This is a genomic window from Streptomyces bugieae (assembly GCF_036352915.1).
GTDB lineage: Bacteria > Actinomycetota > Actinomycetes > Streptomycetales > Streptomycetaceae > Streptomyces > Streptomyces endophytica.
Genome location: NZ_JAZBJP010000024.1, coordinates 55,144 through 112,814, shown reverse-complemented (window position 1 = coordinate 112,814; position 57,671 = coordinate 55,144). Strand labels below are relative to the sequence as shown.

Annotated in this window: 42 protein-coding genes, 1 tRNA gene and 1 other RNA gene (1 of these 44 running past the window's edge); 31 read left to right on the top strand and 13 right to left on the bottom strand. The window is 73.3% G+C overall.

Translation table 11 applies throughout. From position 1 onward, the window contains the following. Positions 1-493 precede the first annotated feature (493 nt). Positions 494-4,435, bottom strand: coding sequence for an FHA domain-containing protein (locus V2J85_RS28725; RefSeq protein ID WP_330823151.1), 3,942 nt, complete (start codon positions 4,433-4,435; stop codon positions 494-496). Positions 4,436-4,955: 520 nt separating this feature from the next. Here V2J85_RS28725 and V2J85_RS28720 point away from each other — a divergent pair. The 4 genes from V2J85_RS28720 (at position 4,956) to V2J85_RS28705 (ending at position 10,491) form a co-directional block, all read left to right on the top strand. After that, positions 4,956-6,593: a serine/threonine-protein kinase gene (locus V2J85_RS28720; protein WP_261951163.1), complete on the top strand. Its 1,638-nt coding sequence runs from the start codon at positions 4,956-4,958 to the stop codon at positions 6,591-6,593. 187 nt (positions 6,594-6,780) lie between these two features. After that, positions 6,781-8,082 (top strand): serine/threonine-protein kinase, encoded by a 1,302-nt coding sequence (locus V2J85_RS28715; RefSeq protein ID WP_261951164.1) that lies wholly within the window; start codon positions 6,781-6,783, stop codon positions 8,080-8,082. Between the two features lie 93 nt (positions 8,083-8,175). Beyond that, positions 8,176-9,282 (top strand): peptide chain release factor 2, encoded by a 1,107-nt coding sequence (prfB, locus tag V2J85_RS28710; RefSeq protein ID WP_261951165.1) that lies wholly within the window; start codon positions 8,176-8,178, stop codon positions 9,280-9,282. Positions 9,283-9,612: 330 nt separating this feature from the next. After that, positions 9,613-10,491, top strand: a complete 879-nt coding sequence (locus tag V2J85_RS28705) for a hypothetical protein (RefSeq protein ID WP_330823146.1) — start codon at positions 9,613-9,615, stop codon at positions 10,489-10,491. Between the two features lie 197 nt (positions 10,492-10,688). Here V2J85_RS28705 and V2J85_RS28700 read toward each other — a convergent pair whose 3' ends face one another. After that, entirely contained in the window at positions 10,689-10,883 is a 195-nt protein-coding gene (locus V2J85_RS28700; RefSeq protein WP_261951167.1) for a hypothetical protein, read from the bottom strand. Positions 10,884-11,135: 252 nt separating this feature from the next. On the opposite strand from V2J85_RS28700, the gene ftsE reads away from it, so the two are divergent. The 5 genes from ftsE to ssrA all read left to right on the top strand — a co-directional run bounded on the left by ftsE (position 11,136) and on the right by ssrA (position 15,188). After that, positions 11,136-11,825, top strand: a complete 690-nt coding sequence (gene ftsE / locus V2J85_RS28695) for a cell division ATP-binding protein FtsE (RefSeq protein WP_261951168.1) — start codon at positions 11,136-11,138, stop codon at positions 11,823-11,825. 32 nt (positions 11,826-11,857) lie between these two features. Beyond that, entirely contained in the window at positions 11,858-12,769 is a 912-nt protein-coding gene (ftsX, locus tag V2J85_RS28690) for a permease-like cell division protein FtsX (RefSeq protein ID WP_330823145.1), read from the top strand. 68 nt (positions 12,770-12,837) lie between these two features. Continuing rightward, on the top strand, positions 12,838-14,058 hold the full coding sequence (locus V2J85_RS28685; RefSeq protein WP_330823144.1) for a S41 family peptidase: 1,221 nt from the start codon (positions 12,838-12,840) through the stop codon (positions 14,056-14,058). A gap of 18 nt (positions 14,059-14,076) precedes the next feature. After that, positions 14,077-14,574, top strand: coding sequence for an SsrA-binding protein SmpB (gene smpB / locus V2J85_RS28680; RefSeq protein ID WP_261951171.1), 498 nt, complete (start codon positions 14,077-14,079; stop codon positions 14,572-14,574). A gap of 244 nt (positions 14,575-14,818) precedes the next feature. Then, positions 14,819-15,188: a transfer-messenger RNA gene (gene ssrA, locus V2J85_RS28675) on the top strand. A gap of 262 nt (positions 15,189-15,450) precedes the next feature. Here the strand turns inward: ssrA and V2J85_RS28670 are convergent. After that, the gene (locus V2J85_RS28670) at positions 15,451-16,770 is read right to left on the bottom strand and encodes an MFS transporter (protein WP_330823143.1); all 1,320 of its coding nucleotides are present in this window, start codon (positions 16,768-16,770) and stop codon (positions 15,451-15,453) included. A 314-nt stretch (positions 16,771-17,084) separates the two neighbouring features. Between V2J85_RS28670 and V2J85_RS28665 the strand changes: the two genes are divergently transcribed. Further along, a complete protein-coding gene (locus tag V2J85_RS28665; RefSeq protein WP_330823142.1) occupies positions 17,085-18,101 on the top strand; it encodes a LysR family transcriptional regulator in 1,017 nt (338 codons plus the stop codon). A gap of 155 nt (positions 18,102-18,256) precedes the next feature. Here the strand turns inward: V2J85_RS28665 and V2J85_RS28660 are convergent, their stop codons facing one another. Next, positions 18,257-20,683 (bottom strand): asparagine synthase-related protein, encoded by a 2,427-nt coding sequence (locus tag V2J85_RS28660; protein ID WP_330823141.1) that lies wholly within the window; start codon positions 20,681-20,683, stop codon positions 18,257-18,259. An 81-nt stretch (positions 20,684-20,764) separates the two neighbouring features. Continuing rightward, complete coding sequence (locus V2J85_RS28655) at positions 20,765-20,914, bottom strand: lasso RiPP family leader peptide-containing protein (RefSeq protein WP_261951175.1); 150 nt, start codon at positions 20,912-20,914, stop codon at positions 20,765-20,767. A gap of 322 nt (positions 20,915-21,236) precedes the next feature. On the opposite strand from V2J85_RS28655, the gene V2J85_RS28650 reads away from it, so the two are divergent. From V2J85_RS28650 to V2J85_RS28620, 7 genes are all read left to right on the top strand, one after another. Beyond that, positions 21,237-22,796, top strand: coding sequence for a nitrate/nitrite transporter (locus V2J85_RS28650; RefSeq protein WP_330823140.1), 1,560 nt, complete (start codon positions 21,237-21,239; stop codon positions 22,794-22,796). 524 nt (positions 22,797-23,320) lie between these two features. Further along, the gene (locus V2J85_RS28645) at positions 23,321-24,448 is read left to right on the top strand and encodes a uroporphyrinogen-III synthase (RefSeq protein ID WP_261951177.1); all 1,128 of its coding nucleotides are present in this window, start codon (positions 23,321-23,323) and stop codon (positions 24,446-24,448) included. 451 nt (positions 24,449-24,899) lie between these two features. Then, positions 24,900-25,439, top strand: a complete 540-nt coding sequence (locus V2J85_RS28640; RefSeq protein ID WP_261951178.1) for a sigma-70 family RNA polymerase sigma factor — start codon at positions 24,900-24,902, stop codon at positions 25,437-25,439. Next, on the top strand, positions 25,436-26,185 hold the full coding sequence (locus V2J85_RS28635) for an anti-sigma factor family protein (protein WP_330823139.1): 750 nt from the start codon (positions 25,436-25,438) through the stop codon (positions 26,183-26,185). The genes V2J85_RS28640 and V2J85_RS28635 overlap by 4 nt, the downstream gene beginning before the upstream one ends. A gap of 197 nt (positions 26,186-26,382) precedes the next feature. Further along, the gene (locus V2J85_RS28630; protein ID WP_261951180.1) at positions 26,383-28,797 is read left to right on the top strand and encodes a HelD family protein; all 2,415 of its coding nucleotides are present in this window, start codon (positions 26,383-26,385) and stop codon (positions 28,795-28,797) included. A gap of 485 nt (positions 28,798-29,282) precedes the next feature. Then, on the top strand, positions 29,283-30,716 hold the full coding sequence (locus tag V2J85_RS28625; protein ID WP_261951181.1) for an NAD-dependent malic enzyme: 1,434 nt from the start codon (positions 29,283-29,285) through the stop codon (positions 30,714-30,716). Between the two features lie 329 nt (positions 30,717-31,045). Continuing rightward, positions 31,046-31,327 (top strand): HU family DNA-binding protein, encoded by a 282-nt coding sequence (locus V2J85_RS28620; protein ID WP_006605312.1) that lies wholly within the window; start codon positions 31,046-31,048, stop codon positions 31,325-31,327. A 275-nt stretch (positions 31,328-31,602) separates the two neighbouring features. On the opposite strand, the gene murA is transcribed toward V2J85_RS28620, so the two are convergent. Continuing rightward, positions 31,603-32,949 carry a UDP-N-acetylglucosamine 1-carboxyvinyltransferase gene (gene murA / locus V2J85_RS28615; protein ID WP_030414541.1) on the bottom strand — a complete coding sequence of 449 codons (1,347 nt, stop codon included), beginning with the start codon at positions 32,947-32,949 and terminating at the stop codon, positions 31,603-31,605. Between the two features lie 324 nt (positions 32,950-33,273). Here murA and V2J85_RS28610 point away from each other — a divergent pair, with 324 nt between their 5' ends. The 7 genes from V2J85_RS28610 (at position 33,274) to V2J85_RS28580 (ending at position 42,892) form a co-directional block, all read left to right on the top strand. Continuing rightward, positions 33,274-33,945, top strand: a complete 672-nt coding sequence (locus V2J85_RS28610; protein WP_261951182.1) for a YqgE/AlgH family protein — start codon at positions 33,274-33,276, stop codon at positions 33,943-33,945. 184 nt (positions 33,946-34,129) lie between these two features. Beyond that, on the top strand, positions 34,130-34,810 hold the full coding sequence (locus V2J85_RS28605; RefSeq protein WP_261951183.1) for a hypothetical protein: 681 nt from the start codon (positions 34,130-34,132) through the stop codon (positions 34,808-34,810). 174 nt (positions 34,811-34,984) lie between these two features. Beyond that, positions 34,985-35,278, top strand: coding sequence for a DUF3039 domain-containing protein (locus V2J85_RS28600; RefSeq protein ID WP_037809130.1), 294 nt, complete (start codon positions 34,985-34,987; stop codon positions 35,276-35,278). Positions 35,279-35,605: 327 nt separating this feature from the next. Further along, the gene (locus tag V2J85_RS28595; RefSeq protein ID WP_330823138.1) at positions 35,606-37,330 is read left to right on the top strand and encodes a beta-N-acetylhexosaminidase; all 1,725 of its coding nucleotides are present in this window, start codon (positions 35,606-35,608) and stop codon (positions 37,328-37,330) included. Positions 37,331-37,674: 344 nt separating this feature from the next. Continuing rightward, positions 37,675-38,571 carry an FAD binding domain-containing protein gene (locus V2J85_RS28590; protein ID WP_030414536.1) on the top strand — a complete coding sequence of 299 codons (897 nt, stop codon included), beginning with the start codon at positions 37,675-37,677 and terminating at the stop codon, positions 38,569-38,571. Next, a complete protein-coding gene (locus V2J85_RS28585; protein ID WP_261951185.1) occupies positions 38,568-40,565 on the top strand; it encodes a 2Fe-2S iron-sulfur cluster-binding protein in 1,998 nt (665 codons plus the stop codon). Before V2J85_RS28590 ends, V2J85_RS28585 begins: the two co-directional genes overlap by 4 nt. Beyond that, on the top strand, positions 40,562-42,892 hold the full coding sequence (locus tag V2J85_RS28580) for a xanthine dehydrogenase family protein molybdopterin-binding subunit (protein ID WP_261951186.1): 2,331 nt from the start codon (positions 40,562-40,564) through the stop codon (positions 42,890-42,892). Before V2J85_RS28585 ends, V2J85_RS28580 begins: the two co-directional genes overlap by 4 nt. 57 nt (positions 42,893-42,949) lie before the next feature. Here V2J85_RS28580 and V2J85_RS28575 read toward each other — a convergent pair. Together V2J85_RS28575 and V2J85_RS28570 are read right to left on the bottom strand one after the other, a co-directional pair. Continuing rightward, positions 42,950-43,021: transfer RNA gene (locus tag V2J85_RS28575), tRNA-Cys, on the bottom strand. 137 nt (positions 43,022-43,158) lie between these two features. Beyond that, positions 43,159-44,757, bottom strand: coding sequence for a hypothetical protein (locus tag V2J85_RS28570; protein ID WP_330823137.1), 1,599 nt, complete (start codon positions 44,755-44,757; stop codon positions 43,159-43,161). A gap of 454 nt (positions 44,758-45,211) precedes the next feature. Here V2J85_RS28570 and V2J85_RS28565 point away from each other — a divergent pair, with 454 nt between their 5' ends. From V2J85_RS28565 to V2J85_RS28555, 3 genes are all read left to right on the top strand, one after another. Beyond that, entirely contained in the window at positions 45,212-47,008 is a 1,797-nt protein-coding gene (locus tag V2J85_RS28565; RefSeq protein WP_330823136.1) for a DEAD/DEAH box helicase, read from the top strand. A 394-nt stretch (positions 47,009-47,402) separates the two neighbouring features. Further along, on the top strand, positions 47,403-48,044 hold the full coding sequence (locus V2J85_RS28560) for an IclR family transcriptional regulator (RefSeq protein ID WP_261951189.1): 642 nt from the start codon (positions 47,403-47,405) through the stop codon (positions 48,042-48,044). Positions 48,045-48,171: 127 nt separating this feature from the next. Then, positions 48,172-48,951 (top strand): S16 family serine protease, encoded by a 780-nt coding sequence (locus V2J85_RS28555; RefSeq protein ID WP_261951190.1) that lies wholly within the window; start codon positions 48,172-48,174, stop codon positions 48,949-48,951. 256 nt (positions 48,952-49,207) lie between these two features. On the opposite strand, the gene V2J85_RS28550 is transcribed toward V2J85_RS28555, so the two are convergent. The 5 genes from V2J85_RS28550 to V2J85_RS28530 all read right to left on the bottom strand — a co-directional run bounded on the left by V2J85_RS28550 (position 49,208) and on the right by V2J85_RS28530 (position 53,518). Beyond that, positions 49,208-50,209 carry a glycine betaine ABC transporter substrate-binding protein gene (locus V2J85_RS28550; protein ID WP_261951191.1) on the bottom strand — a complete coding sequence of 334 codons (1,002 nt, stop codon included), beginning with the start codon at positions 50,207-50,209 and terminating at the stop codon, positions 49,208-49,210. After that, positions 50,206-51,003: an ABC transporter permease gene (locus V2J85_RS28545; RefSeq protein WP_261957108.1), complete on the bottom strand. Its 798-nt coding sequence runs from the start codon at positions 51,001-51,003 to the stop codon at positions 50,206-50,208. The genes V2J85_RS28550 and V2J85_RS28545 overlap by 4 nt, the downstream gene beginning before the upstream one ends. A 125-nt stretch (positions 51,004-51,128) precedes the next feature. Next, complete coding sequence (locus V2J85_RS28540; RefSeq protein ID WP_261951192.1) at positions 51,129-52,391, bottom strand: betaine/proline/choline family ABC transporter ATP-binding protein; 1,263 nt, start codon at positions 52,389-52,391, stop codon at positions 51,129-51,131. Continuing rightward, the gene (locus V2J85_RS28535) at positions 52,384-53,031 is read right to left on the bottom strand and encodes an ABC transporter permease (protein ID WP_261951193.1); all 648 of its coding nucleotides are present in this window, start codon (positions 53,029-53,031) and stop codon (positions 52,384-52,386) included. Before V2J85_RS28535 ends, V2J85_RS28540 begins: the two co-directional genes overlap by 8 nt. 19 nt (positions 53,032-53,050) lie before the next feature. Then, on the bottom strand, positions 53,051-53,518 hold the full coding sequence (locus tag V2J85_RS28530) for an Lrp/AsnC family transcriptional regulator (protein ID WP_030414526.1): 468 nt from the start codon (positions 53,516-53,518) through the stop codon (positions 53,051-53,053). Between the two features lie 129 nt (positions 53,519-53,647). On the opposite strand from V2J85_RS28530, the gene hppD reads away from it, so the two are divergent. The 4 genes from hppD to V2J85_RS28510 all read left to right on the top strand — a co-directional run. Continuing rightward, on the top strand, positions 53,648-54,805 hold the full coding sequence (hppD, locus tag V2J85_RS28525) for a 4-hydroxyphenylpyruvate dioxygenase (protein WP_261951194.1): 1,158 nt from the start codon (positions 53,648-53,650) through the stop codon (positions 54,803-54,805). Between the two features lie 81 nt (positions 54,806-54,886). Further along, the gene (locus V2J85_RS28520; protein WP_330823135.1) at positions 54,887-56,251 is read left to right on the top strand and encodes an FAD-binding oxidoreductase; all 1,365 of its coding nucleotides are present in this window, start codon (positions 54,887-54,889) and stop codon (positions 56,249-56,251) included. A gap of 64 nt (positions 56,252-56,315) precedes the next feature. Beyond that, positions 56,316-56,606 carry a ribosomal protein L7/L12 gene (locus V2J85_RS28515; protein ID WP_261951196.1) on the top strand — a complete coding sequence of 97 codons (291 nt, stop codon included), beginning with the start codon at positions 56,316-56,318 and terminating at the stop codon, positions 56,604-56,606. A 258-nt stretch (positions 56,607-56,864) separates the two neighbouring features. Continuing rightward, positions 56,865-57,671, top strand: partial view of a dihydrolipoyl dehydrogenase family protein gene (locus tag V2J85_RS28510; protein ID WP_261951197.1) — the 5' portion only. It continues 675 nt past the right edge of the window; the window shows 807 of its 1,482 coding nt (coding positions 1-807); its start codon is at positions 56,865-56,867; its stop codon lies beyond the right edge, outside the window.

Sequence of the window (57,671 nt, the reverse complement as noted above, 5' to 3'; positions counted from 1 at the left end):
CCGTGGCGGTGCAAGTGCGGTGGTACGTAACGCGGTGGTACGTAACGCGGTGGTACGTAACGCCTTGGTATGTAACTGCGTTCCTGCTTTCCTGCGATCTGCCGCGCCCGTGCCCTCTGTCCCTCTGCCCGTGCTCTGTGACCTGCCGATGCTGCCGATGCCGTGCTGGCGCGGCGCGGTTCGGGGTGACCCTGACGCCACGGTGCGCCGCTGTGCGCCGCCGTCGCGCGGCTACCGGCCGCCCCGCACCGCCTCGGCCGGCGTCCAGCCCGGCACGCCGCACCGCCTCAGCCGGCGCCGAGCCCGACACGGCGTGCGACAGGTCTACGCCCCACCCCCGGCCTCCGCAATACCGCGTCCAGCGCCAACTCACCTTTCGTAATGGTGCTGTTACGGCCACTCCAAACCCCGATGCGACGCGGAGGGTGCGCTTGCACCAGCGTTGCGATGCGGAGGATGCGCTTACACCAGCGGTGCGACGCGGAGGGTGCGCTTACACCAGCGGTGCCGCGGGCGGTGCCCCCGAGGACTGGGCGGCTCGCTGGAGCGCGCTGGCGAGCAGGGCGAGGTCCGTCGGGCCGTTGCCGAGTTCGCGCAGCGGGCGGCGGGCCGGCGGATCGCCCATCCGCTGCCACTCCAGCGGGACGACCGTCGGCCGGAGCGTGGACGTACGGGGTATCCGGCCGGTCACCCGGCCGGCCTGGAACGGCGTGGCGGAGCCGTCCGCCGCGCGGAGGAGCCGTCCGCGGCCGACCGGGGCGGGCTCGGACGCGCCGTCGGGTGTGCCCAACTCGACGCGGAGTGCGGCGAGTTCGCTGGTCGCGGTGTCGGCCGTGCGGTCCGGGTGGCCGGTCGCGGCTATGAGGTGGACGCCGAGCGCCGCCCCGTCCCGGGCCACCGCCTCCAGTGCGCGCACCACGGAGCCGGCGGCCGGGCGGCCGGGGCTGCCGAGCGCCGGGGCGACCAGAGCGTCGAAGTCGTCGACCAGGATGAAGAGGCGCGGCATCGGGGCCGTGGGGTCGGGCGGGGTGGGCAGGGCGGCGGGGGTGGCGTCGGGGTCGGGCTCGGGGGTGGCTGGGGTGGCGTCGGGGTCGGGCTCGGGGGTGGCTGGGGTGGGTGTCGGGGCTCCGGGGCGGGAGCGGAGGCGGAGGGTGCCCGTGCTCGCCAGGGTGCCGGTGTCGGAGGGGTCCGCCGCCGCTGTGCCGCCTCCTTCGTTACGGCAACGATTACGGAGCGTGATTAGTTCCTGCTCTCCGTGATGATTTCCGTACGGTGTGTAGTCGGCGGTCCCGGAGGGCCGGGAGGGGTTGGGGGCAGCGTTGGGGGAGGTGTTGTCACGCTGGGCGCCGGGCTCGGGGGTGCGGCTCGTCGGCGGGGCGTCGTACCTCTCGGCGTTCGTCTCACCGTAGGTACGGCCTTGCGGCGCGGTGGCCGCGGAACCTTGCGCACCGCCCCCTTGTGCACCGCTGCTTGGCGCGCCGGCACCTTGTGCACCCTGCGCAGCCCGGGCCTCGCCCGTACGGCCTTCTCCCGTACGGCCTTCGATGGTGCGGCCTTCTCCCGTACGGCCTTCAGTGGTGCGGCGGGGGGCGATGACGCGGGGGGCCGGGAGGTGTGTGGTGCGCCATTCGGTGAAGGGGGTGCCGGACAGTATTTCGGTGCGGCGTTTGAGTTCGGAGGAGAGGGCCTGGGCGAACTCGCGCATGCGGACCGGGTCGGAAGCGGCGAGGTACGTCGTGACGTGCGGCAGGTCCGTACATACCCGCAGGCCCTCGCCGCGGTCGGTGCCGCCGCCGTCCACCAGCACCAGGGACAGCAGGTCGGGGCGGTCGGCGGCGGCGAGGGAGGCCGCCAGGGACCGGAGGAGTTCGGTTTTGCCGCCGGCGGCGGGGCCCTGGACGAGGAGGGGGGCGCCCTCGGCGGCCAGGTCGGCGCACACCGGTCCGTGCGGCCCGGCGCCCAGTACGGCGGTGGCGCCCGGCCGGTCGGTGTCCAGGGCGGCGGCCCAGCGGGCCATCAGGGAGGCGGGGGTGGCGCGGGCCAGCCCGAGTTCGTCCAGGAGCCGGGCCGTCGCGGGCAGCGGGACGGCCGCGCGGGGCGTCGCGCGGCCGCCGCCGGCCGTGGTCTCGGCCTCGCGCAGCGGCGCCAGGGCCCGGGCGAACCGCTCGGCCCAGGCGGCGGAGACCGCGTCGACCGTGGCGATCGTGCCGTTCGGCCCGGAACCGGGCTGGACGACGCGCACCGCGGTGGCCACGTCGCCGCTGAGGACGGCCACCGCGCCGCACTCCCCGAAGGCCGGCGACGCGGCCCGGGCCGCCTCGTACGTGGCGGCGAGGGGGAAGGCGGGGGAGGCGGCCGGGGTCTCGGCCAGGCAGAGGAGATGGACGCCGGCGGCCGCGCCGGCCGTGGCCAGCCGCGCGGTGGTCTCGCGCAGTGCGGACGAGCCGGGGTCGCCGTCGACGATCAGGAGGGTGAACGGTCCCTGGTGGCGGGCGGCGGCCAGGGCGATCTCGGCGCGTTCGGCGCTGGCCCAGCCGGGGCCCAGCGGGCAGTCGTCGAGCCGTCGTACGAGTTCGGCGGTGCGGGCGGTGGCCTGTTCCTTGTCGTAGGCGAGCAGTAGCCGGCAGTCCTGGCCGTGGGCCGGGCGGAGGTGCGGCAGCCAGCCGAGCCAGGACCAGTCCGCGACCCGTTCCTCGGTGGTGCGGGCCCGGTCGGTGCTGATCAGCACGATGTCCAGGGTGGCGGGGGAGTGCAGGGCGGCGAGCTGGGCGATGGCGGAACGGGCGAGTCCGGCGAGGCGGGCGCGCGGCCCGGCCAGGCCGAGGGAACCGGCCCGGCGCAGCCCGATGGTGACGGGCAGGGCGGTGCGGCCGCCGTCGCGGCCGGCCGTGCCGAGCCGGACGGTGAGGGTGTCGGGGTGGTCCGGGCCGCGCTCCCAGAGCCGGGGGCCCGGGCCCAGCGCGGTGAGCAGGACGGCGGCGGCGTCCGGCCACCGTTCGTCCGGGGCGGTCCCGGAGGCGGCCGGGGACGTCGCTCCGTCACCGGGCGGCGCCACGGGGGCGGCCTGGGGTGCGCCGGACGCCGGGAGGCCCGATGCCGGGAGGTCGTCGTAGGGCCCTTCCGTGGTGGGCCGGCCGCCGGTCAGCCGGCGTGCCCAGGCGCCGATCCCGCCGCGGCGGCCGCTTCTGCGGGGCGCGATGCCGTAACGTGCCGCGGCCTCCGCGGCGGCGTCCTCGGCGGGTGCCAGGCTCTGCTGTCCGCCGTGGGTGCGGTCCTCGCTGCGGATGCCGTGGGTTCGGTCCGGGGCGCCGGCGGTCGAGGCGCCGTCCGGGTGCCCGGGGGCCGGATGCTCGCCGTACGGATACTCGTGGCCCTGTGGGGCGAGGTGCGCGCGGTCCGGATGCGCGCGGCCGGGGTGTTCGCCGTGCGGGTGCCCGTGGATGCCGGGTCCGGCTCCCAGGCCCGGGCCGTGGCCCAGTCCATGAGCGGTGGCGGCGTCCGGGTGCGACGGCCCGGCCGGGGTGCCGCGCAGCGGGGTGTCGCGCCGGCCGGCCGGGTCCGGTGACCAGTCCGTACCGGGAGCGGGTACGGGGGCGGCCGGTCCCGGGGCCATCGCCGGGGGGTATCCGGAAGCCGGTGCCGGTGCCGGTGCACCGAGCGCCCCGGCCACCTCGGCCCCACCAGCCCCACCAGCTCCGCCAGTCCCACCAACTCGGCCGGCCCCGCCGCCTTCACGACCTTCCGCGACCCTCGCGTACCCGCCCCCCGCCCCCGTGGAGATGCGCAGCCGGCCCTCGCCGTCGGGGGTGGCCTCCAGGGCGGGGTCCGGGGTGGTGGGGGCGGACTGCAGGCGGAGGGTGGATTCGCCGATGCGCAGCAGGGCGCCGGCTGGGAGCGGGGCGGGCAGGTCGCCGAGGCCGGTGCCGTCGACGGCGGTGCCGTTCGTGGAGCGCAGGTCGGCGACGTGGACCGAGCCGTCCGGTTCGACGGTCACGGCGCAGTGCAGCCGGGAGACGTCCGGGTCGTCGAGGGGGACGTCGGCGTCGGCGGAGCGGCCGATGCGGATCTGGCCGCCGTGCAGCAGGTGGACGCCGCCGGCGTCGGGTCCGGAGATGACGCGCAGCCGGGCGGTGCCGTGCGGCAGGCCGTGTGCCGGGGCGGGGCCGGGGCCCTGGAGGGAGAGCACCGCGCCGTCGATCAGGGGCGGTTCGCCGAGCGCGGCGCGCTGCGGGTCGAGGCGTTCGGTGCCGGCGTAGAGCACGACCGGGCCGCTGCCGCCGCCCGCGCCGGTGTCCGCGCCCGGGCCCGCGACGGATGCCGCGAGGGAGCCGGCCACCGCCGCCAGCGCGGTCCCGGCGGGGGCCGTCACGAGCACGTCGCAGGCCCGTGTGGTGGGGCCGCTGCGCGGCCCGAGGACGGTCAGCCGGATCTGCATCGCCGTCAACGGTCCCTTCTGCCGGGGGCCGGCAGGGGCCGTTCGCTCCCCCGCCCGCCCGGGCACGTCGGCACGGACAAGTCCCAGGTGCACGTCGCGACAAAGGCCGCGCGCCCCCACCGCATCGTGCTGGGTGCATCCTCGCACCTGCGACTGACAACACGCCCGCCGGCCGCCACTCCGTGATCTTGTTTTGTCGTGTCCGGACGAAAAAATGCCTGGTTGCGGGCCGTGGTCGGGCAGATTCGGAACGTCGTGATCAGCTCCGAATCGTCCCCGTCCGGGAGGTGCGCCGGTCCGCGCGCGGCGGCGGGCGGCGCGCAACCATCCGCCCGGAACGTGCGTCTTCCCACGAGCCCGGACCGCCGGACCGAAAAGCTTGTGCGACGGCGTGGCGGGCCGCAGGCCCTACAGTGGATCGGACGGACCGCGCGACGGTGACCATGACCGGACGGCGCGGAGCCGAACGGCCGGTCCGGTGGGCCGGCAGGAGATCCACCACGACCAGGGAGCGCATGACGTGCGGCCGGTAGGCAGCAAGTACCTGCTTGAGGAGCCGCTGGGACGCGGCGCCACGGGCACCGTCTGGCGTGCCCGCCAGCGGGAGACGGCGGGCGCCGAGGCCGCCGTGGCGGGAGAGCCCGGTGAGACGGTCGCGATCAAGGTCCTCAAGGAGGAGCTCGCGCACGACGCCGACGTGGTGATGCGCTTCCTGCGCGAGCGCTCCGTCCTGCTGCGGCTCACCCACCCGAACATCGTCCGCACCCGCGACCTCGTCGTGGAGGGCGACCTGCTCGCGCTGGTCATGGACCTGGTCGACGGGCCGGACCTGCACCGCTATCTGCGCGACAACGGCCCCTTCAGCCCGGTGGCGGCCGCCCTGCTCACCGCCCAGATCGCCGACGCGCTGGCCGCCAGCCACGCGGACGGCGTGGTCCACCGCGACCTGAAGCCGGCGAACGTCCTGCTCGCCGGGTCCGACGGCAGCGGCGAGATGCACCCGATGCTGACCGACTTCGGCATCGCCCGGCTCGCCGACTCCCCGGGCCTGACCCGCACCCACGAATTCGTCGGGACCCCCGCCTATGTGGCGCCGGAGTCCGCCGAGGGCCGCCCGCAGACCTCCGCGGTGGACATCTACGGCGCCGGCATCCTCCTGTACGAGCTGGTGACCGGCCGCCCGCCGTTCGCCGGATCGACGGCCCTGGAGGTGCTGCACCGGCACCTGAGCGAGGAGCCGCGCCGCCCCTCCACGCTCCCCGAGCCGCTGTGGACCGTCATAGAGCGCTGTCTGCGCAAGCGCCCCGAGGAGCGGCCCAGCGCCGAGAACCTCGCCCGTGCGCTGCGTACCGTCGCCACCGGCATCGGCGTGCACGCCACCCCGGCCGCGGCCGAGGCCGCGCTGGGCGTCGCCGCGCTGCTCGCCCCGGACCCGGCGCCCGCGACCGTCCCCGGCACCGACGGCGGCCAGGGGGGCGGCGACGCCGACCCCACCCAGGTCCTCCCGTCCGGCGCGGGGTCGTACGACCCGGCCGCGGCGACCAGCGTGCTGCCCTCGACGGGCGCCCCGGGAGTCCCGGGCGGCCAGGGCGCCGATCCGACCCGTGCGATGCCGCCGGTGCCGCCCATGCCGACCGGCGCGCCGGCCGCGGGTGCGCAAGCGCCCGACGGGCCCCATCCGTGGGAGTCCCAGATGCGCGCCGCCCGGGACCGCAACGAGCAGACGCAGGTCCAGTACCTGGACCCGAACGAGGACCCGCTGCGCCGCCGTCCGCAGCGCCGCCCGGCCGCACCCCAGCAGCAGCCGCAGCAGCCCCCGTACCGCCAGCCGGCCCCCGCGCCGTACGCGCAGGCGCCGCAGGCCCCGCAGCGCCGCCAGGAGCCGCCGCCGCAGCGGTACGAGCCGCAGCGGCCGCCCGCCCCGGAGCCCCGGCCGCGGCGCGAGCCCCGTCAGCGCAGCGCCAACCCGATGCGGATCCCCGGCCTGGGCTGCCTCAAGGGCTGCCTGGTCACGCTGATACTGCTGTTCGTGGCCGCGTGGCTGATCTGGGAGCTCACCCCGCTCCAGGAGTGGATCGGCACGACCCGCGGCTTCTTCGCGCAGATCGGGCACGTGTACAACCAGGTCGAGCGCTTCGTGAACAAGCTCAGCGGCTGATGCCGGCCGCCCCGGACCGCCGGTCCCGGGGCGGCTCAGTGGATTTGTCGACTTCCGGCGGGCAATTTCGCTCTCAGAAGTGAAGGTTGCCGCCTTCCGGGGCACGGAACCCGGTGGCATCCGCGTAGCTTTGACGCCAACCTCAGCCCCCGCAGGACGCTCGGGGGCCCGACACGTCGGAGCAGTTTTGGCACGGAAGATCGGCAGCCGGTACACCGCCCACCAGATCCTGGGGCGCGGCAGTGCCGGCACGGTATGGCTGGGCGAGGGGCCCGAAGGGGCCGTGGCCATCAAGCTGTTGCGTGAGGACCTCGCTTCCGACCAGGAGCTCGTCGGCCGCTTCGTGCAGGAGCGGGCGGCGCTGCTGGGCCTTGCGGACCCGCATGTCGTCGGCGTCCGCGACCTGGTCGTCGACGGCAACGACCTGGCGCTGGTGATGGACCTGGTGCGCGGCACCGACCTGCGCACCCGTCTGGAGCGCGAGCGCCGGCTGGCCCCGGAGGCCGCCGTCGCGATCGTCGCGGACGTCGCCGACGGGCTCGCCGCCGCGCACGCCGCACGGATCGTGCACCGCGACGTCAAGCCCGAGAACGTCCTGCTGGACATGCAGGGGCCGCTCGGCCCCGGTGGCGCGCACCCCGCGCTGCTCACCGACTTCGGCATCGCCCGGCTCGTCGACTCGCCGCGCCGGACCCTCTCCCAAGGCCCCGCGGCCCAGGGGAGGAGCCACGCCACCAGGGTCATCGGCACCCCCGACTACCTCGCCCCGGAGATCATCGAGGGCCTGCCGCCGCGCGCCTCGGTGGACATCTACGCCCTGGCGACCGTCCTGTACGAGCTGCTCGCCGGGTTCACGCCCTTCGGGGGCGGCCACCCCGGGGCCGTACTGCGCCGGCACGTCACCGAGAGCGTGGCGCCGCTGCCCGGCATTCCCGACGAGCTGTGGCAGCTGCTGCTGCAGTGCCTGGCCAAGGCCCCGGCGTCCCGGCTGCGCGCCGCGGAGCTGGCCGCCCGGCTGCGGGAGCTGCTGCCGGGGCTGGCCGGGATGCCGCCGCTGGACATCGACGAGCCGGAGAGCGACGGCCCGGACGACGAGCCGGACGGCGCGTCCCCGGGGACCCGTGAGGAACCGTTCTACCCGTCGGCGGGCGAGACCGTCCCGCAGCGCGGCGCGGTCCCCCTGGTGCCGGGCTCCGCGCCGGACTCCAACCGGGAGACGCACACCAGCATGCGGGTGCCCGGCCCCGACGAGCTGGCCGGCGGCGCCCACGGCACCGCCCGGGCCCCGCGGGCGGCCGGGGAGCGCCGGGCCGGCTCGGCGCGGCACCGGGGCTCCGCGGAGGCGGTGCGCCGCCGCCGGATCAAGCTGGGTGCGGCCGCCGCCGTGGTGGTCGTGGCGGCCGGTCTGGGCGGCTGGCTGGCCTCCGGGGACGACGACGGCGGCGAGGCCCCGCCGGGCGTGCACCAGTCGGAGCAGGAGACCCCCTGACGCGGGCCCCAAGGCGGCTTTCGGCCCGGCCCCGGCAGGCCCGTCCTGCCGGGGCCGGGTCAGGTTCGCCGTGGTAGCCGTTAGGCTGGGTGCGTGGCAGTCGTCGATGTATCCGAAGAGCTGAAGTCCCTCTCCTCGACCATGGGGTCGATCGAGGCCGTCCTGGACCTCGACAAGATGAGGGCCGACATCGCCGTGCTTGAGGAACAAGCGGCGGCGCCGTCCCTGTGGGACGACCCCGAGAGCGCCCAGAAGGTCACCAGCCAGCTGTCCTACCTCCAGGGCCAGCTGCGCCGCGCCGAGGAGCTGCGGGGCCGGGTCGACGACCTCGAGGTGCTCTTCGAGCTGGCCGAGGCCGAGGGCGACGAGGACGCCCGCGCCGAGGCCGAGGGCGAGCTGGCCGACGTCCGCAAGGCCGTGGAGGAGCTGGAGGTCCGCACCCTCCTCTCCGGCGAGTACGACTCCCGTGAGGCAGTCGTCAACATCCGCGCCGAGGCCGGTGGCGTGGACGCCGCCGACTTCGCCGAGAAGCTCCAGCGGATGTACCTGCGCTGGGCCGAGCGGCACGGCTACAAGACCGAGCTCTACGAGACCTCGTACGCGGAAGAGGCCGGCATCAAGTCGACCACCTTCGCGGTCAACGTCCCGTACGCCTACGGCACGCTCTCCGTCGAGCAGGGCACGCACCGCCTGGTGCGCATCTCGCCGTTCGACAACCAGGGCCGCCGCCAGACGTCGTTCGCCGGCGTCGAGGTGCTGCCCGTCGTCGAGCAGACCGACCACATCGAGATCGACGAGTCCGACCTGCGGGTGGACGTGTACCGCTCCTCGGGCCCCGGCGGCCAGGGCGTGAACACCACCGACTCCGCGGTCCGGCTGACGCACCTCCCGACCGGCATCGTCGTCTCCTGCCAGAACGAGCGCTCGCAGATCCAGAACAAGGCGACCGCGATGAACGTCCTCCAGGCCAAGCTCCTCGAGCGCCGCCGCCAGGAGGAGCAGGCCAAGATGGACGCGCTCAAGGGCGACGGCGGCAACTCCTGGGGCAACCAGATGCGTTCGTACGTCCTGCACCCCTACCAGATGGTCAAGGACCTGCGGACCGAGTTCGAGGTCGGCAACCCGCAGGCCGTGCTGGACGGCGACATCGACGGCTTCCTGGAGGCCGGAATCCGCTGGCGCAAGCAGCAGGAGAAGTAGCCCGACGGCCCCGCGCACGGGCCTTCTGACACCGGAACAACTGCCTCCGTCACGGAGGCAGTTGTTTTTGCTGTGGCGGTTTGGTCACAGTCGTATGTCCATGTACCGCCCAACTCTCAGCAATTCGGGCAACGGGCCTTTATTCGACCTTGACGATACCGGCCGTACTGGGAAGGCTGAGCGCGGCATGCGTATGTTCCGGGGCGCGTGCAGTAACGGGGAGATGAGTGGCCAGTCGGCATCCGTGGCCGGAACTCGCCTACCCCCAGCGCTGGTCGCCCCGTGCAGCGGTGCACCCATGACGAGTTCAGCTACTGGGGGTAGCAGTACATGACGAAGAAGACGCGGCTGCGCGTGGCGCGCATTGCAGCTGGTGCGGTGATCGCGGCCGGTGCGTCGCTCACCGCCGCCGGCGCCGCTTCCGCCGCCAGCCCGGGTGAGACCGGCGGCTCCGACGGCGGGATCATCGGCGGCATCATCGGCGGGATCATCGGTGGCGGCGACTCCGGTGGCGACACCGGCGGCGACTCCGGTGGCGACAACGGTGGTCAGGTCGGCGGCTCGGACGACGGCGGCCAGATCGGCGGCGAGATCGGCGGCTCGGACGACGGCGGTCAGGCCGGCGGCGAGATCGGCGGCTCGGACGACGGCGGCACCGACGACGGTGGTCAGGCCGGCGGCCAGGACGGTGGCCAGAACGGCGGCCAGGACGGTGGCCAGAACGGCGGCCAGGACGGTGGCCAGAACGGCGGCCAGGCGGGCGGTCAGAACGGCGGTCAGAACGGCGGCCAGGCCGGCGGTCAGAACGGCGGCCAGGACGGTGGCCAGAACGGCGGCCAGAACGGCGGCAACAACGGCGGCCAGGACGGCGGCAACAACGGTGGCGGCCACAGCGGCGGCCAGAACGGTGGCGGCAACAACGGCGGTGGGAACAACGGCGGTGGCAACACCGGCGGCGACTCCACCGGCACCGGCACCGACAACGAGGGCTCCAAGCCGGTCGAGCAGCCCGGCAAGGGCAAGGAGCAGATCGCTGACACGCCCGGCCAGGCCAAGCAGCAGGCGAAGGGCGGGGAGCTGGCCGAGACCGGTTCCTCCGGCACCACCTTCCTGCTGATCGGCGCGGCCACGATGATCGCGGGCGGTGTCGGCTTCCGTATGCTGCCCCGTCTGATCAACAAGAACGGCGGCGGCGCGGCAGCGGCCTGACGCTGACGCGGCACCACAAGGGTCCGGGACGCACACGCGTCCCGGGCCCTCGGCGTATTTCCGGCCGCCGCATCTCCCCGGCCACTGCATTCCATCTGCCGCCCGTCACCGGGCGAATGCTGTCGTAAGCACTACGTAACGGAAGGTGGCCCGCTCAAGCCGTCACCCGGCCACCGGGCCGGCTTCGGCGAGCGCCGTCAGACGGTCTGGTGCAGCAGCAGGCCCACCGCGAGCAGCAGGACCATCAAAGCCACCAGCATCGCCGGGCTGAGCTGGGCGAACACGCCGCCTGCCTGCTGCTGGAGCCGTTCCCTGCTGGCCCGGCACACGGGGCAGCGGCCCTCACTGACAGGGGCCGCGCAGTTGGCGCACACCAGTCGGTCGTACGTCATGCGACCTCCTTCTCCACTGCACCAACGCCCCGGAGGGTGCATTGGTTCCCTCTTCCACTGTGCCAGCTCCTCGGCGGAACGGCGCGCGCCCCGGGATTGTGCGCCCTTTTGTCCCTGTAGGTGCCGTGAAGAACCGCACCAACCCCCCACGCCGACTGCACCGCCGCGCGAGGTTCGCGTATGGTCACGCACACCGACGGGAGCCGCAACTCGGCAGCCCGTGCCCCTATCCAGGTCGACCGTGGTGCATCAGTGATCCGATTCGACAACGTCTCCAAGACCTACCCGAAGCAGAACCGTCCTGCACTCAGGGACGTCTCGCTCGAGATCGAGCGCGGCGAGTTCGTCTTCCTGGTGGGCTCCTCGGGCTCCGGCAAGTCCACCTTCCTGCGGCTGCTGCTGCGCGAGGAGCGGGCCAGTCATGGCCATGTGCACGTGCTCGGCAAGGACCTCGCCAAGCTCTCCAACTGGAAGGTCCCGCAGATGCGGCGCCAGGTGGGCACGGTCTTCCAGGACTTCCGGCTGCTCCCCAACAAGACCGTCGGGGAGAACGTCGCCTTCGCCCTGGAGGTCATCGGCAAACCGCGCGGCCAGATCCGCAAGACGGTCCCCGAGGTCCTCGAACTCGTCGGCCTCGGCGGCAAAGAGGACCGCATGCCGGGCGAGCTCTCCGGTGGTGAGCAGCAGCGCGTCGCCATCGCGCGGGCCTTCGTCAACCGTCCGCTGCTGCTCATCGCGGACGAGCCCACCGGCAACCTCGACCCGCAGACCTCGGTCGGCATCATGAAGCTGCTGGACCGGATCAACCGGACCGGAACCACGGTGGTCATGGCCACCCACGACCAGCAGATCGTCGACCAGATGCGCAAGCGGGTCATGGAACTCGAAAAGGGCCGTCTCGTACGCGACCAGTCGCGCGGCGTGTACGGCTACCAGCACTAAGCGTGTACGGCCCCCAGTACTGAAAGGACGCCATGCGCGCCCAGTTCGTCCTGTCGGAGATCGGCGTCGGTCTCCGCCGAAACCTCACGATGACCTTCGCCGTCATCGTCTCCGTAGCCCTCTCGCTCGGCCTGTTCGGCGCCTCGCTGCTGATGCGCGACCAGGTCAGCACCATGAAGGGCTACTGGTACGACAAGGTCAACGTCTCCATCTTCTTCTGCAACAAGAACGACGCCGAGACCGGCGCCAACTGCGCCAAGGGCGCGGCCACCCAACAGCAGAAGGACGACATCAAGGCCGAGCTGAACCGGCTGCCGATCGTGCAGAGCGTGCAGTACGAGTCCAGCGACCAGGCCTACAAGCACTACAAGGAGCAGTTCGGCGACACCCCCGTCGCCGGCCTGGTGACGCCCGACCAGCTTCCCGAGTCGTTCCGCGTCAAGCTGAAGGACCCCACGAAGTTCAAGGTCATCAAGTCGGCGTTCTCCGAGCGGCCCGGTGTCCAGGAGGTGCAGGACCAACGCGACACCGTCGAGCCGCTGTTCAACCTCCTCAACGGCATGAACATCGCCGCGCTGTGCGTGATGGGACTGATGCTCGTCGTTGCGCTGATGCTGATCGTCAACACCGTGCGGGTGTCGGCGTTCAGCCGCCGGCGGGAGACCGGCATCATGCGGCTCGTGGGGGCGTCCAGCTTCTACATCCAGATGCCGTTCATCCTGGAGGCCGCCATCGCGGGCCTGCTGGGCGCCGCGTTCGCCTGTGTGCTGATCGTCGGCGGCAAGTACCTCCTCGTCAACAACTGGCTGGCGAAGAAGATCCAGGTGATCAACTTCATCGGCTGGGACTCGGTGGCGGCGGTGCTCCCGCTGGTCCTCCTGATCGGGCTGCTGATGCCCGCGCTCGCCGCGTTCTTCGCGCTGCGCAAGTACCTCAAGGTGTGAGCTTTGCCAAGGGGCGCCGTACGGTCAACTCGCCGTACGGCGCCCTTTCGTCCCCTAGACTCACCGGCATGTCGGGCCCGTGTTCGTACGACCGGCCCCGCCGCTACCGCCGCGGGGCGGCCCTGACGTTGTTCCTCGCCGGGGTGCTCGCCACCGGCGCGGTGACCGGCACCTGGAGCGACGAGGCCGAAGGCGCGGTGGGCCACGGCATCCCGAAGCGCGCGGCGTCCGGCGCGCGCCCCCCGGAGGCCGCCACCGCCGACCGCGCGGCCGTCGAGCGGGCCGCCACCGAAGCCATCGAGGACGGCAAGTCCGGTTCGCAGGCAGCCGCCGAGGTCGTCAGCCGTAGTGGCGACCGCTGGTCGACGATCTACACCGAGGGCGAGTTCGAGGACTTCCAGCAGCAGTTGGACGGCGCCTACGTCGGCGTCGGCCTGTGGGTACGGCAGCTCGCCGGCGGCCGCACCGAGGTCTCCCGGGTGCAGCCCGGCGGCCCCGCCGCCCGCGCCGGCATCGCCGTCCACGACCGGCTGCGCGCCATCGACGGCCGGACCACCCAGGGACAGCCGGTCACCGAGACCGTCGCCCGGCTCCGCGGCAACGCCCCGAACGGCTCCCGTACGCCCGCCGCCGGCGCCGGTACTCCGGTACGCCTCGACCTCCAGCGCGGCACCCGGCGGTGGAGCCTCACCCTGCACCGCATCCGGCTGCGCACCCGCAACGTCACCGTCGACCGGCCGGCAGGGCCGCACGGCCCCACCCGCGTCAAGATCACCTCGTTCGCCAGGGGCACCGGCGCCGCGGTCCGCCGCGCCGTCCGGGGCGCCTCCCCGCACGGCGGCGTGCTGCTCGACCTGCGCGGCAATACGGGCGGCCTGGTCACCGAGTCCGTCGCCACCGCCTCCGCCTTCCTCGACGGCGGCCTGGTCGCCACCTACGACGTACAGGGCAGCCAGCGCGCCCTGTACGCCCGGCGCGGCGGGAACACCCGCCTGCCGCTCGTCGTCCTCGTCGACGGCGGCACGATGAGCGCCGCCGAACTGCTGGCCGGCGCCCTCCAGGACCGCGGCCGGGCCATCGTGGTGGGCTCCCCGACCTTCGGCAAGGGCTCGGTGCAGATGCCCAGCCGGCTGCCCGACGGCTCGGTGGCCGAGCTCACCGTCGGCCACTACCGCACGCCCTCCGGCCGGACCGTCGACGACGCCGGGCTCACCCCCGACCTGGTCGTCGAGGACCATGCCGAGCGCCGGGCCCGCACGGTATTGAGTGGCCTCGGGACCGGCACGTAGTGCGAAAATGGCCGCACTATGGCTAAGCAAAAGGGCAAGGACAAGGATCCCGGGCGCAAGCTCGTGGCGCAGCACAAGAAGGCGCGGCACGACTACCACATTCTGGACACCTATGAGTGCGGGTTGGTATTGACCGGCACCGAGGTGAAGTCGCTGCGTCAGGGCCGGGCGTCGCTGGTCGACGGATTCGTCCAGATCGACGGCAACGAGGCCTGGCTGCACAACGTACACATCCCGGAATACGCCCAGGGAACCTGGACGAATCACTCCGCCCGGCGCAAGCGGAAGCTGCTGATGCACCGCTTCGAGATCGACAAGCTGGAGTCCAAGAGCCAGGAGACCGGCCACACGATCGTGCCGCTGGCCCTGTATTTCAAGGACGGCCGGGCCAAGGTCGAGATCGCGCTGGCTAAGGGCAAGAAGGAGTACGACAAGCGGCAGACCCTCCGCGAGCAGCAGGACCGCCGCGAGGCCGACCGCGCGATGTCGGCGGCCCGCCGCCGTCAGCGCGCCTGACCATGGCCGGCCGACGGGCGGGCACGCCGCGAGCGGCCCGGGCCTGCGGGCGGGAGCGAGCCCGGCATCCGGCCGGTGGGCCCGTGCGGGCGGGGCGTGGACGGTTCCGGCCGGGCGGCGGCCCGCGGAATACGCTGGCAACCTCAGGCGTTGTTCACGTACGATGGCTCCGCATCCCACGGAGGGTGCGGGAACCGCAGGCGTCATGGTGTAGGCGCCGGGGTCCGTCTTGATAAATCAACATGGGGATGATCGGTTTCGACAGCGGATGTCGAAGCAGGGGAAGCGAGTCGAGGAAGCGGCCATGATCTCGTAAACCACAGGCCGAAACCAATAATCGCCAACACCAAGCGCGATTCCTTCGCCCTCGCTGCCTAAGTAGCGACTTGCGAAGTGTCAGCCCGGGGCTGTTCCCGACCCGGATCCTGGCATCAGCTAGGGGACTAAACTTCTGAACCCGGTCACGGGGTGCAGAAGGAAATCAAACAGTGACTGAGCCCGTCGGAGACTTGTTCGCGTGATCTCCGGGGCTGAGAAAATCGCAGCGAACTGCACTCGGAGAAGCCCTGTTTCCGCACCGTTGGACGCGGGTTCGATTCCCGCCATCTCCACTCATCCCATGTGAAGCAGCTGCCCCGGCGAGTTCCCGCCGGGGCAGCTGCTTTTTGTTTCCTCTCCACCCTCGCCTCTTCTCCTTCCCTTCTCTCCACTCTTCTCTCCTCTTCTCTCCTCTGTGCTCCGCGCTCGCTTCCGTCGCTTTCCCGCCCTTCGGGTTTCCCTCGCGCACTCAACCCTCGGTATGACAACCCCTGGGTTGATGTGCATCCACCCCGACTCCGTCACGCTGAGTGCATGAAGACGTCACAGTATGCAACCTCAGCCCAGCTCCCGGTCTCCGATGGCGGAAGAAGCGACGGACGACGGGGTGGCGACGGCGGTCGGCAGGGCAAGGATCACGGCCAGCCCGGCGGCCACCGCCGGAACCCCGTACGCGACCCCCGCCCCCGCCACGTGGTCCACGACCCAGCCCCCCGCCGCCGAGCCGGCCGCGATACCACCCAGCAGAGCCGTCACGGCGAGCGTCATCCCCTCATTCAACTGAGCCGCCGGAGTGCGGGATTGGATCAGTCCCATCCCGGTGACCATGGTCGGCGCGGTGGCCATCCCGGCGGCCAGCAGTGCGGCGGCCAGCGCCCCCGGGCGCCCGGTCGACGCCGCGAGGAGGGGCAGCAGCATCAGCACGGCCATCGTGCCCACGCACACCAGGAACCGCCGCCCGCTCCGGCCCGCCGGACGCAGCACGCCGTAGAGCAGCCCCGCCGCGCACGACCCGGCTGCTTGGAGGGCCAGCAGCCCGCCCGCGGCGGACCGCATCCCGAGGCCGTCGGCGTAGGCCAAGGTCACGACCTCCATCGATCCGAAGATCGCGCCGGTGCACAGGAACGTGCCGAGCAGAGGGGGAATGCCCCGCCGCCGCAGCGGAGAGCGGACCCCGCCGGCACGGGCGGCCGCCCGCCCGGCCGCCGGTGGCTCCGTGCGGCGCTGGGCCGCGAAGAGCAGCACCCCGCTCAGCAGCAGGGTCGCGCCCACCGCCGTGCCCGCCTCGGGTGCGACCGCCGTGCAGAGCAGCGTCGCGAGCACCGGCCCGAGCATGAAACACAGCTCGTCCGCGGCCTGTTCGAAGGAGTTGGCGGTGTGCCGGGCAGCCGGGTCGTCGCGGAAGAGGTGTGCCCAGCGGGCACGGGACATCCCTCCGGTGTTGGGGGTGGTGGCGGTCGCGGCGTACGAGACGAACAACGCCCAGTCGGGCGCACCGAAGCGGACGCACAGCAGCAGCGACAGCGACCCGAGCACCGCGAGCGCGGTGGCGGGCACGGCGACCCGGGCCTGGCCGTGGCGGTCGACCATCCGGGCGGTCCATGGCCCGACCAGCGCGGTCGCCGCCAGTCCGGTTGCGGTGACGGCCCCGGCCAGCGCATAGGAGCCACGCGAGCCGCTGATCATCAGGACGGCGCTGACGCTGAGCATGCCCATGGGCAGACGAGCCAGCAGATTGGCGGCGGTGAACGCCCGGGCGCCGGGGACGGCAAAGATCCGCCGGTAAGGAGCGAAGAGCCGAAAGCGCCGGGGACGCCGACGCGGAACCGGCCGTACGGGCGGAGCGGTCACCGGACGAGCAGCAAGGAAAAGGATCACGCTCTTACGATCCCGGCCCCTTCCCTCGCCCGTCCAACACCTGATCAGAGCCCATTCACGCACTCACGATGTAGATCGGGAGCCGGGAGCCGGGAGCCGGGAGTCGGAGGAGGGGGACGGGAGTCGGGGGAGGGGGACGGGAGTCGGGAGTTGGGAGGAGGTGGATGGGTTGGCAGGAGGAGGTGGATGGGGTCGACAGGAGGAGGAAAAGGCAAGGCCGCACCGGCTGACGAGTCCCATGAGTCGGCGGGGGGACGCCGAGGCTCCGGGAATACGGTGGCCGAGGGCAGGGGGAGCGCTGCAAGGATGACCCGATGCCGTTCGATATCGATCCGCGACTGCTCCGGGCGTTCACCGCTGTAGCCGAGGAACTGCACTTCACCCGCGCCGCGGCCCGGCTCTACGTGGCCCAGCAGGCCCTGAGCCGTGACATCCGGCGACTGGAGCGGGAGGTGGGCACGGCACTCTTCGTACGGACGACCCGCCAGGTCGCCCTCACGGCCGACGGCGAGCGGCTACTGCCGTACGCCCGCCGGGTGTTGAGCGCCCACGAGGACCTGGCGGCGGCCTTCCGGCCGGTTCCCGAGCGGCCGCTGCTGGTCGATGTCGGGGTGCCGATCGGTACCGCGCACCGGGTGCTGGAGGACGCCAGGGAGCGTGTGCCGGACAGCTGTGAGCTGGTGGCCCGCTTCCACAGCGGGCTGACGGGGGCGGCGGCCGAGCTGGCGGCCGGGCGGCTCGATGTCTCCTTCGGGCGCTACGCGGGCCTGCCACCCGCCGTCCGGTCCGGTCTGGCACACCAGCCGGTCCGTCTGGAGCCGATGGCTGTGCTGCTGCGGGAGGACCATCCCCTGGCGGCGCGGCCCGAGGTTCCGCTCGCGGAGCTGGTCGGCGAGACGCTCTATGCGGCGGCCGGGAATCCGCAGACCGAGGAGTGGACGGAGCTGGCGGCCCGGCTGTTCGCGGGGCGGGGTATCGCGATGGCCGAGCCGTTCCCGGAGATCGAGGGCTCGCGGGAGTTCGTACGCGTGGTGCGGAAACGGGGGTGGTCGGTACTGGCGAGCGTGGAGTTCATCGACGTACCGGGGATGGTGCTGCGCCCGGTCGTGGACCCCGTACCCCTGTCACCCCTCTCAATGGTGTGGCGCCGCGACCTGCACCACCCCGGCCTGACCGCCCTGCGCGCTGCGGTACACGAACTGGCAAGGAAAAACGAATGGTTGACGGTACCGGAGGACGCCTGGCTCCCTCGGGAGGATGCCGCCGCGATGGGTGTGAGTGTGGGTGAGGGAGAGGGGGAGGGGGAGGGGGAGGGCGTGCGGGGGCGGTAGGGGGAGACGTGTCGCGTCCCCGCGTACACGTCGCGCCCGCGCACACGTCGCGCTCGCGGTCGCGTTCATCTGCCAGTAGCGGCCGGTGCGGGTGGCGAGCAGGACCGTGCCGTCGGCCGTGCGGGTGCTGGTGACGTGCGGGGCGAGGGCGAGGGTCATGGGGTGCCTTGGGCCGGTGCGGGCAGGGGCGGTGCGGGGAACGGCGAGGAGGGGAGCGCCGGTGTGGGGCGGGACGGCGCGGGGATGTGCGTCGGGGTGAGCGCGCGGAGCCAGTACTCGGCGGCGAGAGTGGGGTCCAGTGCGCGCAGGGCGTCGGGGTGCGGCTGGAGCGACGTCAGGTGGTGCCGGAGGACGGCGGGGCGGATCAGACCGCGTTCGGCGAGGAGGGAGTCGTCGCAGAGCGCGGACAGGGCGCCGCGGTGGGCGCGCAGACCGGCGTGGACCTCGGCGCTGTGCTCGTTCTTCGTGCCGCGGCCGAGCACCGCCTCGGGCACGATGCCGCGCAGCGCACGGGTCAGCAGTGGCTTGTAGACGCCGGCCCGGGCGCGGTCGGCGAGTCGGAGGGTGAGCGCCGCGTCGATGACGGCGTTGTCGAGGAACGGCGCCTCGTAGGCGACGCCGTGCGGGGCGGTGAGGGCGAGGGCGCCGCGGACGATCTCCCCGGAGCGGAGGGCGGCGCGCACGATGTCGTGCTGGCAGCGCAGCGGCGCGAACGGTTCGGGTGCCTCGGCGGCGGCCTCGCGCAGCAGCCGGCGGACGGTGGCGACGGCGTCCGGATGCGCCCACGGCGGCAGGCTGGACAGGACCTCCCAGTCGGCGCCGCAGGTCCGGGGATCGCCGCCGGCGGTCACCCGGGAGGCGCTGCCGGCCAGCCAGCGCGGATACGGGCGGCCGCCCAGCAGCGTGCGCAGGGTCTCGGAGGTCTTCCAGCGGCAGAGGTGGTGTGCCGTCCAGGCGCGCTGGGCGGCGGTGCGCAGGTCGCTGCGGACAAGGGAGTTGAGGGCGGCGGGGCGGTGGGAGAAGAGTTCGTCGCCGCCGACGCCGACGAGGTGCAGCCGGGAGCCGCGGGCGGCGACGAGACGGGCCTGGTGGGCGATCCGGGCGGCTTCCCGGAAGAGGGCGAGCGGGGCGGCCGGGTCGGTGGCGGTGGGGTGCAGGGGGTGGTGGGGCGGGGTGTACCAGGTGGGGGCGTCGGCGTAGGGGAGGGAGAGGTGCTCGCCGGCCTGGGGCCGTGACCGCGACGCCGGGCCGTTGCCCGCACCCGCGCCCCTGGCCCTGCCACTGCCACTGCCCCTGCCCCTGCCCCCGCCCCTGTTCCCGCTCCCGCCCCCGCTACCGCCCCTGCCCCTGCCCCCGCTTCCGCCGCTGTGCCTGCTTCCGCCCCCGTTCCCGCCCGTACCCGCTCCGTTGGTCCTGTGCGCGACCGCCCCGCTGCGCTCGCCCTCGTTCTTGCCCTGGACCTGGCCCTGGCCCTGACCCTTGCCCTTCTCCTTGCCCTTGCCGTGGGCCGTGTCCCCCACTGAGCGTGGGTCCCCGCCGGGTCCGGGGCCCGGGCCGGCCGCCTGTTCGCGTTGGCGTTCGGCGGCGCTCAGGTGGGCTGCGCTGCGGGCGCTCCACATGGTGTCGTCGTTGCCGGGGTCGCGGGACACCCAGGACGTGGTGATCAGCCGGACGTCCTCCTGGGCGGCGAGGAAGCACAGGCCGGTGGAGTCGGTGCCGCCGGAGAGGTCGGCGCTGAGGGTGGGACGGCCCAGGGCCCCGTGCGCGCTTCCATTCGTGGTCTCGCCCGTATCGGTCTGCTCGATCCGTTCGTTCTGCCCGTTCTGTTCGTTGATCCTCTCCTGTTCGTTCTGCCGTCGGGCGCGGTGTGTACGGGCCGCCACGGCGTCGCTGAGGGCCTGGCGTACGGTCTCGGCGGCGCGCTCCAGGGGGACGTCCGGTTCCGGTGGCTGCCACCAACGGTCCACGGAGGGCTGCCCGTTGGCGTCCACGGTGAGGTGGTGGCCCGGCGGGACGGCCGGTACCGCGCGCCACAGCGGGCGCAGGGTGAGCGGGAGCGGGGCGAACGGGAACAGCAGGCGCAGCGCGAGGGATTCCTCGTCGAGCAGGCCGGTGTCGGGGGCGCCGGGCGGCAGTCCGCCGGTGGCCGCGCTGCGGGCGAGCGCCGCCAGGTCCTGGGGCCGGTTGCCGGCGACGGTGATGCCGCCGATCCGGGCGTGATGGAGCTGGTGGACCGTCGCGAGGTCGCCCTGGCAGCGCAGGTCCGGGCCGATGGCGGCCAGGAGTGCGTAGCTGCCGGGGAGTTGGCGGGTGCGCCGGGCGATGCCGTCCAGGCCGTCGGGGCCGTGCAGCAGCCGGGCCAGGGTGTCCGGGTGGGCGGAGGTGGTGCCGAGCAGGACGGCGCGGCGCGGGCCCGCCTCCGCCGTGAGGATCTGGTCGGCCGGCCACCGGCCCACGATCCAGGGGCGGCCCGAGGGGTGGCGGAGGATCTGGACGGGCGGTCCGGCGGGCAGCTGCCGGCGGAGGGCGTCGGTTGCGGGGTGGTCGGGGAAGACGAGGAAGTCCACGGGATACCTGTCCATAGGGGGAAGGGCGTTGCCGCCGGACCGTCGGCCACAGCGCTGCCGGGCCCGGGGGGCCGGGTCCGGCAGCGCTGCCGTTCGTCACCACCCGAAGAAGCCGGCCCAGCCGTCCCAGTGGTAGCCCGTGAACCCGAGCGTCAGCTCGGTGAAGTCGCCCACCTCGACGAGCTGCGGCGCCTCGTAGTCGGTGGCGGTGTCGGCAGCGGCCGGCACCTCCTGCGTGTCCTGCATCGTTCACTCCCTTCGCTCTTCTCCGGGCGCACCACCCGCACCGCTACCGACACGGAGTGTGCTCACGTGATTACTCATTGCGTTCGACGAAAATGCTGACAGTGCCCAGGTCGCCTGCCATTACCTCGAACGAGTGGTGTCAGGGGGCGTGCGAGGCACTTCGGTGTGACTCCGCCCGGCGTGTACGCCCCGGCGTCCGCGGTCGCTCACGCACGGGCCCGGTGGCGCGTGAGCGCAAGGTTTCGCCGCGGTCACCTGCTGCCACGGTGCGGAAACCCGCCGTCCCTAGCTTCGGGGGAGGACCCGACCCCTGGGAGGCGCGATGACGGCCGAGGCCGCGGCAGGCACCCGTAGCGACAGCAGCAGTGAAATCAGCGGCGACAGCCCTGACGAAAACCGAACGGACCGCACGACCTCCGCCCCGACGTCCACCCCGACGTCCGCCCCGACGTCCGCCCCGACGCCCGGTGGCTCCACGCCCGCCGGCTCCACGCCCGGCGGCCGTAAGCGGCGGGGCGGGCGGTGGATCGAGCGGTGGGAGCCCGAGGACGAGACGTTCTGGGCGGAGACCGGGGCGCGGGTCGCCCGGCGGAACCTGGCCTTCTCCGTACTGTCCGAGCACATCGGCTTCTCCATCTGGAGCCTGTGGTCGGTGATGGTGCTGTTCATGGGGCCGGAGTACGGATTCGATCCGGCCGGCAAGTTCTTCCTGGTGGCGATGCCGACCCTGGTGGGCGGGGTGCTGCGGGTGCCGTACACCTTCGCGGTGGCGCGGTTCGGCGGGCGCAACTGGACGGTGATCAGCGCGCTGATGCTGCTGGTGCCGGCGACGGCGGCCGCGGTGGTGATGAAGCCGGGTACCTCCTACACCACGTTCCTGGTGATCGCGGCGCTCGCGGGCGTCGGCGGCGGCAACTTCGCCTCCTCGATGACGAACATCAACTCCTTCTACCCCCTGCGGAAGAAGGGCTGGGCGCTGGGGCTGAACGCCGGCGGCGGCAACATCGGCGTCCCCGTGATCCAGCTGCTGGGGCTGCTGGTGATCGGTACGGCCGGGGCCGCGCAGCCGCGGCTGGTGCTCGCCGTCTACCTGCCGCTGATCGTGGTCGCGGCGGTGCTCGCGGCGCTGTTCATGGACAACCTGGCGCCGGTGCGGAACGACACCGGAGCGGCCCTGGACGCCGCCCGGGAGCCGCACACCTGGGTGATGTCGGTGCTGTACATCGGCACGTTCGGGTCGTTCATCGGCTACAGCTTCGCCTTCGGGCTGGTGCTGCAGAACCAGTTCGCGCGCACGCCCCTCCAGGCGGCGTCGCTGACGTTCATCGGGCCGCTGCTGGGGTCGCTGGTGCGGCCGGTCGGCGGCCGGCTGGCGGACCGGTTCGGCGGCGCCCGGATCACCCTGGGCAATTTCCTGGCGATGGCCCTGGCCACCGGGGTGGTCATCTACGCGTCGGCGGTGCGGTCGCTGCCGGTGTTCCTCGTCGGCTTCATCGCGCTGTTCGTGCTGACCGGGCTCGGCAACGGCTCCACGTACAAGATGATCCCGGGGATCTTCCAGGCGCAGGCGGTCCGGCGCGGGCTGACCGGGGAGGCGGCCGAGGCCAGCGGGCGGCGGCTGTCGGGGGCGGCGATGGGGCTGATCGGCGCGGTCGGCGCGCTCGGCGGGCTGGCCATCAACCTCGCCTTCCGGCAGTCGTTCCTGGCCACCGGGTCGGGTACGCCGGCGTTCGTGTCGTTCCTGGTCTGCTACGCGGTGTGCACCGTGGTGACCTGGGCCGTATACCTGCGGCCGGCGGCGCGCGCACGGCGTACGGAGCGGGCGGGCGCGGGTGCCACGGCCGGGGAGGCGGAGCGGCGGCCGGTCCACGCCGAAGTGTGAGGCGGCGTGGGGCTGGTGTGCGGCCGGTTGCCCGTGGTGGCCGCGCAGCGGCGTAACCCGGGGGAAATACTGGAGGACCGGGCCTGTCATGTGGTGTCGGCAGGCTGGACACCAGTGGCTTCCGGACCTCGACACCCCGGGACTTGGCTCCTCGGACCCGGGGAGCCGGAGATCCGGGGAGGTCGGGATCTCGGTATCCCGGGGTCCCGGGATACCGGAGCTCACCCGTCGCCCGGGCCGCGGCGGCGGGGAGCGCCATGCAGCACAACCACTCTGGGCGGAGCGGGACGACCATGCACGATCAGCAGCAGCAACAGGAGCACGGCGAGCGGGAGACGCGGACGGCACCCGCCACCGGGCCGGCAGCGGGACCCCAGGAACCCCAGGAACCCCAGGGAACCCACGGAGCCCCGGGGACCCGGGAAGCCGCGCCGGAACCCGGGCCGGGAACCGGACGGGTGACCGCGCCGGGAACCGGGCCGGAAGCCGGGCCCGGGGACGGTTCCGGGCCCGGTGCTGCCCCCGTGCGGCCGCTGGACGGCTTCACCGTCGGCGTGACCGCGGCCCGGCGGGCCGAGGAGCTCGGTGCCCTGCTGGAGCGGCGCGGCGCGCAGGTGATGCACGCGCCCGCGCTGCGCATCGTGCCGCTGCCGGACGACACCGAACTGCTCGCGGTGACCCGGGCGCTGATCGGTCATGCGCCGGACGTCGTCGTGGCCACCACGGCCATCGGGTTCCGCGGCTGGATCGAGGCCGCGGAGGGCTGGGGGCTGGGCGAGGCGCTGCTGGACCGGCTGACCGGCGTCGAACTGCTCGCGCGCGGCCCGAAGGTACGGGGCGCGATCCGGGCCGCCGGGCTCACCGAGAAGTGGTCCCCGGCCTCGGAGTCGATGGCCGAGGTACTGGACCGGCTGCTGGCGGAGGGGGTGTCCGGGCGGCGGGTGGCCGTACAGCTGCACGGCGAGCCGCTGCCCGGGTTCGTGGAGGCGCTGCGGGCCGGCGGCGCGGAGGTGATCGGCGTCCCGGTGTACCGCTGGATGCCGCCGGAGGACCTCGGTCCCGTCGACCGGTTGTTGGACGCGGTGGTCGGCGGCGGCCTGGACGCGGTGACGTTCACCAGCGCACCCGCCGCCGCGTCGCTGCTGCGCCGGGCCGAGGAGCGCGGCATCCGGGAGGAGGTGCTGGCGGCGCTGCGGCAGGGCGTGCTGCCCGTGTGTGTGGGGCCGGTGACCGCGCTGCCCCTGGAGGCCGAGGACGTGCCCACGCTCCAGCCGGAGCGCTTCCGGCTGGGGCCGCTGGTGCAGCTGCTGTGCCGCGAACTGCCCGGGCGGGCGCGGCCGTTGCCGGTGGCCGGGCGGCGGCTGGAGATCCGCGGGCACGCGGTCGTGGTGGACGGCGCGCTGCGGCCGGTGCCGCCGGCCGGCATGGCGTTGCTGCGGGCGCTGGCCCGCCGCCCCGGCTGGGTCGTCTCCCGCGCCGAGCTGCTGCGGGTGCTGCCGGGGTCGGGGCGGGACGAGCACGCCGTGGAGACCGCGATGGCCCGGCTGCGGGTGGCCCTGGGCGCGCCGAAGCTGATCCAGACCGTGGTCAAGCGGGGGTACCGGCTGTCGTTGGACCCGCACGCGGACACGGACAAGTACGGCGCGGCGTAACCGGTTTCACGGCGGCGCGTGACCGGTTCCACGGCGGGGACTGTCGGTCCGTTCCACGGCGGGGACTGTCGGTCCGTTCCACGGCGGGGATTGCCGGTCCGTTCCACGACGGGGATTGCCGGTCCGTTCCACGACGGGGATTGTCGGTCCGTTCCACGACGGGGATTGTCGGTCCGTTCCACGACGGGGATTGCCGGTCCCTTCCATGGCGGGGGCGGCGGCCGTTCCAGGGCGGGGCGCCCGGCCCGTTCCCCGCCGGGGCGGCCGGGTGCACGGCCGCGGGAGCGGGGTGCGCGGCCGGGGGAGTCGGGATCGCGGGGGCGGCCGCAAAAAATTCTCGCCATCCTTTGAGCACCCCGCCCGTCCCGTCCGTACTCCTCACCGCAAGTCCGATTCATGGCCAGGTCCCCGGCGATCTTGGGTGATCCGGGCTCTCGACCCGGGAGTTGGAGTGCGTAAGGATGCCGTCGTGGCAGACAGGACGACACCTGAAGAGGAGCTCATGCGAGCCCTCTATGACGAGCACGCGGGCCCGCTCCTCGCCTTCGTCCTGCGGCTGGTGGCGGGCGACCGGCACCGCGCGGAGGACGTGGTCCAGGAGACGCTGGTGCGTGCCTGGCGCAACGCCGATCAACTACAGCGCGCCACGGGCTCGATCCGGCCCTGGCTGGTGACCGTAGCCCGGCGGATAGTGATCGACGGGTACCGCAGCCGGAAGGCCAGACCCCAAGAGGTCGACGCGACACCCCTGGAGACGATGCCGGCCGCCGACGTGATCGACCGGGCGCTGCGCACGATGACGATCTCCGAGGCGCTGAGCGATCTGAGCCAGGCCCACCGAGAGGCCCTCGTGGAGACGTACTTCAAGGAGCGTACGGTCAACGAGGCAGCGGAGGTGCTGCGCGTACCCGCAGGGACCGTGCGGTCCCGGGTCTTCTACGCGCTGCGCTCCCTGAAGCTCTCGCTCGAGGAACGAGGAGTGACGGAGTGATCCCGCCCACGCAGCCGGACCGGCACAGCGACGTCGGCGCCTATGCGCTGGGCGTTCTGGACGCCGCCGACGCCGAACGGTTCGAGATGCATCTCGTCGGCTGTGACCGGTGCGCGGCCGAACTCGAGGAACTCATGGGCCTGACTCCGGTGCTGGCCGAGTTCAAGGAGTCCGCCTCCACCCCGGACACGCTCACCGCCGTCCCCGGCCCCCGGCTCCTCGGCGGACTGCTCGACGAGGTCGCCGTCACCCGCCGCGGCCGGGCCCGCCGCCGGCTGTTCCTGGTCGCCGCGGCCGTCGTGCTGATCGTCGGCGGGCCGCTGGCCGCCGTCTCCGTCGTCAAGGGCGGTACGGAGCAGACGCCGACGGCGGCGCCCCCGCTGGCGAACGCGGTCCGCGCCCAGTACGCCGAGGGCGAGCAGGTCCACTCCGTCGACCCGGACACCAAGGTCTCCGCGGGCGTGTCCATGGCGGCCCGCCCCTGGGGCACCCAGGTCGTCCTCCAACTCGCCCACGTCAAGGGCCCGCTCAGCTGCTCCCTGGTCGCGGTCGGCAAGGACGGCCGCCGGCAGACCGTCACCACCTGGGCGGTCCCCGAGGGCGGCTACGGCATCCCCGGGAGCGCCGCCAAGTGGAACCGCGAGCCCCTGTACGCGGCGGGCGGTGCCGCACTCGACCGGAACGAGATCGACCACTTCGAGATCAGCACCCTGGAGGGCAGGAAGCTGGCCACGGTCAAGGCGTGAGCCGCCCGGAGCGGGCGGCCAGGGGCGGCGGAGTCGGCCCCGCCACCCCCTCCGGTGACCGCCCAAGACGCCCGAAGTAACGGTCTGCATCAACATCCGACCGAATCCGCCCGGATTTGTCCTTCTCACCAGGTGCGCACGGTGCCCGGTTCGCGTACGGTTGACGGCTGCCCTACGCACAGCAGAAGGGGGCCTGGGTGGCCGCGCACAACGCCACGCACGCACCGGACCACGCCTCGGAATCGGTTCGCGCCCGCGAGATCGAGGCCGAGCAGACGCACCTGGACCGCGTCTACCGGCGCCTCGAGGAGAAGATCCACGAGGCGGAGTTCCTCATGGACGACGCCGCCAAGCGCGGCCAGGTCGGCACGCCCGGCGCGCTCGCCGAGCGTGACGCCCAGGTCTTCCAGGCCGGTGTCCATCTCCACCGGCTGAACTCCGAGTACGAGGACTTCCTCTTCGGGCGGATCGACCTGCTCCTCGGCAAGGACGGCAAGAAGGGCCCGGACGGCGCGTACACCTCCGTCGAGCCCGCCGAGGGCGCGATCGTGGACAACCGCGCCCGGATCGCCGAGACGCTGCACATCGGCCGGCTCGGCGTCCTGGACGCGGACTACTCCCCGCTGGTCATCGACTGGCGGGCGCCGGCCGCCGCGCCCTTCTACCGCGCCACCCCGGTGGCGCCCGGCCGGGTCGTCCGCCGCCGGGTGATCCGTTCCAAGGGCCGCAAGGTGCTCGGCGTCGAGGACGATCTGATGCGCCCGGAGATCACCGCCACGCTGGACGGCGAGGAGCTCCCGGCGATCGGCGACGGTGCGCTGATGGCCGCGCTCGGCCGGGCCCGCAGCCACACCATGCGGGACATCGTCGCGTCCATCCAGGCCGAGCAGGACATGGTGATCCGGGCGCCCGCCGCCTCCGTCACCGAGGTCGAGGGCGGGCCGGGCACCGGCAAGACCGCGGTCGCCCTGCACCGCGCCGCCTACCTCCTCTACCAGGACCGCCGCCGTTACGCCGGCGGCATCCTGATCGTCTCCCCGACGCCGCTGCTGGTCGCCTACACCGAGGGCGTGCTGCCGTCGCTCGGCGAGGAGGGCCAGGTCGCCATCCGGGCGCTCGGCTCGCTCGTCGACGGCGCCGAGGCGACCGCCTACGACCCGCCGGCGGTGGCCCGGATCAAGGGCTCGTCGCGGATGCAGAAGCTGCTGCGCAAGGCCGCGAGGGCCGCCCTGGACCTGCCCCCGGGCGGCACCGCGCCCACCCAGGGGCCGGCCGGCCAGCTCGCGTTCGGCGACGACGAGGAGACCGCGCCGGCGGTACGGACCGACCGGCTCCGGGTCGTCGCCTTCGGCTCCCGGATCGAGCTGGCCGCCGACGAGCTGCGCGCCATCCGGCAGTCCGCGCTCGGCGGCACCGCGCCGGTCAACCTGCTGCGCCCCCGGGCCCGCCGGCTGATCCTGGACGCGCTGTGGGCCCGGTCGGGCGCCGGCCGCCGCTACACCGACCCCGAGCTCGCCGCCGAGGCCCGTGAGGGCTTCGACGAGGACCTCACCACCGAGACCTCGTTCCAGGAGTTCCTGGACGCCTGGTGGCCCGAGCTGACCCCGCGCGGCGTGCTCGCCGCGATGGCCGACGAGAAGCTGCTGGGCCGCTGGGCGCGCCGCGTCCTCAACCCGCGCGAGGTGCGCCAACTGGCCCGTTCCCTGGGCCGGTTGGACGCCTCGGGGCACGGCCCGCTGTCGGTGCACGACGTCGCCCTGCTGGACGAGCTGCAGCAGATCCTCGGCGCCCCGATGCGCCCGGCCCGGCCGCGCGAGGCCGACCCTCTGGAGCACCTGACCGGCCTGGAGGAGCTGACGACGTACGCGGACCGCAACGGCGGCGGCCGCGGCCGGCGCGAACGCCTGGAGGAGGAGCGCACCGACTACGCCCATGTGATCGTCGACGAGGCGCAGGACCTGACGCCCATGCAGTGGCGGATGGTCGGCCGTCGCGGCCGGCACGCTACCTGGACCGTGGTCGGCGACCCGGCGCAGTCCTCGTGGTCCGACCCGGACGAGGCGGCCGCCGCCCGTGACGAGGCGCTCGGCACCCGCCCGCGCCGCCGCTTCACCCTCACCGTCAACTACCGCAACCCGGCGGAGATCGCCGAGCTGGCCGGGAAGGTGCTGGCGCTGGCGATGCCCGGCATGCAGTCCCCGAAGGCGGTCCGTTCGACGGGCCTTCGGCCGCGGTTCGCGCTCGTCGGGGACGGCGCCGGGTCGGCCGGCGAGTCCGCGCTGGCCGCCGCGACGGCGGCGGAGGCCGAGCGGCTGCTGGGCGAGGTGGACGGCACGGTCGGCGTCGTGGTGGCGATGCACCGCCGCGAGCAGGCCCGCCGCTGGCTGGCCCCGCTCGGTGACCGGGTGGTGGCGCTGGGCTCCCTGGAGGCGAAGGGGCTGGAGTACGACGCCACGCTGGTGGTGTCGCCGGCCGAGATCGCCGACGAGTCCCCGGCCGGGCTGCGGGTGCTGTACGTGGCGCTGACCCGGGCCACCCAGCAGCTGACCGTGCTGTCCGCCGGGCGCGACGAGCCGGACGCGGCCGGGGTGCCCGACCTGCTGCGGGACTGAGCCCGGCGGAGGCCGTCCGGGGGGACCCGAAATCCGTACCCCGCGACGGGATTCGCTTCCGGAGATGGTTTGTTAGCCTGGGTGACGGCACCGGCTCGATCCAAGCCCCCGGGCCCAACCATCGTCGCTACGAGCGACCACTTGCCGCGAGGCGAGCATGGCGGGTCGGTGTCTTAAGTGTGTGCTGCGGGCGCCCTTCCTCCGGGAGGGCGCCCGCGGTCGTTGTCGGCCCGCAGCCGTGGTCCACCCGCCGTCGGCTGCCGGAGTGTGGCGGTCCGCACGCTCCGCCCGGAAGGCTTCTTCCGCGAAGGGCTTCCACTCGCCCGATCATCTCTCGTATGGTGGAAGTGTCTTTCCGAAATTTGTAGCTGGTTACCGTGTACCGGCTGGTAGGTGGGACGATCGGACGACGCGCTCCCGGCCCGGGCACCCCTGGGCCGCGGAGCCGCTGAGAGAGAAACCAGGGAAAGCAGAGGAAGTCGGCCATGGCAACGGCGCCTAGCGTCTCGTATTCGATGACGGTGCGACTGGAAGTACCCGCGAGCGGCACCGCCGTCAGCCAGCTCACCACGGCCGTGGAGTCCTCCGGCGGGTCGGTCACCGGCCTCGACGTCACCGCGTCGGGCCACGAGAAGCTCCGGATCGACGTCACCATCGCCGCGACCTCCACCGCGCACGCGAACGAGATCGTCGAGAAGCTGCGCGGCATCGAGGGCGTCTCGCTCGGCAAGGTGTCCGACCGTACGTTCCTGATGCACCTCGGCGGCAAGATCGAGATGTCGTCGAAGCACCCGATCCGCAACCGCGACGACCTCTCCATGGTCTACACCCCCGGCGTCGCCCGGGTCTGCCAGGCCATCGCCGACAACCCCGAGGACGCCCGCCGGCTGACGATCAAGCGCAACAGCGTCGCGGTCGTCACGGACGGCTCCGCGGTCCTGGGCCTGGGCAACATCGGCCCCAAGGCCGCCCTGCCCGTCATGGAGGGCAAGGCGGCCCTCTTCAAGCGCTTCGCCGGCATCGACGCCTGGCCGCTGTGCCTGGACACCCAGGACACCGACGCCATCGTGGAGATCGTCAAGGCCATCGCCCCCGGCTTCGCCGGCATCAACCTGGAGGACATCTCCGCGCCCCGCTGCTTCGAGATCGAGGCGCGGCTGCGCGAGGCGCTGGACATCCCGGTCTTCCACGACGACCAGCACGGCACCGCCATCGTGGTGCTCGCCGCGCTCACCAACGCGCTGCGCGTCGTCGGCAAGAAGATCGAGGACGTCCGGGTCGTGATGTCCGGCGCCGGCGCGGCCGGCACCGCCATCCTCAAGCTGCTGCTGGCCGCCGGCGTCCGGCACGCCGTCGTCGCCGACATCCACGGCGTGGTGCACGCCGGCCGCCCGGACCTGGTCGACGCCGACCCGGACTCGGCGCTGCGCTGGATCGCCGACAACACCAACCCCGAGGGCGTCACCGGCACCCTCAAGGAGGCCGTGGTCGGCGCGGACGTCTTCATCGGCGTCTCGGCGCCCAACGTCCTCGACGGCGACGACGTCGCGAAGATGGCCGAGGGCGCGATCGTGTTCGCCCTCGCCAACCCCGACCCCGAGGTCGACCCGGCCATCGCCCGGCAGACCGCCGCCGTCGTGGCCACCGGCCGCTCCGACTTCCCGAACCAGATCAACAACGTCCTGGTGTTCCCCGGCGTATTCCGCGGCCTCCTGGACGCCCACTCCCGTACGGTGAACACCGAGATGATGCTGGCCGCGGCCCGCGCCCTCGCGGACGTCGTCCTGGAGGACGAGGTCAACCCGAACTACATCATTCCCAGCGTCTTCAACGAGAAGGTCGCGGGCGCGGTGGCCGGTGCGGTGCGGGAGGCGGCCAAGGGCAGCGACCCGGCTGTGACGACGGCCACGGCGGTCTGACAACGGCGCGTCGCGGGACACGCCGTCATGACGGCCCCCATAGGGTGGCGGGCAGCAATCCGCCAACCTGGGGATCCGGCCCGGAGCGGAACGATGCGGAACGTCACCACTGCGTGGCAGTGGCGCTTTTCGTGTGACCCGCCAGGGCGCCGGATTGGCTTTACTGCCGCAGGTAGGGGCAGGATGCGTATTCGGGCGCGAGGGTCTGGCAGGCAGACCCGGGTCCGGGGACTGTCCGAGGACCCTGGCAGCATCGGCTTCGCTGTGCCCAACATGCGGCTCTGCCGCGTGGCACGCCTCATTGGCAAGAAGAACACGGGAGTACAAACATGAACCGCAGTGAGCTGGTGGCCGCTCTGGCCGATCGCGCCGAGGTGACCCGCAAGGACGCCGACGCCGTTCTGGCCGCCCTCGCCGAGGTGACCGGCGAGGTCGTCGCCAAGGGCGACGAGAAGGTCACCATCCCCGGCTTCCTGACCTTCGAGCGCACCCACCGTGCCGCTCGCACCGCGCGCAACCCGCAGACCGGCGACCCGATCCAGATCCCGGCCGGCTACAGCGTGAAGGTGTCCGCGGGCTCCAAGCTCAAGGAAGCCGCCAAGGGCAAGTGAGGCCCTGACCCGGCGTAACGAGGCGGCCGCCCCGACGGGGGCGGCCGCCTTCGTCGTACCCGCGCACCGCGCACCCCTGCCGCACCCGCCCGTACGGCCGTTCCGGGGCGCCACCACGGCCGTACGGGGCCGGAAACGGCGCCCGGCACTCCCGGGCCGTCCCGCGGCGCGCGCGGCCCCCTGACAGCCCTGAGGGGCGGCCACCGGTCCGGTGGCCGCCCCTCAGGCGTGGTCGTACGGGCGTGGGCGCGGCGCGCCCAGGTGCCCGGGCGTCGTCAGTGGCTCAGTGCCCCGTTGGGCAGCTCCACGTGGGCGCCCAGCTCGACGAGCTTCTCCATGAAGTTCTCGTAGCCGCGGTTGATCAGGTCGATGCCGTGCACCCGGGAGGTGCCCTGCGCCGCCAGCGCCGCGATCAGGTACGAGAAACCGCCGCGCAGGTCGGGGATGACCAGGTCGGAGCCCTGCAGCTTGGTCGGGCCGGAGACCACCGCGGAGTGCAGGAAGTTGCGCTGGCCGAAGCGGCAGGCCGAGCCGCCCAGGCACTCCCGGTAGAGCTGGATGTGCGCGCCCATCTGGTTGAGGGCGGACGTGAAGCCGAGGCGGGACTCGTAGACCGTCTCGTGGACGATGGACAGGCCCGACGCCTGGGTCAGGGCGACGACCAGCGGCTGCTGCCAGTCGGTCTGGAAGCCGGGGTGGACGTCGGTCTCCAGGGCGATGGCGTTGAGCGAGCCGCCCGGGTGCCAGAAGCGGATGCCCTCGTCGTCTATCTCGAAGGCGCCGCCGACCTTCCGGAAGGTGTTGAGGAAGGTCATCATCGACCGCTGCTGCGCGCCGCGGACGTAGATGTTGCCCTCGGTGGCCAGCGCCGCGGACGCCCAGGAGGCGGCCTCCAGGCGGTCCGGGAGGGCCCGGTGGGTGTAGCCGTTGAGCTTGTCGACACCGGTGATCCGGATCGTCCGGTCGGTGTCCATGGAGATGATCGCGCCCATCTTCTGCAGCACGCAGATCAGGTCCTCGATCTCCGGCTCCACGGCGGCGTTCGACAGCTCGGTGACGCCCTCCGCCAGTACGGCGGTCAGCAGCACCTGCTCGGTCGAGCCGACCGACGGGTACGGCAGCCGGATCTTGGTGCCGCGCAGCCGGTGCGGTGCCTCCAGGTACTGCCCGTCGGCGCGCTTCTCGATCTTCGCGCCGAACTGGCGCAGCACGTCGAAGTGGAAGTCCACCGGGCGGCCGCCGATGTCACAGCCGCCCAGGCCCGGGATGAAGGCGTGGCCGAGGCGGTGCAGCAGCGGGCCGCAGAACAGGATCGGGATCCGCGAGGAGCCGGCGTGCGCGTCGATGTCGGCGACGTTGGCGCTCTCCACGTGCGACGGGTCGAGGACCAGCTCGCCGGGCTCGTCGCCCGGGCGGACCGTGACGCCGTGCAGCTGCAGCAGTCCGCGCACCACGCGTACGTCGCGGATGTCGGGCACGTTGCGCAGCCGGCTGGGTCCGCTGCCGAGCAGGGCGGCGACCATGGCCTTGGGCACAAGGTTCTTCGCACCGCGAACCCGGATCTCGCCCTCCAGCGGGGTGCCGCCGTGGACAAGCAGTACGTCGTCAGTAGAGACGGTCATGGATCTCGCGTTCCTGGAGACGGGCAGGGCCAAGCAGAAATGGTAAGGGCGTCCGAGGGGGTGCCCGTAAGCCCGTGCAGCCTCTGAGCATGTAATGGCTTTGTCACAACACGCTCGGCTACGGTCACCCTTTGATCTGTAATCGCCTTTTGGCGGAAAAGCCCCAGATTGTCTTAAATGCACTGTGAGGAAGTCGGATTGGGGCGGGTGCACTTCCGGGGGCGGGATCGTGCGCCGGGGCTGCCGCCGTACGCCCTGCCCTGCGCTCGCACCGGTCACGGCGTTGACTCCCCGCTCGGGGCAGAAGTGCGGGATCATGTGGCCATGACCGAGGTGTCCTCGCTCACAGGCCGGCTGCTCGTCGCGACGCCCGCGCTTGCGGACCCGAATTTCGACCGCGCGGTGGTGCTGCTCCTCGACCACGACGAGGAGGGCTCCCTCGGCGTGGTCCTCAACCGCCCCACCCCGGTGGGCGTCGCGGACATCCTCGCGCCCTGGGCCGCGCTGACCGGTGAGCCGGGCGTGGTCTTCCAGGGCGGCCCGGTCTCGCTGGACTCCGCACTCGGGGTGGCGGTGGTGCCCGGCGGGGCCCTCGGCGAGGGCGGCACGCCCCCCATGGGTACGGGTGCCGGTCCCGGCGCCGAGGCGGGGGAGACGGCCGGCGCGCAGGTCGCCGACCGCGCGGGCGTACAGCCGGCCGAGGAGCCGCTGGGCTGGCGCCGGGTGCACGGCGCGATCGGCCTGGTCGATCTGGAGGCCCCGCCCGAGCTCCTCGCGGCCGTGCTCGGCAGCCTGCGGATCTTCGCCGGCTACGCGGGCTGGGGCCCGGGCCAGCTGGAGGACGAGCTGGTCGAGGGCGCCTGGTACGTCGTCGAGTCCGAACCGGGCGACGTCTCCTCGCCCGACCCGGAACAGCTGTGGCGCGCGGTCCTGCGGCGGCAGCGCAACGAGCTGGCGATGGTGGCCACGTACCCGGACGACCCGTCGCTGAACTGATCGCGAGGGCCGGTCGGCCGGTCGCGGGGGAGGTCCCGCCGAACGCCGGATTTTTGTTGAGCGCTGGATTATTGTGACGGCTTCGTCATGAGGAATTGTCAGTGCCCGTCGCTATGGTTCGAGTGACAGGGGACGGTGCGCGGCCGCGTCGGCGGGGCCGCGCAGGACAGCGGGGGAGAGTGCCATGCACAGGCCGAGTGTGCCCGGGGATCTGGACCGTCCGGAGCGGCTGTGGGCGCGGGCCGCGACGCTCGCGGTGGTCGCCGCGGCGGTGGACGACTGGGACGAATTCTCCTGGGGGAAGCACGGACTCGAGTGCTGGAACGGCGGCGGCAGCTACTGGTGGCGGCTGAAGCTGTACGACGGCGGCCGGGCGCTGCTCTGCGGCCAGGACTCCGACGGCAGCTACACCCACAGCGGCGACCGCCAGATCGACTTCCTGGCCGGCGGCCCCGAGTGGCTGCCCTGGGAGCAGCTGAACGACGACGCCCGGGGGAACCTCTTCGGGTTCGTCTACTGGTGGCAGGACGGCGCCTGGGCGCGCGCCCCGTATCCCGAGAAGCTGCCGGACGACGGCCTGGAGATGGCGATGAGCTGGGCCGCCCCCGGTGAGGCGTCGATCGGCCGGATCGTCGACGACCTCGTGGCCCGTACGGAGACCGAGGTCGACGCGGCCGACGCGGTCCGCGCCTTCATCGCCGCCGCCGAGGCCCGTACGGTCGGCGCGCCGGAGGTCGCCGCGCTGCTGGACGCGGTCTGCGACAAGGACTCCTGGTACGAGGTCCGGCCGGAGGCCGCGCTGGCCTTCGCCGAGACGCTGGGCCTGACCTCCGGCGACCGCGGCGGGCTGGCGGTGGCCTCCTGAGCGGCGGGCTGGCGGTGGCCTCCTGAGCGGAGGCGTCACCCGGCCCCCGCGGGCGGACGGAGCGGAGGCCCGGACGGGTCCGGCGGCGGGCGTTGCGGCGGCGGGTCCCGCGCTCCACCCGGGCGGCGGGCCGTCGCTCCCGGGTCGTCGCGGGCGTGAGTACCCTTGGCAGCTATGAGCACTCTTGAGCCCGAGCGCGGGGCAGGTACGGGGACCCTCGTAGAGCCGACACCGCAGGTGTCGCACGGCGACGGCGACCACGAGCGCTTCGCCCACTACGTCCAGAAGGACAAGATCATGGCGAGCGCGCTCGACGGTACCCCCGTCGTGGCGCTGTGCGGCAAGGTCTGGGTCCCGGGTCGCGACCCGAAGAAGTACCCGGTCTGCCCCATGTGCAAGGAGATCTACGAGTCCATGGGCGCCGGTGGCGACAAGGACAAGGGCGGCAAGGACGGCGGCAAGAAGTAACCGCCGCCGGCCCGCCGCGGGCACGGGCCCGGAGCTCTCGCAGCCCGGGCCCGCCGTCGTGCCCGCACACCCGGGCGCCGGCACCGGGCCGCCCGTACGGGAAGCGCCGGCCCCTCCCCGCGGGCTCCTCGCGGGAACCCGCGGGACGGCGTGCCGACGGCAGGCCGGGCGGCGAGATGGCCGGATTGATGGCCGGATTACCGGCCTCCGCGGACCGGCGGATGGCAGCATCGACCCCGACACCGCCCGCGGCACGGGCAGGTGCTCTCCGTACGCCTACAGCGCCGGCCGGTCCCGGACCCGGGGGCGCGGTGGAGGACTGACGGCATGCCGGACACAGACGGCCCCACGCGCCACCCGGACACCCCCGCGGCACGACCGGCCCCGGGCACCCCTCCCGCACCCGACCCGGGCACCCCGCCCCTACCGGGTGCCGGGCTGATCCCCGCACCGCTGAGCATCGACGCGGCCCCCGGCGGCGCCGTCCGGCTCGGCCCGGACACCGCACTCGCCGCCGCACCCGGCACCGAGGACACCGCGCACTGGCTGCGGGCCACCCTCGGCGACGCCTACGGCCTGCCGCTGCCGCCCGGCTCCGCCGACGCCACCGACACCCTCGCCCTGGCCCTCGATGCGGCCCTGCCCGCGGAGGGCTACCGCCTGGAGGCCGACGCCCGCTGGGGCGTACGGATCACCGGCGGCGGCCCGGCCGGCGTCTTCTGGGGCGCCCAGACGCTCCGTCAGCTCCTCGGCCCGCACGCCTTCCGCCGCGCCCCGCTCACCCCCGGGCGGCCGGCCGTCCTCCCGCAACTGACCGTCGAGGACGGCCCCCGCTTCGGCTGGCGCGGCATGCTGCTCGACGTCGCCCGGCACTTCCTGCCCAAGGACGGCGTGCTGCGCTACCTCGACCTGCTCGCCGCGCACAAACTCAACGTCCTGCACCTGCACCTGACCGACGACCAGGGCTGGCGCCTGGAGATCCGGCGCTACCCGAAACTGGCCGGAACCGGCTCCTGGCGCGCCCGCACCAAACTCGGCCACCGGGCCTCCCCGCTCTGGGACGAGCGCCCGCACGGCGGCCACTACACCCAGGACGACATCCGCGAGATCGTCGCCTACGCCGCCCGGCGGCATATCACCGTCGTCCCCGAGATCGACGTCCCCGGACACTCGCAGGCCGCCATCGCCGCGTATCCGGAACTCGGCAACACCGACGTCATCGACACCACCTCCCTGCAGGTCTGGGACACCTGGGGCGTCAACCCCAACGTACTGGCACCCACCGACACCGTCCTGCGGTTCTACGAGCACGTCCTCGAAGAGGTCCTGGAGCTCTTCCCGTCCCGCTTCGTGCACATCGGCGGCGACGAGTGCCCCAAGGACCAGTGGCGGGCCTCCGCCACCGCGCAGGCCCGGATCGCCGAACTCTCCCTGGCCGGCGAGGACGAGCTGCAGAGCTGGTTCATCCGGCACTTCGACCGCTGGCTCGCCGACCGCGGCCGGCGGCTCATCGGCTGGGACGAGATCCTGGAGGGCGGCTTGGCCGAAGGGGCGGCCGTCTCCTCCTGGCGGGGCTACGCCGGCGGGGTCGCGGCCGCCAAATCCGGCCACGACGTCGTCATGTGCCCCGAACAGCAGGTCTACCTGGACCACCGTCAGGACCCGTCCCCGGAGGAGCCGGTGCCGATCGGCTACGTACGGACCCTGGAGGACGTCTACCGCTTCGAGCCGGTACCGCCGGAGCTGACGGCCGAACAGGCCGCGCACGTCCTCGGCACCCAGGCCAACGCCTGGACCGAGGTCATGGACAGTCAGCAGCGCCTCGACTACCAGGTCTTCCCCCGGCTCTCCGCGTTCGCCGAGGTTGCCTGGTCCCGCCTGCCGGCCCCGGCCGACCGCGACTACCAGGACTTCACCCGCCGGATGGCCGCCCACTACGGCCGCCTCGACGCCCTGGGCGTCGACTACCGGCCGCCCGGCGGCCCCCGCCCCTGGCAGAAACGCCCCGGGGTGCTCGGACGCCCGATCGACGGGGCGCCCCCAAACGTGTGAGCCCCGGTGCAAGGAGGGCGCCCGTACGGCCGGACCCTGGGACGGTGGTACACACGGCGGTTCCTCCCCGCGCCGCCGTACCGAGCACCGCCGTACGACGGCGTGCGCCACGGCCCGGGCGCACCCGACCCGCACACGCCCCGCCGGCGGGCCCGACCGCGGACTTCACCGGCGGTGGCGGACGAATCCGGACCAGCACCCTGTCCGGGGACGGATCGTCCCTTCGCGGACCCTCGCGCCGAGGGTCCGGGAAGATGTGCCAGAGTTGCCACGTCCGGGCTGTGAGCACGTACCGTACGGCGGAGCGGAACTGCCGGGACACCACCGGGGAAGGGGCAGCTGGCTTGACCACGCACGCACCGCACGCGTCGCACACGGTGACGTTGCCGGCCTCGCTCGACGAGGCCGTGGCGGCACTCACCGCCATGCCCGCCGCCGTGCCCGTCGCGGGCGGCACCGACCTCATGGCGGCGGTCAACGCCGGACTCCTCAGACCCGCGGCCCTGGTGGGCCTGGGCCGGATCAGCGAGATCCGCGGCTGGCAGTACCTGGACGGCCACGCGCTGCTCGGCGCCGGCCTGACCCTCGCCCGTATGGGGCGCCCCGACTTCGCCGCCCTCATCCCCGGCCTGGCCGCCGCCGCGCGCGCGGCCGGTCCCCCGCAGATCCGCAACGCCGGCACCCTCGGCGGCAACATCGTCACCTCCGCCCCCACGGGCGACACGCTCCCGGTGCTCGCCGCCCTGGAGGCCACCGTGATCATCGCCGGCCCCGGGGGCGCCCGCCGCGAGATCCCGGTCAGCCACCTCCTGGCGGGCCGCGAGATGCTGCACCCCGGCGAACTCGTCGGCTTCGTACGGGTGCCGCTGCTGCACGCCCCGCAGGCCTTCCTCAAGGCCACCGGCCGCACCGGCCCCGGCCGGGCCACCGCGTCGGTGGCGCTGGTCCTCGACCCCGCCCGGCGCGGGGTGCGCTGCGCGGTCGGCGCGGTCGCCGCGATGCCGCTGCGCCCCCTGGAGGCCGAGCAGTGGGTGGCCTCGCTCATCGACTGGGACGGCGAACGCGGCCTGGTGCCCGAGGCCCTGACGGCCTTCGGGGACTACGTCGCCGCCGCCTGCATCCCCGACCCGGCCCCGCCGGAGGACGGTTCCGAACCGGCGACCCTGCCGCCGGCCGCGCTGCACCTGCGCCGTACGGTGGCAGCCCTGGCCCGCCGCGCACTTGGGAGGGCGCTCTCGTGAGCGAAGACCACCGTCATCCGCAGCAGCCGCACGCCGATCAGGGCTGGCAGCCGCTGCCGCAGGGCGGCGAGTACGAGTCCGAGGCCACGGCCTTCGTCCAGCTCCCGGAGGGCTTCACCACCGGGGTCTACGGCGGCCGTACGCCCGGCTACCCCACCCCGGGGGCCGACCCGCTCGCCGCGCCCGGTCACGGCTACACCCCGCCTGCGTCCTTCACCCCGCACGCGGCCGCGCCGCAGGCCCCCGAAGCGGGCGCCGACCCCGCGGCCACCGGGCAGTGGACCATGCCGTTCACCGACCAGGCCGGCGGCTACGCCGACCCCTCCACCGGATACGGCGCGCCCGCGCACGACCCCGCCCACCAGGGCGGCTCCGCGATCTACCAGGGCGCCGCGCCCGAGGCCGCCCGGCCGTGGGGCCCGGACACCGTGGAGTGGCCGGAGGCGGGCAGCGCCGAGGCCGCCGCCTCCTGGAGCATCCCGGCGGCGGACGACGGACTGGAGGAGTCCGGTGAGTACCTGGTCGACGACGACCGGCTGACCGGCCACCCGGGCCCCGTGGGCCACCCGGGACACCAGGGCCTCACGGGCACCAACGGCGCCGGCTACCAGGCCGGCGGCTACCCGGGCTCCGGCGCGTACGAGAGCGCCGCCACCACGGCGGACACCGCCGACGCCGCCCGCACCGGCCACTGGAACTTCACCGCCGGCCTGAGCGCCACCAGCGGCGCCCCCGCGACCGCCGAGGAGCCCCAGGAGGCCGCCCCGGCACCCTCGGCGGACGATCCCTACAGCGGCCACCTGAACGGCGGTTACGCGCCCGGCAACGGCCTCGCGGACCACGGCCGGGCGCCGGGCCACGACCATGTCGCCGGGCCGGACCCCGCGGCCGCCGGCGCGACCGGCCACTGGTCGCTGCCCGCCGACGCGCTGGCCCAGTGGCCGCCCGCCGCGGAGACGGAGCGGCCGCCGCACGACGACGCGGTGACGGACCACCACCACGACGCCGCGGCGGACGCGCCCGCACCCCCGGCCGCCGCCGGCGCCTGGGCGTCCCCCGCGGCCGGCGAACCGGTCACGCGGCCGGAGCACGACGAACGGCCGGACCACGCCGCACAACAGCCGGAGCACACCGAGGAGTTCACGGCGGCCACGGACGGAGCCGCCCCGGAGCCGTCCGCCGCGCCCGCTTCGTCGCCTTCGCCGGATGTGCCCGACGAGTCCGCCGGTGCGGAAACGGTCCCCACGGGCGCCGAGGCCCCGGCCGCCCCCGACGACCGGCCCGCCCCCGAGGACGCGGCCGCCGCCCCGGGTGACGACGACCCGTCCGGCGCCCCGTCCCCGTCCGCGGACGACCCGGCCCCCCACGACGAACACCCCGCCGCCTCCTACGTGCTGCGCGTCAACGGCATCGACCGCCCGGTCACCGACGCCTGGATCGGCGAATCGCTGCTCTACGTGCTGCGCGAGCGGCTCGGCCTGGCCGGGGCCAAGGACGGCTGCTCCCAGGGGGAGTGCGGCGCCTGCTCGGTCCAGGTGGACGGGCGGCTGGTGGCCTCCTGCCTGGTGCCCGCCGCCACCACCGCCGGCAGCGAGGTCCGCACCGTCGAGGGGCTCGCGGAGAACGGCGTGCCCTCCGACGTGCAGCGCGCGCTCGCCGCGTCCGGTGCCGTGCAGTGCGGCTTCTGCGTACCGGGCATGGCGATGACCGTGCACGACCTCCTGGAGGGCAACCACGCCCCCAACGAACTGCAGACCCGCAAGGCGCTGTGCGGCAACCTGTGCCGCTGCTCCGGTTACCGGGGCGTGCTGGACGCCGTCGAGGAGGTCGTCAAGGCCCGTGCGGAGGCCGCCGCGGCCGCCTACGGGACGGCGGACGACGAGACCGGGGCACCCCCGGCGGACACCGCACGCATCCCCCACCAGGCGGGCCCCGCCGACCCCACGGGCCCCGCCCCGCACGACCAGGATCCGCACCCGGGAGGCACGGCATGACCGGAACGTCCGAGGGCGCCGGCGCCGTCACCGCGACCCCCGCCGCGGGCGTCGAGCTGCCCGACGAGACGCCGCTGCGCGGCCTGGGCGTCTCCCTGCCGTCCGCCGACGCGGCGGCGAAGACCGAGGGCACCTTCCCGTACGCGGCCGACCTGTGGGCCGAGGGCCTGCTGTGGGCGGCCGTGCTGCGCTCCCCGCACCCGCGCGCCCGGATCCTGTCCGTCGACACCAAGCACGCGGCCGAGATGCCCGGCGTCCGCGTCGTCGTCACGCACGAGGACGTGCCCGGGGACGCCGGCCACGGCCGGGGCACCGCCGACCGCCCGGTGTTCGCCAAGGACGAGGTCCGCCACCACGGCGAGCCGATCGCCGCGGTGGCCGCCGACCACCCCGACACGGCGCGGCTGGCCGCTGCCGCCATCGCCGTCGAGTACGAGGTCCTGGAGCCGGTCACCGACCCCCAGCTCGCCTTCGAGGCCGAGCCGCTGCACCCCGACGGCAACCTCATCCGGCACATCCCGCTCCGCTTCGGTGACGCCGACGCCGTGGGCGAGGTGATGGTCGAGGGCCTCTACCGGATCGGCCGCCAGGACCCGGCCCCCATCGGGGCCGAGGCCGGACTCGCGGTGCCCCGCCCCGACGGCGGCGTGGAGATCTACACCGCCTCCACGGACCCGCACACCGACCGCGACCTGGCCGCCGCCTCCTTCGGCCTGACCCCCGACCAGGTCAAGGTCGTGGTGACCGGCGTCCCCGGCGCCACCGCCGACCGCGAGGACCCCGGCATCCAGCTCCCGCTCGGTCTGCTGGCGCTGCGCACCGGCTGCCCCGTCAAACTGGCCGCCACCCGCGAGGAGTCCTTCCTCGCGCACGCCCACCGCCACCCCACGCTGCTGCGCTACCGCCACCACGCGGACGCCGACGGCCGGCTGGTCAAGGTCGAGGCGCAGATCCTGATGGACGCCGGGGCGTACGCGGACACCTCCGCCGACGCGCTGGCCGCCGCCGTCTCCTTCGCCTGCGGCCCGTACGTCGTCCCGCACGCGGTCGTCGACGGCTGGGCGGTGCGCACCAACAACCCGCCGTCCGGCCACGTCCGCGGCGAGGGCGCGATGCAGGTCTGCGCCGCCTACGAGGGCCAGATGGACAAGCTCGCCGCCCGGCTGGGCCTGGAGCCGCACGAGATCCGGCTCCGCAACGTCATGGCCACCGGCGATCTGCTCCCCACGGGCCAGACGGTGACCTGCCCCGCCCCGGTGGCCGAGCTCCTGCTCGCCGTCAAGGAGGCGCCGCTGCCCGAACTGCCCAAGGACACCCCCGAAGCGGAATGGCTGCTGCCGGGCGGGCCCGAGGGCGCGGGCGAACCGGGCGCGGTGCGCCGCGGCGTCGGCTACGCACTGGGCATGGTGCACATGCTCGGCGCGGAGGGCACCGACGAGGTCTCCACCGCCACCGTCAAGGTCAGCGGCTCGGTCGCGACCGTCATCTGCGCCGCCGTGGAGACCGGTTCGGGCTTCTCCACCCTGGCCCGGCAGATCGTCCAGGAGACCCTCGGGGTCGACGAGGTGCACGTCGCCGGCGTCGACACCGACCAGCCCCCGGCCGGCCCGGCCTGCCACGGCCGCCACACCTGGGTCTCCGGCGGCGCCGTCGAGCGGGCCGCCAAGATGGTCCGCACCCAGCTCCTCCAGCCGCTGGCCCACAAGTTCGGCATGTCCACCGAGCTCCTCCAGATCAGCGACGGCAAGATCACCTCGTACGACGGCGTGCTCAGCACCACCGTCGCCGAGGCCCTGGACGGCAAGGAGCTCTGGGCCACCGCCCAGTGCCGCCCGCACCCCACCGAGCCGCTCGACGACAGCGGCCAGGGCGACGCGTTCGTGGGCCTGGCGTTCTGCGCGATCCGCTGCGTCGCCGACGTCGACATCGAACTGGGCACCATCAGGGTCGTCGAGATGACCGTCGCCCAGGACGTCGGCCGGATCCTCAACCCCGCCCAGCTGCGGGCCCGCATCGAGGCGGGCGTCACCCAGGGCCTGGGCGCCGCCCTGATGGAGAACCTCCGCACCACCCGCGGCGAGGTCCGCCACCCCGACCTGACCGGCTACGCCCTGCCGACCGCGCTCGACGCCCCCGACATCCGCATCGTCAAACTCGTCGAGGAACGCGACGTGGTCGCCCCCTTCGGTGCCAAGCCCGCCAGCGCCGTCCCGGTGGTCACCTCCCCGGCCGCCGTGGCCTCCGCGGTCCGCGCCGCCACCGGCCGCCCCATCGGCCGCCTGCCCATCCGCCCCCAGGCGGCGGTCGCCCAGGTGATCCAGCAGTAACCGCCCACACGAAAGCGGCCCGCCACACAGGTGGCGGGCCGCTTCGCTGTCACTCGGAGGCCGTGGCGGGATTCGAACCCACGTAACTCGCTTTGCAGGCGAGCCCCTGAACCACTCGGGCACACGGCCGGGTTGCGGTGTGCTCCCGACTCTAGGCCGCGGGGCGGGGGGCCCGGCAAGGGTGCGGGGCGGGCTGCCACGAGGCTGCAACACGGCGCAACACGGGGCAACACGGGGCGACAGACGGGGCGACAGACGGGGTGCGGTCAGGTGGGCGGGGCGGTGTCCCGTACGGCCACCAGGCCGTTGAAGACGCCGACGTAGGCGGTGCCGTCCGGGCCGAGGGTGATCGGGGCCCAGTTGTTGTCGTACAGCGGGCCGGTGCCGGTCAGGCGCTTCCAGCGGGTGGTGCCGGTGCGGAAGTCGATCGCGGTCAGGTACCAGGCGTCGATGCCCAGCCGGTTGGGGTCCTTGGTGTAGTGGTACAGCAGCCCGTTGGCGGTGGACAGCTTGGCCACGGTGGACGGCGAGCGTTCCGCGCTCTCCCAGACGGTGTCGCAGCCGCTGCCGTCCGGCCGGATGTCGACCCGGGTGATGCCCCCGACCACCGACCTGCCCAGGACCAGCGAGGTGACGTTCTCGTAGCCGTAGTTGTTCTCGACGACCAGGCTGTTGCCGTAGCCGATGAGGGAGTTGTCCGTGGTGGAGGCGCCGGCGGCGAACACCGGGACCTTGCAGACCAGGCGGCCGGCGTCCGGGCCGGTGCGCCGGTAGACCAGCACGTTCATCCGGTCGTCGGCGTTGTCGGTGATCGCCACGTACGGGTGGGCGGCGTCGCCGAGGAGGGTCGGGGTGGTACCGGAGCCCTGGTTCACGGACCCGGGCTTGCCGCCCGTACCGCGGTCGTAGGTGCGCCGCCACTGGACCCGCGGGGTGCCGCCGGCGTCCGCGCGCAGGCTGTAGAGCGCGTGGTCGGAGACGACGGAGACGCCGTCCTCGGCCGCCGAGAAGCTGTTCTGGATCTCCTCGCCCGCCAGTTGGACGGCCCGTACGGTGCCGTTCCCCGGGGCGATGGTGCCGATCCGCCCCTTACGGGTCACCCACCAGATCCGGCCGTCCCAGTCGGGCTGCACGGACGTCACCGGGTCGCAGTCGCCGCGCGGGAAGAGGTTGGTCCAGCCGACGCAGTCGTGCGGCACGTACGGGGTGAGGTCCCAGTCGTCGTCCAGGGCGAAGCGCCAGCTGCCGTCGGCGGCCCGGGCGTGGGACAGCCGCAGCACGTGCTGCCGGGAGTCGGCCAGCACGACCCGGTCCTCGTTGTCGAGGTAGAAGTAGGCGCCGCCCGAGGTGTCCTTGAAGATCTTCGAGAAGTCGAGCCGGGTGATCGCCTCGACGGTGGACGGACGCTGCGGCAGCGCGTACTCGGCGAGCGTCTCCAGGGACGTGGGGTCCAGCAGCTTGAGCCGGAACCCCTGGAAGGTGCCGCACACCGTCAGGATCCGGCCACCCGAGTCGAACGTCACCGTCGCGCACTCACCGCCGAGCGCGGCCATCTTCTCGCTGCGCACGGCGGGCCGGGCGCCGAGCGGACCGGGGAACGGATGGGTGTCACTGCTGGCCCCGTCCCCGTGCATACCGGCCCGCCCGTTGGGTGCCAGAAACGGATGCTGCGGCGGCGCCTGCCCCGCGGGCAACGGCTCGGCGACGGCCGGCGCCCCTTCGTACTCCGGCACCAGCCGGTGACCGGGAGCGGGCGGTATCGGAGCGGCGGAGGCCGATCCCACCGAGGGCGGAAGCGCGAGTAACAGGGCCGCGAGCACGGCCGCCGTACGCACCGCGCGAGCCCCAACAAGCCGATGTCGCATAGGAGTTCCTTCTCCGTCCTTGGGCAACGGCGGCCGAGGCTAAAGGGGGTCGCCGGAGGAGTCCATGGCTGCCGGCCCCCCGCCACGCACTGTTCACACCCCACGTACGCGGCCGCGGCGCGGCCCGTGAGGGCGCACGCGGCCAGGTGACTGCGTGTGGAAAAGGTCACAGTCACCGGAGGGGGCCCCGGGCCCGCCCCCACGAAAACCTCCCACCCGCGGGAGGGGCCGGACCGGAGGACGAAGTCCGGAGGGGCGGCACCGCACCTGGAAACACCACGCCCGCCGCCAGGCGTAACGGCGACCAGGCCCCGCGGCGGGACGGCCGACAACGTACGCGGCGCCGACAAGCGCACAACGACGAGCACCCCCACGGCGGGACGGCCGACAACGTGGGAGCACCCCCCGGTACGCTGGCGCGGTTGCCGAGAGCCGAGTTCAGCCGACGGAGACCGTGACTACCACCACCAGCGCCACCAACAACCATCACCTGTCCCCGGCCTTCCCGGGGCGGGCCCCCTGGGGTACCGCGAACAAGCTGCGTGCCTGGCAGCAGGCGGCCATGGACCGGTACATCCAGGCGCAGCCGAGGGACTTCCTCGCCGTCGCGACGCCGGGGGCCGGTAAGACGACCTTCGCGCTCACCCTCGCGTCGTGGCTGCTGCACCACCACGTCGTGCAGCAGGTGACCGTCGTCGCGCCGACCGAGCACCTGAAGAAGCAGTGGGCGGAGGCGGCGGCCCGGATAGGGATCAAGCTCGACCCGGAGTACAGCGCGGGCCCGCTGGGCCGCGAGTACCACGGCGTCGCGCTGACCTACGCGGGCGTCGGCGTCCGCCCCATGCTGCACCGCAACCGGATCGAGCAGCGCAAGACCCTGGTGATCCTCGACGAGATCCACCACGCCGGCGACTCGAAGTCGTGGGGCGAGGCCTGCCTGGAGGCGTTCGAGCCGGCCACCCGGCGGCTCGCGCTGACCGGTACGCCGTTCCGGTCCGACACCAACCCGATCCCGTTCGTGACGTACGAGGAGGGGAACGACGGCATCCGGCGGTCGTCCGCGGACTACACCTACGGATACGGCAACGCGCTCGCCGACGGCGTCGTGCGGCCGGTCATCTTCCTCTCCTACAGCGGCAACATGCGCTGGCGCACCAAAGCGGGCGACGAGATCGCGGCCCGGCTCGGGGAGCCGATGACCAAGGACGCGGTCTCGCAGGCCTGGCGGACCGCGCTGGACCCGCGCGGCGACTGGATGCCGAACGTGCTGCGCGCCGCCGACCAGCGGCTGACCGAGGTCCGGAAGTCCATCCCGGACGCCGGCGCGCTGGTGATCGCCTCGGACCAGGAGCAGGCCCGGGCGTACGCCAAGCTGATCCGGGAGATCACCGGAAGCGGCGCCACCCTGGTGCTGTCCGACGACTCCGGCGCCTCGCAGCGCATCGACGACTTCTCGCAGTCGCAGGACCGCTGGATGGTGGCGGTGCGGATGGTGTCGGAGGGCGTCGACGTGCCGCGGCTGGCGGTGGGCGTGTACGCCACGACGATCTCCACGCCGCTGTTCTTCGCGCAGGCCGTGGGCCGCTTCGTACGGTCCCGCAAGCGCGGCGAGACCGCCTCGGTGTTCCTGCCGACCGTCCCGATGCTGCTCGGCTTCGCCAACGAGATGGAGGTCGAGCGCGACCACGTGCTCGACAAGCCGAAGAAGGACGGCGAGGAGGACCCGTACGCCGAATCCGAGAAGGAGATGGAGGAGGCGAACAAGGAGCAGGACGAGGACACCGGGGAGCAGGAGCAGTTCTCGTTCGAGGCGCTGGAGTCGGAGGCGGTCTTCGACCGGGTGCTCTACGACGGCGCCGAGTTCGGCATGCAGGCGCACGCCGGCAGCGAGGAGGAGCAGGACTACCTCGGCATCCCCGGGCTGCTGGAGCCCGACCAGGTGCAGCTGCTGCTGCAGAAGCGGCAGGCCCGGCAGATCGCGCACAGCCGCAAGAAGCCGGACGCGGAGGCCGACCTGCTGGAGATCCCGGCCGAGCGGCGGCCGGTGGTCACGCACAAGGAGCTGCTGGAGCTGCGCAAGCAGCTGAACACGCTGGTCGGGGCGTACGTCCACCAGAGCGGCAAACCGCACGGGGTGATCCACACCGAGCTGCGCCGGGTGTGCGGCGGCCCGCCGAGCGCGGAGGCCACCGCCGGGCAGCTGAACGAGCGGATCAAGAAGGTACGGGAGTGGGCCACGCGGATGCGCTGAGCCCTCGGGCCGGGGCGCGGTGAGACCCGCCGGTCCGGGCCCGGTGCGGCCGTCCGCCGTACCGGGAACCGGGCCGACGGCGCGTCGTCCCCGGCCGTGCGGCACGGACGCGTCAGGTCGTAGCCCTCGCTGAAACACGGCATGCCCCGCGGAAGCCCTGCTGAGGCCGTTCTGGGCGGACCAAACGGGATATTGCGGGCGCGGAAGCCCGGATTCTGGACGGACTCTTCCGCTGACCGGACTGGCTCGCTACTGTCCCGGTCACGCACACGCCCCGTGGCAGCGCCGCCGCGGAGCGCAGCCGGTGCCATGCGGCCGGCGGCCTCTTGCGCGCGCTGCTCCGGGACTCGCAGCGTGCCGTGCCGAGCGCCGCCACTCACACCAGGAGGGCGTCGTGACCGCAGAGACCTCCCAGACGCTCGACCGAGGGCTGCGCGTCCTCAAACTCCTCGCCGACACCGACCACGGGCTGACCGTCACCGAGCTGTCCAACAAGCTCGGCGTCAACCGCACCGTCGTCTACCGACTGCTGGCCACCCTGGAACAGCACGCCCTGGTGCGCCGCGACATCGGCGGCCGGGCCCGCGTCGGCCTGGGCGTCCTGCGCCTGGGCCGGCAGGTCCATCCGCTGGTCAGAGAGGCCGCGCTGCCCGCGCTCAGGTCACTGGCCGAGGACGTGGGCGCCACCGCGCACCTCACCCTCGTCGACGGCACCGAAGCGCTGGCCGTCGCCGTGGTGGAGCCGACCTGGACCGACTACCACGTGGCCTACCGGGCCGGTTTCCGGCATCCGCTGGACCGCGGGGCCGCCGGGCGGGCGATCCTCAAGGCCCGCCAGGGGCGCCTCCAGGACGCCGGACTCGCCCTGACACACGGGGAGTTGGAGGCCGGCGCCAGCGGTGCGGCGGCGCCGCTGCTCGGGGTGAGCGGCATCGAGGGCAGCGTGGGCGTGGTGATGCTCTCCGACACCGTCTCCGAACGGGTCGGGCCGCGGGTGATCGACGCCGCCCGCGAGGTGTCCGAGGCGCTGCGCTGAGCCGTACCGCCCTTATCGCCCCGGTGCCCGGGCCGCCTGCCCCCGGAGTGTGAAGGGCCGGTGGCCGTGTGGTGAGCCCGCAGCGGCTTACGGGCCTGGTGGGGCGGGGGTCAATTAGGGTGGCGGGGTGTCTTCCCGCGCCCGCGCCCTGGCGGTCTGCACCGCCCTCGTCCTGGCCCTCCTCGTCACCGCGGCCCTCGCCCCGCTGCCGTTCTCGGTGGCGTACCCGGGCATGACGGCGAACGTCCTCGGTGACGACAAGGGCAAACCGGTGATCACGATCAGCGGGGCGGGGACCCGGAAGACCAGCGGGCAGCTGCGGATGACCTCGATCGTCGCCACCGGCCCGGACGCCTCCGTCCATCTGGCGGACATCCTCAAGGGCTGGTTCCGCTCCGACGAGGCCGTGATGCCCAAGGAGGCGGTCTACCCGGTGGGCAACAACACCGAGGAGATCGCCGAGCACAACGCCCGGCAGATGAAGGAGTCGCAGGACAGCGCCACCGAGGCGGCGCTCGGGCAGCTCCGCAGGTCCCCCAAGGACGTCAAGGTCAAGCTGAGCCTCGCGGACGTCGGCGGGCCCAGCGCCGGGCTGATGTTCGCGCTCGGCATCGTCGACAAGCTGGCCGGCGACGGCGCGGGCCATGACCTGACCGGCGGCCGGACCATCGCCGGTACCGGCACGATCAGCGCGGACGGCGAGGTCGGGGCGGTCGGCGGGGTGGCACTGAAGACCCAGGCCGCGGGCCGCGACGGGGCGACGGTCTTCCTGGTGCCTCGCAAGGAGTGCGCGGACGCCCGCGCGGAGCTGCCCCGCGGCATGCGGCTGGTCTCCGTCACCACCCTCGACGACGCGGTCAAGGCCCTCAAGGCCCTCCGGAACGGCGGCCGGGTTCCCAGCTGCTGAGCACCTAAACTAAGGGGCAGCCGAACACTTCCCGTAGGGGACCGGAGCGCCCCCTCGGGGCCGACAACGGGAGGGCGGGGAGGGGTATTCCCGGCCGGGAGGGGCGGGGAGGGGTATTCCCGGACGGTGGTGGGGGAGGGGTATTCCCGGCCTTACGGCCGGGGCACGGCTCACCCACTGCCGGGGCACGGCCCACCCCACGGCGGCGCGGCCCACCCACGGCCGGGGCGCGGCCCACCCCACCGCCGGGCGCGGTCTACCCCTCCCTGATGAATCCCTCCCTCAGCAGCCAGTCCTTCGCCACCTGGTGGGGGTCCTCGCCGTCGACGTCCACCTTGCGGTTCAGTTCCTGGGCGACGGTGTTGTTCAGCGCGCGGGTGACCGGGGCGAGGACCTGGGCCATCGCCGGGTACTTCTTCAGGGAGGCCGCGTTGATCTCCGGCGCGACGTTGTAGTTCGGGAAGAAGTGCTTGTCGTCGGCGAGGACCTGCAGGTTCATCGCCTTGATCCGGCCGTCGGTGGTGAAGACCTCGCCCAGCGCGCAGGTGCCCTTCTTCGTCTCGGTGTAGACGACGCCGCCGGTCATCTTGCGGACGTTGCCGGACGGCACCTGCATGCCGTACGCGCGGGCCATGCCCGGCAGGCCGTCGTTGCGGGTGGCGAACTCGTTCTCCACGCACAGGGTCACCGCGCCCGGGTTCTTGTGGGACAGCGCGGCGACGTCCGAGAGGGTGTGGACGCCCAGCTTCTTCTGGTTGGCGGGGTTCAGCGCCAGCGCGTACGTGTTGTTCAGCGTCGACGGCGGCAGCCAGACCAGGCCGTTCTTCCGGTCCTCGTCGCGGACCACCCGCCACTGCTCCTGCGGGTCGACGACCGGTTTGGTGTGGCCGAGGTAGGTGATCCAGCCGGTGCCGGTGTACTCGTACGCGGCGTCCGCGGTGCCGGACTTCACGGCCTCCCGGGCGCCGATGGACCCCTGGATGCTGGTCTTGTCGATGACCGTGGCGCCGGCCGCCTCGAAGACCAGGCCCATCATCTGGCCGAGCACGATCTGCTCGGTGAACTCCTTCGACGTCACCGTCAGCTGCGCCCCGGTCAGCGGGCGGCCCGGATAGCCGGCGTTCGGGCCCGGCCGGACGTTGTCGGTCATCGCGCTGCCGCTGACCAGGCCGCAGCCGGCGGCGAGCAGCCCGGCCAGCAGCGCGGCGGCCACGGCCCGGCACGGTCCCGGGCGGCGGAAGCGGGGCGTACGTCTCATGTGGCCACCTCCAGTCCGCGCGGCCGCAGCAGCAGCTCGGCGAGCGACGCCAGCCATTCGACGAGCAGCGCCAGCGCCACCGTCAGCACCGAGCCGAGCACCAGCACCGGCATCCGCTGGGTGACGATGCCCGCCGAGATCAGATCGCCCAGGCCGCCGCCCCCGCCGAACGTGGCCAGCGTCGCGGTGCCCACGTTCAGCACCAGCGCGGTCCGCACCCCGGCCAGGATCAGCGGCACGGCCAGCGGCAGCTCCACCTTCGTCAGCACGCCGGTGGGGGACATGCCGATCCCGCGGGCCGCCTCGGTCAGCGTCGGCTCGATGCCGCGCAGCCCGGCGATGGTGTTGGCCAGCACCGGCAGCACGGCGTAGATCACCATGCCGACGATCGCCGAACGGGCGCCGATGCCCAGCCAGATGACCAGCAGGATCAGCAGACCCAGCGCCGGGACGGCCTGCCCGAGGTTGGCGACCGCCATCGCGAACGGGGTGGCCCGGCGCAGCCGCGACCGGGTCAGCGCGATGCCCAGCGGGATCGCGATGATCAGCACGAAGAACGTGGACACGGCGGTGAGCACGATGTGCTGGCGCAGCGCCAGCCACACCTTGCCGTCGTCCACCGCCTGATGGGCGATCGAGTCCAGCTGCGCGCCGCGGAACCACAGCCAGGTGGCGAGCAGCGCGAAGAACAGGAACGCCGGCATGAACGTCCACTTCTGCCAGCTGATCCGCCGCCCGCCGCGGGCCGCGGACGGGGTGGGCGCCTCACCGGCGGCCAGCTCCCGCTGCTCCATCTCGACGTTGTCGCGGAGCGCGAACGCCTCGTGGTCGCTCGCCCCGCGTCCGCCGGGTCCCGGGCCGCTGCCCGCGGGCCGCGGCCGGCTGTCGTCCCGGGCTCCGCCGGGGCCGTCGGGGGTGCTCATGCCCTGCTCCCCCCGCCCTCGTCCAGGCCCTCCTGCTCCCGCTGGGTGAGGTGGGCGCGCTGCTCCTGGAGCTCGTGCTGGTGCTCGACGGCCTCCAGGCGGTCGGCCTCCAGCAGTTCGTGGACGTTGTTCATCAGCGTCTCCATGTCGACCACGCCGATGTACTCGCCGCGCCGCCCGGTGACCGCGACCCGGCCCGCGTTGTCGGTGAGCACCGCCTCCAGGGCGTCCCGCAGCGTCGCGTCCCGGGTGACGGTGTCGGTGACCAGGGTGCCGGCCCGCGCCAGGGTCTCCTTGGCGCGGGCGAGGTCGCTGCGGCGCAGCCATTTGTACGGGCGGCGGTTGCGGTCCAGCAGCAGCAGTTCGTTCTGCGCGCCGGCCCGCAGCCGGTCGAAGATCGACTCCAGGGGGTCGTCGATCCCGGCGGTGGGGAAGTCCACCACGCCCACGTCCCGTACCCGGGTGAGGTTGAGGCGTTTCAGGGCGGCCCCGGCGCCGACGAACCCGGACACGAAGTCGTCCGCCGGGTTGGTGAGGATCGCCTCCGGGGTGTCGAACTGCGCGATGTGCGAGCGCTCCCGGAGCACCGCGATGCGGTCGCCGAGCTTGATGGCCTCGTCGAAGTCGTGGGTGACGAAGCAGATGGTCTTGTGCAGTTCGTGCTGGAGCCGGATCAGCTCGTCCTGGAGGTGGTCGCGGGTGATCGGGTCGACCGCGCCGAACGGCTCGTCCATCAGCAGCACGGGCGGGTCGGCGGCGAGCGCCCGGGCCACCCCGACGCGCTGCTGCTGGCCGCCGGAGAGCTGGCGCGGATAGCGGTCGTGGAATTCGCCGGGGTCCAGCCCGACCAGGTCGAGCATCTCCTCGACCCGGCTCCTGGTCCGGCTCTTCGGCCAGCCGATCATCTTCGGGACCAGGGCGATGTTCTGGGCGACGGTCATGTGCGGGAACAGGCCGGACGCCTGGATGGCGTAGCCGACCTTGCGGCGCAGTTTGACCGGGTCGATGTCGGTGACGTCCTCGTCGCCGATCCGGATCCGGCCCGAGGTCGGCTCGATCAGCCGGTTGATCATCTTCAGGGTGGTGGACTTGCCGCAGCCGGACGGCCCCACGAAGATCACCGTCTCGCCGGCCTTGATCTCCATGGAGACGTCCTCCACCGCCGGGGCGGGGCTGCCCGGGTAGGTCTTGGTGAGGTTCTCCAGCCGGATGTTCGCGCCGGAGGCGGGCGCCGCCGGCTGGTCGGTCGTCTCAGGCACGGATCCCCCTGGAGATGGTCAGGCGTCCGATCAGGACGTACGCGGCGTCGAAGAGGAGCGCGAGCACGGCGATGCCGACCGTGCCGGCCAGTACCTGGTTGAGCGAGTTGGCGCTGCCCAGTGACGCGATCCCGCGGAAGATCTCGTTGCCCAGGCCCGGGCCGGAGGCGAACGCGGCGATCGCGGCGATGCCCATCAGCATCTGGGTGGCGACCCGGATGCCGGTGAGGATCGGCGGCCAGGCCAGCGGAAGTTCGACCCGGAACAGCCGGGCCGCCCGCGACATCCCGATGCCCTTGGCCGCGTCCACCAGCGCCGGGTCCACCCCGCGCAGCCCCACGATGGCGTTGCGGACCACCGGCAGCAGCCCGTACAGGGTCAGCGCGATCACCGTCGGGGCGACGCCCAGGCCGACGATCGGGATCAGCAGACCGATCAGGGCCAGCGAGGGGATGGTCAGGACGGTGGCGGTGGTGGTCGTGGCGAGCGACCCCGCCCATTCGCTGCGGTAGGTCACCACGCCGAGGAACACGCCCAGCAGGGTGGCGATCACCATGCACTGGAACACCGCGCTGGCGTGCTGATACGTATCCGTCAGCAGCTGGGCGTGCCGGGTGCTGACGTACTCCCAGAAGCTCACCGTCGCTCTCCTCGCTCGGTCAGTCTCCCGATGCCTGCTTCACCAGCGGGATGATCCGCAACGGAACCGGATTTTCCATAACGATTGCCGTCGAGGCCCGCACAATGCCATCAAAGCCCACAACCAGGTCGATCACCCGCTGCAGATCGGCGTTGGAGCGAGCGACGAGCCTGCAGAGCATGTCCCCGTGTCCCGTCGTTGTATGCAGCTCCAGCACCTCGGGAACGGTGGTCAAGTGGGCCCGTACGTCATTTCCTTGGCCCTGTTTGATCTCCAGGGTCGCGAACGCGGTGACCGGATAGCCGAGCGCCGCCGGGTCCACCTCCGGCCCGAAGCCGCGGATCACTCCATTCGACTGAAGCCGGTCGAGCCGGGCCTGCACCGTCCCGCGCGCCACCCCCAGCCGCCGGGACGCCTCCAGCACCCCGATCCGCGGCTCTATGGCGAGCAGCTCCAGCAGCGCCCCGTCAAGATGATCGATCGCCAATGTTCGCTCCCTCGTTTTCGATGGTCATCATGTACAGATAGCCCGGCGCGGTCGCGCGGTTGCTGTACAGAGTGCCCAGTGGTTCCACAAACTATTGCGCATCTTGTGGATCGGAGGGACTCTGCGGCCATGGCAGACACCACGATGCACACCCAGCCCATCACCCCCAGCTCGGCTCGGCAGGCGGACCCCTTCCCGGTCAAGGGGATGGACGCGGTCGTCTTCGCCGTAGGGAACGCCAAGCAGGCCGCGCACTACTACTCCACCGCCTTCGGCATGAAGCGCGTCGCCTACTCCGGACCGGAGAACGGCAGCCGCGAGACCGCGAGTTACGTGCTCGAATCCGGCGGCGCCCGGTTCGTGTTCACCTCCGTCGTCAAGCCCGTCACGGAACGGGGCCGCTTCCTCGCCGACCACGTCGCCGCCCACGGCGACGGCGTCGTCGACCTCGCCATCGAGGTCCCCGACGCCCGGGCCGCCTACGAGTACGCCGTCGCGCACGGCGCCAAGGGCCTCGAAGAGCCCTACGAGCTCAAGGACGAGCACGGCATCGTCGTCCTCGCGGCCATCGCCACCTACGGCGAGACCCGGCACACCCTCGTCGAGCGCACCGGCTACGACGGCCCCTACCTGCCCGGATACGTCACCGCCGGCCCGGTCGTCGAGCCCCCGAAGAAACGGTTCTTCCAGGCGGTCGACCACTGCGTCGGCAACGTCGAGCTCGGCCGGATGAACGAGTGGGTCGGCTTCTACAACAAGGTCATGGGCTTCACCAACATGAAGGAGTTCGTCGGCGACGACATCGCCACCGAATACTCCGCCCTGATGTCCAAGGTCGTCGCCGACGGCACCAAGAAGGTCAAGTTCCCGATCAACGAACCGGCCATCGCCAAGAAGAAGTCCCAGATCGACGAGTACCTGGAGTTCTACGGCGGCCCCGGCGTCCAGCACATCGCGCTGGCCACCAACGACATCGTCGGCACGGTCCGGCAGATGCGCGCCGCCGGCGTCGAATTCCTCGACGTGCCGGACTCCTACTACGACACCCTCGGCGAGTGGGTCGGCGACACCCGCGTGCCGATCGAGGAACTGCGCGAGTTGAAGATCCTCGCCGACCGCGACGAGGACGGCTACCTGCTGCAGATCTTCACCAAGCCCGTCCAGGACCGCCCGACCGTCTTCTTCGAGATGATCGAACGGCACGGCTCCCTCGGCTTCGGCAAGGGCAACTTCAAGGCCCTCTTCGAGGCCATCGAGCGCGAACAGGCCAAGCGCGGCAACCTCTGACCAGCGGCCCGCCCGTCACCCGCCGCCCCGTGGGCCGTACACGATCTTCCGTGTACGGCCCACGGATGCGAGGCTTACCGCATGGACCTCATCGGACACCTGCGCGCCGGGCTCCCCGCCGACGCCGTCCTCACCGACCCCGATGTCACCGGCTCCTACGCCCGCGACATGGCCAACTTCTGCGCGTCGGGCAAGCCCGCCGTCGTCGTCCTGCCGCGCACCGTCGAGCAGGTCCAGCACGTGATGCGGACGGCCACCGCCCTCGGTGCCCCGGTCGTCCCCCAGGGCGCGCGCACCGGGGTGTCCGGCGCCGCCAACGCCACCGACGGCTGCATCGTGCTGTCCCTGGTGAAGATGGACCGCATCCTGGAGATCAACCCCGCCGACCGGCTCGCCGTGGTCGAACCCGGCGTCATCAACGCCGTCCTCTCCCGCGCGGTCAACGAACACGGCCTCTACTACCCGCCGGATCCCTCCAGTTGGGAGATGTGCACGATCGGCGGCAACATCGGCACCGCCGCCGGCGGCCTGTGCTGCGTCAAGTACGGCGTCACCGCCGAGTACGTCCTCGGCCTCGACGTCGTCCTCGCCGACGGCCGCCTCCTGACCACCGGCCGCCGCACCGCCAAGGGCGTGGCCGGCTACGACCTCACCCGGCTCTTCGTCGGCTCCGAGGGCAGCCTCGGCGTCGTCGTCCGCGCCACCCTCGCCCTGAAGCCCAACCCGCCCCAACAGCTCGCCTTGGTCGCCGAGTTCGGGTCCGTGGCGGCCGCCGGACGGGCCGTCTGCGAGATCATGGCCCGCGGCCACGCCCCCTCCCTGCTGGAACTGATGGACCGCACCAGCATCCGCGCCGTCAACGACCTGGCGCAGATGGGCCTGCCCGAATCCACCGAGGTGCTGCTGCTGGCCGCCTTCGACACCCCCGACCCGTCCGCCGACCTCGCCGCCGTCGGCGCGCTGTGCGAGGAGGCCGGCGCCACCCAGGTCGTGCCCGCCGAGGACGCCGCCGAGTCCGATCTGCTGCTGCAGGCCCGCCGGCTCGCCTTCACCGCCCTGGAACGCCTCAAGCCCGCCATGCTCATCGACGACGTGTGCGTGCCCCGCTCCCGGCTCGCCGCCATGCTGGAGGGCGCCGCCGCCATCGCCGACACGTACGGCCTGACCATCGCGGTCTGCGCCCACGCCGGCGACGGCAACACCCACCCCCTGGTCTGCTTCGACCCGGCCGACCCCGACGAGGAACGGCGCGCCCGCGCCTCCTTCGACGAGATCATGGCGCTCGGCCTGCGCCTGGGCGGCACCATCACCGGCGAACACGGCGTCGGCCTGCTGAAGAAGGACTGGCTGGCCCGCGAACTCGGCCCGGTGGCAATGGAGTTGCACCGCGACATCAAGCAGGTCTTCGACCCCCAGGGCATTCTCAACCCCGGCAAACTGTTCTGACCGGCAAGGGGGTTGCGCCCCTGTCGTGCCCATGCCGCCCCACCCCGGCCGTAGAGTTTCCGCCATGGAAAACCTGCTCCCCGGTATAGCCCTCGTCGTCCTCGCCCTCGCCGTCGTGTCCTCCTCCACCGACCGCCGCTCCAAAATGGTGGAGCGGCGGCTCGTCCGGCTGGAGAGCAAGGTGGACCTGCTCCTCGCGCACGCCGGCATCGAGGAGCCGCAGCACGCCCGGTTCGCCGAGATCGACGCACTGCTGGCGCAGGGCAAGAAGATCCAGGCGATCAAGCTCCACCGCGAGCTGACCGGCTCCGGACTCGCCGAGGCCAAGGAAGCGGTCGAACGCCGGACCCGGTGACGGCTGGACCGGCGCGCCGACCGGCCGGCGGGCCCGCGAGGTGACGGCCCGCCGCACGGACGCGCCGACCGGCCGGCGGGCGTACGCGGTGAGGGTCGGCGGGCGCACGCGGTGCCGGACCGGCGGCCGTACGGAGACGTCCCCGCGGCGGATGCGGGGACGGCCCCGCGGGCAGAGGATGGCCAGAAGGGACCCGGCCCCGCGGCCCTTCCCGCGGCCCCGCCGGGCCGCCCCGCCCACCACAGGGAGCGAGAGCCGATGGCAGCGACCCCAGCGACCCCGGCCGCCGACGAGGCATACGACGTCATCGTGCTCGGCGCCGGACCCACCGGCGAGAACCTCGCCGACCGCGCCCACGCCGCCGGCCTGAGCGCCGTCATCGTCGAGAGCGAACTGGTCGGCGGCGAATGCTCCTACTGGGCCTGCATGCCCAGCAAGGCCCTGCTCCGCCCGGTCACCGCCCGCTCCGACGCCCGCCGTGTCCCCGGCCTCCAAGGCGCCGCCGACGGCTTGCTGGACGCCCCCGCCGTCCTCACCCACCGGGACGCCGTCGCCGCCCACTGGAAGGACGACGGACAGGTCCGCTGGCTCGACTCGGCCGGCATCGACCTCGTCCGCGGCCACGGCCGGCTCGCCGGACCCCGCCGCGTCGTCGTCGACGACGGGGAACGCACCCTCACCGCCCGGCACGCGGTCGCCGTCTGCACCGGCAGCCGCCCGGTCCTCCCGCCCGTCCCCGGCCTCGCCGAGGCCCGCCCCTGGACCAGCCGCGCCGCCACCAGCTCCCAGGCCGTACCCGGCCACCTCGTCGTGGTCGGCGGCGGCGTCGTCGGCGTCGAGATGGCCACCGCCTGGCGCGCCCTGGGCGCCTCGGTCACCCTCCTGGTCCGCGGCGACGGCCTGCTGCCCCGCATGGAACCCTTCGCCGGCCAGCTCGTCGCCGCCTCACTCACCGAGGCCGGCGTCGACCTGCGCACCGGCGCCGAGGTCCGCGAGGTGCGCCGGGAAATCCCCGGCGGCCCGGTCACCGTCGTCCTCGACGCCCCCGGCGGCCCCGGCGGACCG

Bases quoted from the DNA above. Each gene is read 5' to 3' on its own strand.
- V2J85_RS28725 (WP_330823151.1), bottom strand. From the start codon at position 4,435: ATGCAGATCCGGCTGACCGTCCTCGGGCCGCGCAGCGGCCCCACCACA.
- V2J85_RS28705 (WP_330823146.1), top strand. From the start codon at position 9,613: ATGACGAAGAAGACGCGGCTGCGCGTGGCGCGCATTGCAGCTGGTGCG.
- V2J85_RS28700 (WP_261951167.1), bottom strand. From the start codon at position 10,883: ATGACGTACGACCGACTGGTGTGCGCCAACTGCGCGGCCCCTGTCAGT.
- ftsX (WP_330823145.1), top strand. From the start codon at position 11,858: ATGCGCGCCCAGTTCGTCCTGTCGGAGATCGGCGTCGGTCTCCGCCGA.
- V2J85_RS28685 (WP_330823144.1), top strand. From the start codon at position 12,838: ATGTCGGGCCCGTGTTCGTACGACCGGCCCCGCCGCTACCGCCGCGGG.
- smpB (WP_261951171.1), top strand. From the start codon at position 14,077: ATGGCTAAGCAAAAGGGCAAGGACAAGGATCCCGGGCGCAAGCTCGTG.
- V2J85_RS28665 (WP_330823142.1), top strand. From the start codon at position 17,085: ATGCCGTTCGATATCGATCCGCGACTGCTCCGGGCGTTCACCGCTGTA.
- V2J85_RS28660 (WP_330823141.1), bottom strand. From the start codon at position 20,683: ATGGACAGGTATCCCGTGGACTTCCTCGTCTTCCCCGACCACCCCGCA.
- V2J85_RS28655 (WP_261951175.1), bottom strand. From the start codon at position 20,914: ATGCAGGACACGCAGGAGGTGCCGGCCGCTGCCGACACCGCCACCGAC.
- V2J85_RS28650 (WP_330823140.1), top strand. From the start codon at position 21,237: ATGACGGCCGAGGCCGCGGCAGGCACCCGTAGCGACAGCAGCAGTGAA.
- V2J85_RS28625 (WP_261951181.1), top strand. From the start codon at position 29,283: ATGGCAACGGCGCCTAGCGTCTCGTATTCGATGACGGTGCGACTGGAA.
- V2J85_RS28620 (WP_006605312.1), top strand. From the start codon at position 31,046: ATGAACCGCAGTGAGCTGGTGGCCGCTCTGGCCGATCGCGCCGAGGTG.
- murA (WP_030414541.1), bottom strand. From the start codon at position 32,949: ATGACCGTCTCTACTGACGACGTACTGCTTGTCCACGGCGGCACCCCG.
- V2J85_RS28610 (WP_261951182.1), top strand. From the start codon at position 33,274: ATGACCGAGGTGTCCTCGCTCACAGGCCGGCTGCTCGTCGCGACGCCC.
- V2J85_RS28605 (WP_261951183.1), top strand. From the start codon at position 34,130: ATGCACAGGCCGAGTGTGCCCGGGGATCTGGACCGTCCGGAGCGGCTG.
- V2J85_RS28600 (WP_037809130.1), top strand. From the start codon at position 34,985: ATGAGCACTCTTGAGCCCGAGCGCGGGGCAGGTACGGGGACCCTCGTA.
- V2J85_RS28595 (WP_330823138.1), top strand. From the start codon at position 35,606: ATGCCGGACACAGACGGCCCCACGCGCCACCCGGACACCCCCGCGGCA.
- V2J85_RS28580 (WP_261951186.1), top strand. From the start codon at position 40,562: ATGACCGGAACGTCCGAGGGCGCCGGCGCCGTCACCGCGACCCCCGCC.
- V2J85_RS28570 (WP_330823137.1), bottom strand. From the start codon at position 44,757: ATGCGACATCGGCTTGTTGGGGCTCGCGCGGTGCGTACGGCGGCCGTG.
- V2J85_RS28550 (WP_261951191.1), bottom strand. From the start codon at position 50,209: ATGAGACGTACGCCCCGCTTCCGCCGCCCGGGACCGTGCCGGGCCGTG.
- V2J85_RS28545 (WP_261957108.1), bottom strand. From the start codon at position 51,003: ATGGAGCAGCGGGAGCTGGCCGCCGGTGAGGCGCCCACCCCGTCCGCG.
- hppD (WP_261951194.1), top strand. From the start codon at position 53,648: ATGGCAGACACCACGATGCACACCCAGCCCATCACCCCCAGCTCGGCT.
- V2J85_RS28520 (WP_330823135.1), top strand. From the start codon at position 54,887: ATGGACCTCATCGGACACCTGCGCGCCGGGCTCCCCGCCGACGCCGTC.
- V2J85_RS28515 (WP_261951196.1), top strand. From the start codon at position 56,316: ATGGAAAACCTGCTCCCCGGTATAGCCCTCGTCGTCCTCGCCCTCGCC.